We start from the raw sequence: 53887 nt of genomic DNA, 5'->3' as shown, positions 1-53887 counted from the left end.
GAGGGGGAGCAGGGCAGTGGGGGCGGGGAGGAAGCCGGACGTGGGTGCTGTGAAGAGCAAGCGGATGCCGCGCGCCGTGCGCGAGCAGCAGATGATGGACGCCGCCGTGCGGACCTTCGGGCAGCGCGGCTACCGGGCCGCCTCGATGGACGAGATCGCGGAGCTGGCGGGCGTCTCCAAGCCGTTGGTCTACCTGTACCTGAACTCCAAGGAGGACCTGTTCTCCGCCTGTATCCGCCGTGAGGCGCAGTCTCTGCTGGAGGCGGTGCGGGCCGGGGTGGACCCGGAGCTGCCCGCCGACGCCCAACTGTGGGCGGGGCTGCGGGCGTTCTTCGTCCACACCGCGGAGAACCCGGACGCCTGGTCGGTCCTGCACCGTCAGGCCCGCTCGCACGGGGAGCCGTTCGTCAGCGAGGTCGGCTCCATGCGGGACGAGATCGTCGCGTTCGTGACGGGCCTGATCGGAGCCGCCGCCCGCGAGGCCCACAGCGACCCGGCCCTCGCGGACCGCGATGTGGCGGGCCTCGCCCAGGCCCTCGTGGGGGCCGCGGAGTCACTGGCGGGCTGGGCCAACGACACCCCGGACGTCTCGGCGCGGGAGGCCGCGGCGACGCTGATGAACTTCGCCTGGGCGGGCCTGGAGAACCTGATGCACGCCCGACCCTGGACGCCTCCGGCGGGATAGCTCCCGCCCCGGACGGTCGCCCCGTGCTTCAAGCCGCGGAGTGGCTGCCAGGAGCGCGGTGCTCCTCTCCGTACGCCAGGTCGAGCTGTGTCCGGAGTCCCGCGAGGCCCCGGGCGAGGGCGCCGCGTTCGCCGGGGGCCATGTCCTCTATGGCCCGGTGGAGCATGGTGTCGCGCTGCGCGCGGATGCGTTGCAGGTGCTCCCTGCCGGCGGCTGTGAGCCGGAGCGCGACCTCGCGGCCGTTGTCCGGACACGGCAGGCGTTCGAGGAAACCGATGGCCTGCAGGCGGTCGCACATGCGGGTCACGGTCGGCGGCGCGGAGGCGAGGCGCTGGCACACGGTGCGCATGCGCACGGCCTCCTCGCCGTCCACGACGTACATCAGCCGCAGCTGGGACGTGGAGCCGGGCGCACTCAGTCCCGTGGTCGCATTTCTGGCGTGGTCCCACATCACGTCGAGGAGCTCGACGATCGAACTCGCGGCGTTGGTCGGCTCCTGCCCGATCCCGGGGGTGGCGGCCTCTGATGCGGTCATGGTTGCCCGTCGGTGGGTGCTTCTCCCCGGTGAGCGCCGGGCAGTGACTCAGGTGGTGCTGTTCGGCCCGGGGGGCCGCGCCGCCCCGGCACTCTCCTCGGTGGCCGACGGCGCCGGGGGCCGGGTCGGAGGGGGGGCCGTCAGATGACCCAGCGTACCGGTGAGGCTCAGGAGCCGCTCCAGCCGTGCGGGCCGGTCGTCCAGATGCAGCCGCACTCCGGCCTCCGTGGCGCGGCGGGCGATCATCAGCAGGGCGCACAGGCCCATGGAGTCGACCGCGCCGAGCTCCGCGCAGCGCAGATGCAGATCGGTCAGCGCGGGCCGTGCGGCCAGCCGGGCGGTGGCCTCCTGCACCAACAGGTCGGCGTTGTCGTAGTCGAGGTCTCCGTGAAGCTCTATACGGACGCTGCTCTGCTCGTCGACCGTGGTCAGCTGGAGGTGGTGGGGGTGCGTGGTCATGCGGTGATCCTGGCGGCGGTTGTTCGGTCGGTGACAAGAGCCCGGGTTCCTGCTCCGAGGATGCGGACGGCCCGGGAGAAGTCCTTGAGCTCCCGGGCCAACAGCTCCAGGGCCGGCGGCAGGCTCGAAGCGGGTACGCCCCGGGCGACGAGGATCCGGGCGGTCCATGCGATGAACCGGGTGAAGAGTTCGTCGTCGTCGAGGTAGAGGGCGGTGGCGAGGTGGTCCACGATGTGCGCGAGGTCCTCGGCGGTGCGCTCGCGCTGCACGTCGTCGTAGGCGCGCATCGCGGGGAAGGCGTCCTCCAGCGCTGTGAAGACCTCGCGCACGAGGAAGGCGCTGCTGCGGGAGACCAGGGTGTACTCCTGGTCGGCCAGGTGGGGCAGGTCGTCGAGCTGCTGGTGGTCCGGCTCCGGCCGGGGCAGCGGCTCCCGCGCGAGGAGGTCGGCGGCGGCGCGGGCGTCGGGGGCCCAGGCGTCGGCGCCCAGCGGCTTCGCGTACCGGCCTTCGGGTCCGAAGGCGGCTCCGCCGACGAGGACGGGGACGCCGATTGCCTGGCAGGCGGTGATCGCCGCGTGCGCGGTGGGCAGCCGGGTGGGGATCGAGCTGGAGAGGGCCACCGCGTCGGCCCGGGTGCGGTGCAGGTGGCCGATCAGGTGCGGGGTCGGGACCTGCGAGCCGAGGTGGTCGACCCGCCAGCCGCGCAGTTTGAGGACCTCGGCCAGCAGGCGGGCGGGCAGCCCGTGCCACTCGCCGTCCACACAGGCCACGGTGATCCGGCCCCGGGTGGTGGCGGTGCGGGCGGCGGGGTGCGTGCTGAGGGCGGCGACGGCCCGTTCGTTGATGGCGGTCGCCGCGTGCTCCTGGGCGACGCTCATCCGGTTGGCCGCCCATTCCTCACCGACACGGCCCTGCACACGGGCGATCACGTCCAGCAGGACGCTCTCCGGATCGGCTCCCTCGTCGAGCAGGCGCAGGAGGAGGTCGGCGGCCGCGCACTCGTCCCCGGCCGAGACGGCGTTCCACAGCAGCTCCGCCGACCGCTCGGCGGGTTCGGCGTCGGAGAGGCGGTGCGTGGTGCCCGTGCTCATGCGGTGTACCTGCCCCGGGTGTGCCCGTTCACCGCGCTCAGGTGGTGGGTGCGGGGCGCGGAGATCACGACGACGGCCATGTCGTCGTGCGAACCGTCGCCCAGCCACTGGGAGGCCAGCATCTGCACGTGCTCCACGATCCCCTCGGCGGGCATGCCCGCACAGCCGGAGAGGGCGCGCTTGAGCCGCTCCTCCCCGAACAGGTCGCCACCCATCGGCCCGCCCTTGGCCTCGGTGATGCCGTCGGTGTACAGGACGCATGACTCCCCGGGGGCCAGGGACGTGGTGATGGTGGTGGAGGCGATGGCGGGGATGACCCCGATCAGGGCGCCCTGGGTGTCGGCCTCCTCGACCGTGCCGTCGGCGCGGACGATCAGCGGGCGGGGGTGTCCGCCGCTGGTGAGCTTGAGGTCCACCGCGCTGCCGCGCCGTACGGCGGAGGCCAGGACCATGGTCGCGAAGCGGGTGTGGTGGGAGCTGAGCATCGAGGTGTTCAGCAGGTTGAGCATCCGCTGGTGGTCGTCGGCGAAAGGAAGCAGCGCGTGCAGGGTGTTGCGGATCCGGCCGGTCAGCACGGCGGCTTCCAGCCCCTTGCCGCACACGTCCCCGAGCAGCACCAGGGACGCATCGCCCTCGACGGTCGCGGGGTGGACGTCGTAGAAGTCGCCCCCGATCCGTTCGTGGTCGGCCGAGGGCCGGTAGCCGCCGGCGAAATCCACTCCGGAGATCTGGTGCAGGGCGGGGGGCAGGAGTTCCCGCATCAGCAGCTCGCTGATCGAGCTCTGCTCCGCGTACAGCCGGGCCGCCGACATCCCGGCACCCGCGCGGGCGGCGAACAGCCGGGCGAAGACCTCTTCCTCCTCGCTGAAGGCGGCTGCCTCCGCCCTGCGCAGCAGGACGAGCGCTCCGGCCGGGACCCCGTGCCCGGGCAGGGGGGTGATCACGATCGAGCCGATGGGCCCCATGCCCTCGGGCTTCATCCACGCGGGGGCCCCGCCCGGGTCCATCCACCGGGAGGGAACCGGCGGGAACCCTCGCAGCGCCTCTCCCAGTCCCGGCACCGCGTCGGGGTTCACCGTCACGGTGGCCGTCTCGGGAGTCCCGCCGCGTAGGCAGGTGACCACGGGCAGCCGATGGCCGCGCGCCGGCGCGATCACGAGAGCCGCGTCGGCGAGGCTCTCGGTGGCCATCTGCGCCGTGACGTCCATGCAGCGCTCCAGGTTGAGGGAGGACAGCAGAACGCTGGACGCCTTCGCGAGGAACGCGCTGAGCTCCCTCTCCATGCGCAGCGCCTCACGGACGAGCCGGTGGTCGGTGTCGTCCACCAGCCACCAGGCGACGGATCCGTCGTCCCGGACCGTGGGGTGCGCCTCGAAGTACCGGCCGTCGATGTCGCCGGCGGCAGCCCGCCCGGCCTCCGGCGCGTCGCGCGCGCCGGAGGAGTTCAGCCCCACGTGCGCGTCGCGGAGCCAGTCCGGCACCACGTCCGCCAGGGGCGTCCCGGGGGTCGCGGCGGGCAGCAGGGCCTCGGCCGCGTCGTTGCACCGTGCCACGATGCCCTGGACGTCGGCGATCAGCACCGGGTACGGTGCCCGGCCCCACGGGAAGTCGGGACGCGTGTCCGTGCGGGTTCGCGCTTGGGGGAAAGCCACATGCCGAGGGCCCGCTGGGCGAACCCCTCACCTCATCAACTAGACGATTGCCTTCAGGCAACCTTCGCCCACGACATGCTCGCCTGACAACCCGGCCCCCTCCTGTGCGGGCTCCCCCGGGCAGAAGGTCGCAGAGTCTTCACCTGGCGGTCACACATCGACCGGGCGCGGCCGACGGCCGGCCCGGTCGATGCCCGGGCAGAAGGTCGCAGAGTCTTCACCTGGCGGTCACACATCGACCGGGCGCGGCCGACGGCCGGCCCCGGGATCGGCGGTTCACCGGCCCGGCCGGATCAGACGCCCGCCGTCACGGCCCCGCCGGATCGGACGCCTCGCGGCCGTACCAGTCCAGGCACATCACGAGCGAGTCGTCCGCCGCCGGCCCCGAACCCCGGTGGCCCAGAAGTTCCTGGAGCATCACCCTCGGCACCTGCGGCGCGGGCAGCAGCCGCGTGCTGTTGATCGAGGCGGCCAGCGCTCGGAGGCTGTACTTCTCGCCGGCCGGGGACAGGGCGTCGTAGACACCGTCGCTGATGAACAGCAGCCGGTCACCGGGCTCGACCTGGAAGCGCTGCGCGACGTAGTCGGTGTCCTCGAACATGCCCAGGGGCATCTGCGCCTCGAACGCGATCTGCTCCACGACCCCGTCGCGCACCCGCCACACCCGGGGTGATCCGGCGTCGATGACTTCCACCTCCCCGGTCGGGAGGTGGAAGCGGAAGAGCAGGGTGGACAGGTACTGGTCCCCGCGGTGCTGCCCGTACACCGCCTGGTCGGCCAGGTACGCCTGGTCGCTCAGGCTGAGGCCGGCGCGGCGGGCGTTGCGCAGGGCGTTGACGCAGAGGTTCGTCAGCAGGGCGGCGTGGATGCCCTCCCCCATGCCGTTGCTGACGGTCACGTACAGGTCGTCGGCCGAGGCCGACCAGTCGAAGCTGTCGCCGAAGATGGCGTAGGCGGGCTCCAACTGCGCGCCCAGGCTGTACTCCGGGCGCGCGCACGAGCGGCCGGGCAGGAGCTGCCACTGCATCTCGGCGGCAAGGGTGAGCCGTTCCGCGCGCCGGGCCTGCAGGAAGAGGTCGGTGTCCCGCTCTGCCACGACCACCTCGTGCGCCAGGGCGTCGGCGCACTCCTGGAGATCCGACAGGACCTCGGCTGTCGGTCCGCCGTCCTCGTCCGTCGCCAGCGTGACGCTGAGGACGCCCAGCCGGTCTCCCCGGACGCTGACCGGGAGGTGGGCCGTCACCGTGGCGGCCGAGGTGTCCCGTACGCAGTGCGGAGCCTGCGCGCCGAAGGCGCGACCGGGCGCGCTGTCGTGCACCGGGACCGGGGTGCGGGTGTCCGGAAGGACGCCGACGGGCTGCAGCCGGGTCATCGCGTAGTCGGCGAGCAGCAGGTCCACCGTGTGGGCCCGGTGGCGGCGCTCGATCACCGATCGGACCACGTCGAAGATCTCGTGGGGCGCGGCCTCACGCAGTGCGCGCTCGACCGCGCTGGGTCTCTCCACCGGTACCGCCCTGCTTTCTCGTGCATGTGTCCACCGGTCGGCGTCGGTCACGGCCGGCCGGAGTGGGCGGGAGCCCACAGGGGAGTGTCACATGCGCGCCCCGGGAGGCGGTGCTCGGGAAGCAGTGACGCCTACGCCGTTCGGGCCACCGTCCCCACCAGGTGCACGCGCCCCTTCGCCCCGCGCAGCGCGAAGGTGTGGCCGGCGGCGTCGGCGGCGTACGTCACGGTTGCGGGCAGCAGGACGGGGGCCTTGAACTCGACCCGTACGGAACTGAGCTCGGGCGCCTCCCCGGTCGCGCTCTCCGCCAGGCAGCGGGCGGCCGTCCACATGCCGTGCGCGATGGCCCGGGGGAAGCCGAACAGCCGGGCGGTCAGCGGGTGGAGGTGGATCGGGTTGCGGTCCCCGGAGATCGACCCGTAGCGCCGCCCGAGGTCACCGGGCAGCCGCCATTCGGCGACGGCGGGCAGATCGCCGACGGCGTCCGGGGCCGAAGCCGTGAGGGGTGAGGCTGCCGCATCCGTCGTCGCGTGCCGGGACAGATAGCCGCTGCGGGACTCCCACACCGGCTCCCCGTCCACCCGTGCCTCGGTCACCATCGTGACCTCGGTGCCCCGCCGGTGCGGGGTCAACCCATCGGCGTACACGGCCAGTTCGAGCGGCTCGAAAGGCTGCACGGCCCGGTGCGGGGTGATCTCGATCCAGGTGTGGACGAGCCCGAGGACCGGCAGCGGGAAGGTGCGCCCGGTCATCAGCCGCATGGTGAGCGGGAAGGCCAGCACGTGCGGATACGTCAGCGGCAGCGGGCCGGACTCCGCGAACCCGCAGATCCTCCCGTACGCCGCGAGCGGCCCGGGTGCGACGGGCGCGGCCGGGCGGGTCGGGCGGTCCGGGGGCAGGGCGGCGTCCGGCCGGCCGGCGCGCTTGAACGGTGAGGTGAGGGCCCCGCGCACGAGCGAGGCGCTGAGTGAGGTCACCGGTGATCACGCCCCCAGCAGGCTCTGGCCGCAGACGCGCAGCACCTGGCCGTTGACGGCGGCGGAACCGGGCTGCGCGAACCAGGCGACGGCCTCGGCGACGTCCACCGGAAGCCCGCCCTGGGAAAGGGAGTTCATGCGGCGGCCCGCCTCGCGGATGAACAGCGGCACGGCGGCGGTCATCTTCGTCTCGATGAACCCGGGGGCCACCGCGTTGACCGTGACGCCGTGTTCGGCGGCGGCGCGCGGCCCGAGCGAGCGGACGAGGCCGATGACACCGGCCTTGCTGGCCGCGTAGTTGGTCTGGCCGTTGTTGCCCGCGATGCCCGCGATGGAGGCGGTGGCGACGACCCGGCCGCCCCGGTTGAGGGTGCCCGAGGTGAGGAGTTCGTCGGTGGTGCGGAGCACGCTGTCGAGGTTGACGTCGATGACCTGGGCCCAGCGGTCGGCCGGCATGTTGGCGAGGCGGCGGTCGCGGGTGATGCCCGCGTTGTGGACGAGGACGTCGAGCCCGTCCGGTGCGGCGGCGGCGATGCGGGCCGCGGCGTCGGGTGCGGTGATGTCCAGCGGCAGCGCGGAGGCCCCGAGCCGGTCGGCGGTGCGCACCAGGTCGTCCTGGGCCCGGGGGACGTCCAGCACGATCACGTGCGCCCCGTCGCGGGCCAGCACCGAGGCGACGGAAGCGCCGATGCCCCGCGCCGCGCCGGTGACCAGGGCGGTGCGGCCGGCGAGCGGGGCGTGCTGGTCGGCCACGGGGCCCGGGGCGGCGGTGGTCAGCTCGATCACCTGGCCGCTGACGTAGGCGGACCGGGGGGAGAGCAGGAAGCGGAGGGTGGACTCGGCGGCCCCCGGCGCGGCCCCGGCCGGAATCCGCAGGAGCTGAGCGGTGGAGCCGCACCCGATCTCCTTCCCCAGCGACCTGACGAAACCCTCCAGCGCCTGCTGGGCAGCGGCCTGATGGTGGTCCTCGGGGGACGGGGGCGTGCCGATGACGACGATCCGGCCACCGGGAGCCTGCGACCGTACAACAGGATGCAGGGCCGCGTGGACCTCGGCGAGACCCCGCGCGGAGGTGACCCCGGTGGCGTCCAGCACGATCCCGGCCGGCCGAGCGGCCTGGGCGTCGACCGTCAGACCGGTCGCGGCCAGCGCCTTCGCCAGTTCGTCCGTGATCGCGGAGTCCCCGGCGGTCAGATGCAGCAGCGGCCCGTCCAGGCGCGGGGTCTGAAGGCTCCAGCGGCGCAACGGGGCGGGCTGCGGCAGGCCGAGCCGCCGGGTGAGGAAGCGGCCGGGTGCTGTGCCGGTGAGGTGCAGATAGCGATCGGCCATTGTCCTGACTCCCTGCTCGGTCGTAGATTTACTCTGGAGTAAGGTTACTGAAGAGTCAGGAGCTGGTCGAGATGAACAATCCCGGACCGACCGAGACGAGATGGTCACGATGACGCGCCAGGGCCCGTTCGTGCCGCTCTCCCTGCCCCAGCCGCGCCGCGTCGCGGTGCTCGGCGGCAGCCGCACCCCCTTCGCCCGCTCCGACGGCCCGTACGCGACCGCCTCCAACCAGGACCTGCTGACGGCCGCGCTGAACGGCCTGGTCGAGCGGTACGGCCTGGCCGGCGACCGGGTCGGGGCGTTCGTCGCGGGCGCGGTCCTCAAGCACAGCCGCGACTTCAACCTGGCGAGGGAGACGGTCCTCGGCTCCGCCCTCGACCCTCGTACCCCGGCGTACGACATCCAACAGGCCTGTGGCACCGGCCTCCAGGCGGTCATCGCCGCCGCGAACCAGATCGCGCTCGGGTCCGTCGACTCGGCTGTCGCGGGCGGCTCCGACACCACGAGCGACGCCCCGCTCGGCGTCAACGACGACCTGCGCCGCATCCTGCTCGCCGCCCGCCGCGCGAAGACGACGGGCGCCCGCCTCGCAGCGCTCTCCGCCGTACGCCCCCGCCACCTCGTCCCGGACATCCCCCGCAACGCCGAACCCCGCACCGGCCTGTCGATGGGCGACCATGCCGCCGTCACGGCCCGCCGCTGGGCGGTCACCCGCGAGGACCAGGACCTGCTGGCCGCCACGAGCCACCAGCGCCTGGCCGCCGCGTACGAACGCGGCTTCCTGGACGACCTGGTGGTCCCGTACCGCGGCCTGGACCGCGACCAGAACCTGCGCCCGGACTCGACGGCCGGGAAACTGGCGCGCCTGAAGCCGGTGTTCGGCACCTCCGACCCCAACCCGACCATGACGGCGGGCAATTCGACGCCGCTGACGGACGGGGCGGCGACGGTCCTGCTGGCGAGCGAGGAGTGGGCGCGGGACCGGGACCTGGAACCGCTGGCGTACCTCTCCCTGTACGAGACGGGCGCGGTCGACTACGTGGACGGCGACGAAGGCCTCCTCATGGCCCCGGCCTACGCGGTGCCGCGCCTGCTGGAGCGGGCCGGCCTGGGCATCGAGGACTTCGACCTGTACGAGATCCACGAGGCGTTCGCCTCCCAGGTGCTGGCGACCCTCGCCGCTTGGGAGGAGCAGGGCCTCGCCCCGGTGGACCGCACCCGCCTGAACGTGGCCGGCTCCTCCCTGGCGACCGGCCACCCGTTCGCCGCGACGGGCGCCCGGATCGTGGCGACGCTGGCGAAGCTGCTGGCGGAGCGGGAAGGCCCGGGCCGGGGCCTGATCTCGATCTGCGCGGCGGGCGGGCAGGGAGTGACGGCGATCCTGGAGCGCCCGTGACCGGGTAGTTCCTTGCCGTCCCTGTTGTTCCTGCCCTTCCCCGCTGTTCCCTGCTTTCCCCTGCCGGACGGACGACCCGGCGAACCGACCCGCCCGACCCCCGAACCGAGGAGCCGCACGTGTCAACGCCACCTTCCGCCGTATCCGCATCCGCTGTTTCGCAGCCCGTCCTGATCGAGCCGACGAAGAAGCGCGGCCCGGACGGCCGGGTCCAGGAGGTCTCCGTACCGAAGTTCGCGCCGGTCGTGGAGCGCGGCTCGCTGGCAGAGATCCCGTTCGACAACGCCCGGGAGGCGCCCGGGGAGTTGGTCCTCAGCCGTAAGGACGCCGAGGGCGCGTGGCAGGACGTGAGCGCCGCCGAGTTCGCCGCCGAGGTGCTGGCGGTGGCGAAGGGCCTGATGGCGGAGGGGCTGCGGGCGGGGGACCGGGTCGCGATCATGGCCCGGACCACGTACGAGTGGACGCTGCTGGACTTCGCGGCGTGGGCGGCGGGCCTGGTGACGGTCCCGATCTACCCGACCTCGTCCGCGTTCCAGGCCCGCTGGATCCTCCAGAACTCGGGCGCGGTGGCGTGTGCGGTGGAGACGAAGGAGCAGGGCCGCCTGATCAGCCAGGAGCGCAAGCAGCTCGGCGACCTGGCGCACCTGTGGCAGTTCGACACGGGGGCGATCGGCCACCTGAAGTCCCTCGGCAAGGACATCCCGGACGCGGCGGTCGCGGCCCGCCGGGCCACCCTGGAACCGCACAGCCCGGCGACCCTCATCTACACCTCGGGCACGACGGGCCGCCCGAAGGGCTGTGTCCTGACCCACGGCAACTTCTTCGCCGAGGTCGACAACGCGATCGAGCTCCTCCACCCGGTCTTCAAGTCGGTGTCGAAGGAACCGGCTTCGACCCTCCTCTTCCTCCCCCTCTCCCATGTCTTCGGTCGGATGGTGGCGATCGGCTGCATGCGGGCGAGGGTCCGCCTGGGCCACGCCCCGTCCATCCAGACGGAAGACCTCCTGGCCGACCTGGCGGGCTTCCGCCCCACGTTCCTGCTGGCCATCCCGTACGTCCTGGAGAAGGTCTACAACACGGGCCGGGCGACGGCGGAGAAGATGGGCCGCGCCTCGTCGTTCGACCGCGCGGCGAGGATCGCCCAGCGCTACGGCAAGGCGGTGGAGGCCGCCGAACACGGTACGGGCCCGGGCCCGGGCTTCGGCCTGCGTGCGGCCCGCGCCCTGTACGACCCGCTGGTCTACCGCCGGATCCGGGCGGCGCTGGGCGGCAAGGTCCGGTACGTGATCTGCGGCGGCTCCCCGCTGGGCCGGCGCCTCGCGTCGTTCTACGAGGGCGCGGGCATCGGCATCTTCGAGGGCTACGGACTCACCGAGACCACGGCCGCCCACACGGTGACCCCGCCTCTCAAACCCCGGCTGGGCACGGTGGGTTGGCCGCTGCCCGGCACCTCGGTGCGCATCGCGGACGACGGCGAGGTGCTGCTGAAGGGCGGCCAGGTGTTCCGCGGATACTGGGACGGGGAGCGGGCGGAGGTGACCCCGGCGCTGCTGGCGGACGACTGGTTCCCGACGGGCGACCTGGGCGCGCTGGACGAGGACGGCTATCTGACGATCACGGGCCGCAAGAAGGACATCATCATCACGTCGGGCGGCAAGAACGTCACCCCCGCCCCCCTGGAGGACTGGCTGCGCGCCCACCCCCTGGTCAGCCAGTGCATGGTGGTCGGCGACAACCGCTCGTACGTCACCGCCCTGATCACCCTGGAGCCGGACGGCCTCCAGCACTGGCGCCAGATGACCAAGAAGCAGGACATACCGATGCGCGACCTGGTCCACGACGAGGATTTGCGCACGTCCTTGCAGAAGGCGGTGGACGAGGCGAACCGCCTGGTGTCCCGTGCCGAGTCGATCCGCAAGTTCACGGTGCTTCCGGTGGACTTCACGGAGGAGAACGGCCACTTGACGCCGTCGCTGAAGCTGAAGCGGGACGCGATCGCGCGGGACTTCTCGGGGGAGATCGAGGGGCTGTACCGGAGGGGGTGAGGTGATCGGAGTGGCGGCCGCCAGGTAGTCGGGCCTGCTCGGCCACAGGGTTTGGACACTCAGTTGTTCGGGGGCCTACCCGACTCCCGCGCAGCACCGTGTGCGGGAGTCGGCCCCGAGTTACTTCTTGACGTACAGCTCCTGGAAGGGCGTGAAGGGGAGCGCCTGGTAGCAGAAGTACGCGGTCCACCTGCCCTCCGCGATTCCCGCCTTGCCCTCCGCCTGGCAAGCTGCGGCCCGTCCGTAGAAGGACTCCTCGTGCACATAGCCCGGAGGGGGCGTGCCGAACGCCGATGAGGCGACGGGCTGTTGTTGGTCGGTGTCCGCAGCGAAGGCCTGGGGCGCTGTTGCGGCAAGGGCCGCGGTGAGGACCGCTCCGTGAAGAGATCGTCGTATCCAGCGGTTCATGTCAGGGCTCCATTCGGTCGGGTGGGAGTGGTCGCAACGGTGAGTGGTCGTATCTGTCGCGGGAGTATCCGCTCGTGTGCAGGCTGTCGGCTGCGCGAGAAGCACGAAGTCACCGCCGGGTCATGCCGACGAGTCCAGCGGTAAGCCGGTTTGCCAGGCGGCGAAAGCAAGTTGGTCGGCAAGGAGGCCCACGATGAGGCTCATGGAGCGTGCACCGTGACCGGCACCGGGTTCGCGTCGCAGGATCACGACTCCTGCCTTGTCATCGGGGATCGGACGGCGCCTTGCGGCGTGCTGGAGTGCGGCGCACATCTTCCTGGCGTGCATGGGGTCGACCATGGCGTCCCCGTCGGAGACGCTGAACAGGACGGAGGGGTAGACCCCTTCCGGGGTGACGCGGTGGTACGGCGAGTAGGACATGAGCCATTCGAGCTCCTGCTCCACGTCGGCGGAGCCGTATTCGGCAGTCCACGACGGCCCGAGCCCGAACCGCTCGTACCGGACCATGTCCAGGACAGGAGCTCCGCAGAGGACGGCCCGGTAGAGACCGGGACGCTGCGTGAGGGCGGCCCCGACCAACAGCCCACCGTTCGATTCACCACTGATCACGAGCTGTGAGCTCGTGGTCCAGCCTCCTTGGATCAGGCCTTCGGCCGTGGCGTGGAAATCATCGATCGAGGTCTGCTTGTTGGCTCCGGCACCCGCGGCGTGCCACTGGGTTCCGCCCTCGTCGCCACCACGTACGTGGGCCACGGCGTAGATGCCGCCCGCTTCCACCCATGCCAGTATCTCCGGGTTGTACGCGGGTGCCAGGGAGAGTCCGAAGCCGCCGTATCCGTAGAGGATGGTGGGCAACGGGCCGCGACGTGAGTGCGGAGCGAAGACGGTGACCGGGATCTGCGTGCCGTCCGAAGCCGTGCAGTTGAGATGGTGCACGGCACCAGGAGGCTGCTCGGGGAGCGACTGCCGTCCGGGTGGCGATGCCCAGACCGTGCGGGTGCGGGTGCGGGCGTCCCAGTGCAGGACAGTCGGTGGCGTGAACGGATCGGTATAGGTGATCCATGCCTCGTGCCCCCGGCCACGGATCTCGCCGACGACGCCGGCGCCGGGGAGGTCGATGTCATGGAGATGTTCACCCGTGGCCAGGTCATGGACCGCGATCTCGCTGAACGTGTGCCGGTTCCGGCCGGCCAGAAGAAGAGGGCGCGTGAGTTCCGGGCTCTCGAGCAAGGCGACGTGTTCGAGCTTCGCGTCCGGGTCCTGAGGGAGGAGGTCTCTCCAGTTCTCGGGCTGCGGGTTCTCGATGTCGGTGACCGCGAGGCGGCCGTGGGGCGCGTCATGGTCGGTGTGGAGGTACAGCTGTCCGTCGCGGCCGACGAGAGGGCGTGTGTGAGCATGGGCCTTGCTCTGCACGGCTGTGAAGACCGGTTGCGGAGAGCCGTCGGTCGTGAGGTCGGCCAGCCACACTTCGTTGTGATGCGTGGCGCCGGTCCTGGCGGTCAGGATGAGCCGTCGGCCGTCCACTGCCAGTGCGAGCCCGTAGGAAGTCGTCTTGCTTCTTTCGGCGCCGAAGACAAGCACATCGTCGGTGTCGGCGTCGGTGCCCACGCGGTGCATGTAGACACGGCGATGGTAGTGCTCCTCACCTTCGGGCACGGCGGAGCCGGGCAGACTGCGCACGTAGTAGAAGGCGTCACTGCCGGGGAGCCACGCGATGGGGGAGTTGCGGCATCGGGTGATGGGCCCGTCGACGACAGCGCCTGACGCGATGTCCAGGACGTGGAGACTGCTGTTGTCACCGTTGACGGACACCTGATAGGTGAGCCGGGTTCCCGTGTGGTCCGGATACCAGCTGTCCAACGTGGTGTGCCCGGTGGGATCCAGCTTCATGGGATCGAGCAGAAGGCGCCGGCTGCCGTCCTCCTCGGCGATGAAGAGGGCGGCGTGCTCCTGCCCGGGCTCCCGGTTCATGAAGAAGTAGCGCGTTCCTCGCCAGACGGGAGGGCCGACCGCGCCGACGGATATCAGTTCCTTCACGTGGGAGCTCAGCCGGTCCCGCCCGGGCAACGCGTCGATGGCGGCATGCCTGATCCGGTCCTGCTGGTCGAGCCAGGCCCGAGTCTCCTCGCTGTCGGGTCGTTCCAGCCACCGGTAGGGATCGGCGATGGAGTGGCCGAACCGCTCCTCCGTGATGTCCTGGCGTCGGGCAGCCGGGTAGGTGAAGTGCGCGTCGGAGAGCACTGCTCAGTCCTTTCCCCGCTCGTCGACCAGCTGAGCGATGACCTCGGTGTAGCGAAGTACTTCCGGCTCGTCCCATCTCACGAAGACGCAGAAGTCGTGCAGGTGGAGCAGGACCTTCAGCGCTGCCGCGCGGTGAGCCGACCGGTCGGGCGGGAGTCCATAGCCTTCAACGAACCGTGCGGCGAGACGGTCCCAGCCGGCGGGAGGCACCGGAAGCGGGATACGCGTCGACAGGGCACGTAGTTCGTGCAGTTCGCCCAGGACCCAGCCGACGTCCTGTTGCCAACTGCCGAAGCCCAGCTCTTCCCCGGTGAGCAGCGCGTCGGCCTCCTTCGTCTCCGACGGCACGAGCAGTCCCAGGCTCGGATTCCCGTGCAGCAGAACATGCGGTCCTGAGCGCAGGCTCTCCAGCCATGAGGCCAGCAGCTTCCAGCGGTGTGGACCGAGTGCTTGCCGGACACGTGCGTGCAGTGCTGCTGGGAGGCCGGGCAGCGGACTGTCCATCCAGGCCGACAGCCGAAGCCAGGTCAGGGGCATCCCGGGAACCGGGCCGCTCGCTTCCAACGGTTCGGTGTGAAGGGCGCGGAGCAGCATCCCGAGGTCCTTCAGGAGCGAACCGGCCCTCACGTGGTCCTGGGGTGATTGCGAAAGGAGGAGATCGAGGGCCGAGTTGGCTCCTGGGGCCGAGTAGTGGAGCGTATCGCCGACCGGCCGGGGCGGGACGTACCGGGTACCGGATCGTTCGGTGGCGATTGACTCAAGAGTGGTGAGGAGCGAGGGATGGGGAGGGAGGAAGGGCTGGGTCCTGCTGTCTCCGGCGCTGCGAACCCACGTGGTCCTGTCGTCCGGAGACCGTCTGACTTCGGTCCGGACGTGGCCACTGCCGTACTGGCTGATGACGGCATCGGTACGTGTGGTCATGATGTGCCGGCCTCACCGAGTTCGGCACGGAGCTCTTCGATCATCGGTAGCAGAGTGGTGAGCGGCGCCGTCGTGGACGCCTCGATGCGGCCGCTGGTGACGCTGCGGCCGGGTTCGGGCGGTGCGACCACGACATTGCGGCGATCTCGGAGCGCGGACAGGTGCGAGCGGAACGCGTGGCTTTCGTATCCGCCCGGGGGGAGTGCGGGGGCGATGCCGATCGGCGCGTTGGTGCATTGCAGGGCCAGCAGCGAGGGAGTGTCGGCCAGCCCTGTCGCGAAGCGGCTGACGAAGTGGAACGTGGCGGGGTAGACGGCTATGGCGTCGGCCCACTGGCTGAGCTGGACGTGCAGGGCCGCGGTCGTGGGTTCGGTGGACCAACTGTCGTGTTCCACGGGGCGGCCACCGATCGCGGCGAGCGCCGCCGGAGCGACGAACGTGCTCGCCTGCCGGGTGAGCAGGACCTTCGTTTCCGTCTCGGGGTAGGTCTCCCGCAGCCATCCGAGCCATCCGGGCAGGGCGGAGACGCCGAGGGCTCCCGTACCGACGATCAGAAGCCGCTGTGCGGAGAACTTCGGTGCCGATGCGCTCTGTTCCGTCATCCGCGACTCTCCTCCATGACCGCCGCTTCTGCTCGGACGGCGTGTGCGACTGCGTTCAGTGCGGACAGGGACGCGGCTGTTCCGTTCACGGTTTGAAGCCCGATCGTGTTGAGGACCACCTCATCTGCCCCGGCCGCGTAATAGGCACGCACGGTGCGGAGGATGTCGTCGATGCTTCCCACCGCAACGGTTCCACTGCTGATGAGCCGGGTGGCTGTGGCGAGAAGGTCGTGGGGGTCCACAGCGATTCCGGCCAGGCGAAGCATGGCCTGGTAGTGCGGAGCCTGGAGGTGTGCGTGGGTAGCGGCAAGGATGACGCGTGCGTGCTCGCGCCGTGGGGCGTCGAGCGAGACATGGACGACTGCGGTCACCTTCGGTCGTGGGCGTTGCTCGCGTTCCGCACCGCGTGTGAGTGCCGGCAGCAGAGTGCGGGCCAGGTAGCCGGGGGGAGTCAGCCAGGTGATGGCGACGTCCGCGATCTGTCCGGCGAGTTCGGCCATCTTGGGCCTGAGTACACCGAGTCCGAGCTGAACCGGCGGGGTTTCCAGTGGCGGGAGAGCGCCGTGCATTCCGTAGTAGTCGCCGGCCAGCTCCACCGTTTCCCCGGCAAGGAGGCGCCGGACGATGGTGGTGTACTCGCGTACGGCCCCCAGGGGGCTGGCGTAGGTGCTGCCACGCAGGGCTTGTACGAACGGTCGCGGCCCGGTGCCGAGTCCGGCAACGAAGGGGTGGCCGCTCAGAGCCGCCAGGGACCTGGCTTGAAGTGCGGCCTGGAAGGGGTGGCGCAGCGGCAGGAGCGTCACGCTGGTACCGAAGGGGATGTTCGCGCCGGCGCCGGCGGCGTAGGCAAGTGCTGTGTGGGGTTCGAGCATGAGCGACTGCCCGGTCCACAGACGTTCGGCGGCCCCCTCCTGGATCAGATTCGTGAAGGGAAGGATTTCCTTCCCTTCTGTCGGCATGAAAGGGAGCAGGATAGATATCGCCATGCGCAGACCTAATGAATGAGGTGTTGCGTGAAGACGTGCACGGCCGGCAGTCGAAACGGCCGGCCGTGCACAGGTGCGACAGGGTCTGGCTCAGCAGCCCCACTTGATGCTGGCGACGACGCTGAGGGAAACGATGGTCTGCGGCGAGGGCGCCTCGTCGGGGGTGCCATCGGCAACCATCTCGTTCACGTCGGCGTAGGTGTCGAAGCCGGCGGCCAGGTCGATCTCGTTCATGACTGTCTCCTCAAGGAATCCGCATACGAATTGACGGCGCCTGATCTGAGCTGCCTGGTCGGGCAGCCCCTCTCGGCAAAATCGAAACTAGTATCGAATCGCGCGTCGGTGGAAGCACTTTTTGATGATCAGTTGAACGGCGCGAGTTTTCATTAATTTCAGAGGGAAATAGGGGAGGACACGTTGCGGTGGGGTGCGGAGGGGTCGATTCCACCCTCCAGGAACGCATCGCGGACCCGTTCCGCGCGTGTCCGGCCGTCCGGGTGGATCGCGTGACCGACCAGCCCCGAGGCCAGGGCGCGGCACCGGTGCTCTCCCAGGCTGGTGTGGCGCATACCGGGCCGGGCGTCATCCGGTTCCCAGGCGACAGCCACACCGGCCGCCAGCGGCTGAGTGAACGGAGAGGGGACGCTTCCCGGGCTGACGATTCCCTTGACGGCCTCCACGAGCGACGCGAGCACTGCATGGTTCAGGCCGTTCAGATACACCACCACACCATCGCGCCGCGGCAGTGCCGAGCTCGAAGAAGCAGCCTTGGCCCGGTAGGCGACGGCATTCTCCTCCAGGCAATGCAGCACCCGGCCCCAGGTCTCGACAGCGGCGTCGGGCGTTTCGACATGCAGGTAGACCCGCAGGACCTGGGACTCGGGGGGCAGAGGCAACGACCCGTCGGCGAGGAAGAAGCCGGGCGACAGCATGGGGCGGCTCGCCGAGACACGTACGTCTGCCCGCCGGGCGTCGGCGCTGATGCGCACAAGCCGGTCCGAATCGAGACGGACGCGCACCCCGCTCAGCTCGACGATCGGACCGCCCTCCCGCGCGGCCAGCACGGGAACATCGTGTGTGGTGTACCGGTGGGGCACGGCCTGCGCGAGGCGTTCTTCGAGATCCCTGCTCTGCGGGGCGGAGACTCGTCCGGTCCCGGTCCCGGTCCCGGTCCCGGACTCGGTCTCAGGCCTGCCGACGTGGACGATCTGGTAGAGCGCAGTGGCGAGATGGCCGGTGAGAGCCGGAGGAGAAGAGGCGGTCACCGTCCTCGCTCCCACAGCAGCCGTGAGACCGTCCGCCTCTACGCGCACCCTGTCCAGCACGTTGTGAAGGCCCTCGGACAACTGTCCTGGCTGTTGCGGCTGTTCTCGACCGCCGTGACTGAGGGCGTCGACCGGGGTGCTCATGCGGGATCCTCCACGAGTCCGAGTGTCAGGATGAACTTTTCCGGCGTGAGCAGTGCTTTTCGACCGATGCCGGCGGCGGCGCGGGGCAGCGCCGCAAGCCGCGGAGCAGTCCGGGCCCCGGCGAGCAGGCGGTCGAGAAGATGCCAGCCGGCGAATGCCACCACCCGTGCAGCCAGGGGGCTGCCTGCGGGCCGCCGCTCCAGATACCCGTTCCAAAATGCCTGGATACGAGGACGGACCACCCGTATCCCGGAAGTGAGCTGCGTCAGCATCTGTTCACGTGTCGGTGCCAAGTCCTGGTCGGGAGTCCCCGACGTCGCCGCGTCCAGCACCGCACGGTGGAGAAGGTCGCCCACGACTCCCCCGAGGTCACGGGCTGCGTCGCCCGCCTGGAATTCCTCAAGGTCCGTCAGATGGACTCGACCGCCGGCGATCAGGAACTGGTCCAGGCGCAGGTCGCAGTGGGCGGCAACCGGCTCGGCCCGCTGCTCCCGTTCGAGGAGTCCCCGCAACGCGTCGGCCAGGGGAACGTCGTTCTGCAGCAGACTCCACACCTGGAGTTCCGCGGCGGACGAAGCCTCGAACAGGGCCGCCGGGAGACCGTCGAGCAGTTCGGCGGACGGCAGCAACGGTGTGCTCTGCACATTGTTGGGGAGCCGGCCGACCGGAAGACTGTGCAGATGACCGACGGTGTTTCCCAGCGATCGAGCCCCGTCGTCCGACAAGCCGTGCCCCTTCACCAGGTCGGCGGCGGTCTCAGCGTCTTCGACCAGCTCGAACACCATGAGCTGGGAGCCGAGGTCGGTGCCCAGACAGCGTGGCGACGAGAGCCCGGGCTCCGGGTGCTGCCGCAGGAGACGTTCGAAGGAGAGGCACTGGTGTATCCGTTGCTCCGCCACTTCTCGCGGGCCTTCGAGCTTCTTGACGAAGACGCGCCGGCCGGTGTCGGTCGTACCGCTCAGATTGGTGTTCCGGCCAGGCAGGGATCTGAGGTCGGGTTGCCCGGCGAGAGTGCCCAGACCCAGGCGGACGAGGAGGGCGTTCGCTTCCTGGAAACTCGGGTCGTCCGTGGCAGCCACGGACGTGGTGGACGTGTTCATTGTTCTCCTCGTCTCTCCCCGACGGCCTTGGGCCCGGGGGCTGCCGTCCGCACCGTCATGCCTGCGTGCTTCCACGCATCGCGGCCCGGATGACCTCGGCGGCCGCTGCGGGCCGGTCGGCGGTGAAGGTGACCCGGCGCGCCATGACCGGCTCACCCTTGCGGAGCTGTACGGGGAAGGGCTCGGCAAGCTCGAGAGTCATGGTGGTGGCACTGCTGACCGAGCAGGCCACCGCGTCGTCGTGATCCGGTGACCGGCGCAACCCGTGCCCCTGCGTCATGCCGTGAGCGGCACGTACGGCCTGGATTTGATTGATCGGAATGACAAGGGCTCGGAAGGGGCCGGTGCGCAGGTGCAGTGTGTGTTCGCCGACCAGATGAGGCGCACGCAAGGTCATCGCGCAGAATCCCACGGTCACGACAAGGGAGAGGATTACCCAGACGAGGTGAAGGGGTCGGTAGGCGTGGGGGATCATCGCGTCCACGGCGATGCTGGTCACGAGGTCCACCGCTGCGATGGTCCAGATGACGCTGCGGGAATCGGCGGAGTGCGGTATCGCGCGGTGCGCGCCGGGTGACGCGACGGGCTTGCGCGCCAGCCAGGCAGCGAGATCGCGGAGCATGGTTCCCGACCAGGTGACGGCCGATCGGCGGGGCATCACGCCCGCGGGGATGCGGTTGCCGGGATCGTCATGCCTCATGGGTCACCCGCTTGGCTCGCAGGCCCGTGGCCAGTACCCAGCTACCCGCGACCAGCGCGAGTACGGTCTCCGGTCTCTTCAGCGCGGTTCTGGCCCGGCTGATGATCCGACCTCGATCCCTTCCGGAGCGGCTTTCGGGGCGGTCGTACTGGCCTGAGGCCGACGGAGGGCCGACGGGTGCGCGTACGGGCCGGCTCCGCGCGGGGCTCTCCTGTCCGGAAGGCGCCGAAAGTTCGGCCGCCGTGCGCGTCCAGTACTTCTCCCACTGTTCGATGTCGCCATGACACGCGCCGACGTAGGCCAGTGTCACTTCGAGACTGGGCAGGGTAAGACCACGAGCCGCCTCGGAGAGCGACGTCCCTGAGTAGTTGGCCCTGCTCGCGAGTGCTCGGTAGGAGGGGCTTCCCGCCGTCCTTCGCAACACCCGCAGGTCATGGGCAAAGCGTTGCAGCGGGCCGTCAGCCGGGTTGATCGGTGATTCCGGGCGTCCCATCTCTTCCTCCGGATCTGTGTGCAGATGGTCAGTGGGCTCTGATTTCGTGCGGCATGAGGGCAGCCTCGGCTCCGCACGGGGGCCGATGTCAGGGCGGGCTGTCCGATCCGGCCTGGATGCCGCGCGGTTCGGAATGCCGCGCGTGCGAGGGATGCGCAACGCCGTCCTGAGGCGTGGCGGGGGCGGAAACGAGGCCGCTCCTGCCCTGGAGAGAGCTGATCGGTTCTGTACGCCCCTGCCCTTACCAGCGGCTCCCGACAGCTCCCGACAGGGGACGCCCAGTCACGCGTAGGCGGCCACGAGTCGCGTCCCGCAGGTCGGCGCCGTGTGTCGCCGGCGGCACAGGCGGGAGGGCTTCCTCGCGCGATGCGTCTCGTGCGCCCGTTTCTCCCCGGCCGAGGAGCTCCTCTGCTGCGCCCTCGTCAACGGGAATGGTCCGAAGCTCTGGTGGTAGGGGCATCATCCGGGCCACCTGCCCCGTACGGTCTCCCCATGTCACGGACATCGGTCACGATGCCGTTCGTGCAGTTGTCAGCTCTACGAGTCTCCGCCGCGCGTGACGCGCTGTGGCACGGCAGCACCTTGTACACAACAAAATCTTTCCGTCCCCCCGGCACGGTTGACCGATGACGTCCGTCTGTGGTCTGTATTCCTTCGGTCGGCGGCAGGGCCTCGACGGCCGGCGAGGTCTCCACCACACTGTTGCCCGAACGCTGTCACCGTTTCGGTCGACATCCCGTTGGGCACCCAGTGATCAAAGCTACGGCGACGACAAAGGTCAACGCTTTTCAGCTCCTAGGGTTGGTATTACGCCAACTCCTGCGATGTCGCCCACGATCTCGCTTGCGCCAAGAGGTACGGCCCTTATGGATGGGCGGGGCCAATGCCGGATTTCCGTCCGCGCCGTGAGGTTTTCAAGTACGGCGAAAAGATGACGGTCCGGAAACCTGACCGGGCCCATGGCTACCGAGGTGAAGGCTGACGGAGCGCTCCCTTCGGAAAGCCACGACAGCTCGGGATCAAACCTTCCCGCACGGGCCACGTACGTCTGCCCGCCGGTCGCAGCGCACACCCTGCGTGAAGACACGGCTGGACACCGGACCGGAATCCTGACCTTCCGCTCCACGCCCGCAGGGGAGCCGCCCACGTTCTGCCGGAGCGGCTGCCGCAGCGGCGGCGGCGGCTGTCTCCCTGTCGGCCCCGCCGGGGTGGTCTGTCGTCCGAGCCGAGGTTACGGCACTCTGGTGCTCGCTCAACTCGCGTAGATCTGCGTCCGTTCCGGCCGCGCTCCCGCACCCAAAGCACTTCGTACTCGCACCTCGCGCTCCACCGCCCGGTTGTCGACCCGAAGGACGTCCCCACCCATGCGACGCTCGCCCCGCACCTGCCTCCTGGCCCTGCTCGCGCTCCTCGGAGGCCTGCTCACCGTCACCGCCACCGCGTCCCCCGCCGCGGCCGCCCCGAACTTCAAGGCGCCCTACGCCTGCGGCCAGCAGTGGACCTACAGCCATCACTCCGCCGAGGTCAGACAGGCTCTCGACTTCGTCCGGACCGACGGCGGTGGCACGGCCAGCGCCCCGGTTCTCGCCTCGGCCGCCGGGACCGCGTACCGCTACTCCCAGCCGAGCGGTGCGGGCAACTACATCGCCGTCGAGCACGGCGGCGGCTGGAAGACGTACTACTTCCACCTCGCCGCGTTCTCCGTCGCCAACGGGGCCCAGGTCGCCCAGGGCCAGCAGATCGGCACCACCGGCTCCACCGGCAACAGCTCCGGCGCGCACATCCACTATGAACAGCTCTACAACGGCATCGGCCAGACCATCGTGATCAACGGCCGGTCCCTCGCCCCGTATCCCGGCTCGTACCACAGCAAGTACCTGACCAGCGACAACGGTTGCGGTGGCGGCGGAGGCGGCACGTACTGGGTCGACACCTTCGCCAACGCCACCGGCTACGCCGCAGCCAACACCGCGGACGCGCAGGGCGTCCTCAACGCCGGTACGAACTACGTCTACTGCAAGGTGTGGGGAGCGCGGGTCGGCACGGCGAGCCAGTTCAACCACTGGTGGCTGCGCACCGACCTCGACGTCGTGTACGCGGGCAAGAACGGCCGCAACGCGTACGTCTCCGCGTACTACCTCTCCCGGTGGGGCAACGACGAGGCCCGCGACAACAACGGGACAATCATCCCGAACTGCTGACGGCGCGATCCCTGCCCCGGGGCGGCTCGGGGCAGGGCGGCGCGCCTCGTGGCGCAGCGACACCTCCGTGGTGTGGCGCAAAACCCGTCGATCATCATTCGCGCGTCCTGGCACCCTGGCTGCAAGGGCCCGACGGCAGCAGATCCGCGGGCAGGGCGTTGCGAAGGAGAGGCCGCATGGCCACGGTCGTCGATCTGATCACCTACCCCGTCAAGGGCTGCGCGGGAACGTCCGTGGACAGTACGCACCTCACCCCGGCGGGCCTCGCCCATGACCGCGTCTTCATGGTCGTCAGCGTCGACGGGGTCTACCGCACCCAGCGCCGCGACCCCCGCCTCGCCCTCGTCCGGCCCACCGTCAGCGCCGAGGGCAGCAGGCTCACGCTCGCATCGGCGGAGCCGGAGGGCGGTCACGGCGCGCTGCACCTCGACGTCACCACCTCCGCGCCCCGGCGCGACGTCGACCTGTTCGGCGCGACGTACCAGGGCATCGACCAGGGGGATGAGGCGGCCGCCTGGCTCACGGACTTCCTCGGCACCCCGAGCCGGCTGGTCCGCGTACCGCCGGAGCACGACCGGAAGACCGACGGCCTGACCCCCGGAACCTCCGGATACGCCGACAGCAGCGCCGTCCACGTGCTCTCCCGCGCCTCCCTCGCCCACCTGCACACGCGGCTGGCCGAGCGAGGCGCCCCGCCCCTGGCCATGGACCGCTTCCGCCCGAACATCGTCATCGACAGCCTCCCCGAGGGCTGCCAGGGGGAGGACTGGGCAGCGGAACCCCACGCCGAGGACCGGATCCGCCGCGCGACCATCGGCGCGGCCGAGCTGGGCTACACCAAGCTCGCCGTGCGCTGCGCGGTCACCCTGGTCGACCAGGAGGCCGGCGCCCGGGGCGGGCCGGAGCCGCTGCGGACGCTCGCGGGCTACCGGCGCTTCTCGGCGGGCGGAGTGGTGTTCGGCACGAAGTTCGCCGTGGTGCGGCCGGGCAAGCTGTCGGTGGGCGACGAGGTGGCGGTCGAGGAGTGGGGCGAGGCCGAGCGCTGATGCCTCGTAGCGCTGGACGACGTCATGCCGATCCGATCAGGCGGCCACCGCCCACACAGCGGCGGTTCCGAGCCCTCCGCTCGCGAAGGTGCCTCCAAGAGTGGACGCCGTGTAGTAGCCGCAGCAGGTGGCGAGCATCATCAACGCCCCGCCCCAGGCGGCGAGCCACCGGTCACGGATCAGCGCACCGGCTGCGGCAGTCCAGATGATCCAGGTGGACGTCGAGTTGGTCGCCCGGTCCAACACGGGTGTTATTCCGTGCAGGCCGTACGTTGCCCAGCCGAGCAGCAGTCCGAGGACGGCGGTCGCGGTGAGCACGGTGCCGGCGGTGGCGCGGCCCTCGGCCATCTCACCGGGCCGCGTTCCAGCAGGACTGTGGCGACCGCGCTCACTCGAAGAACTTCAGGCTCCACCCCTTGTCGGACGTGGGGCCGGGAACGTTGGCCCGGGAGTAGGTGGTGTCGCCCCACCAGACGAACGTGCCGGTGTACCAATGGCGGTTCGCCCAGGAGTACGGCGTGCCCTTCGCGACCGCGTGGTACATCGACGGGAACCTCGGGCCGGCGGGCGGGCTGGTGTTGATGTCGCCGTGGAGCAGCACGAAGGTGTGGTGGCCGGGCCCGTTCACGTGCAGCGTCGGGTCCCAACCGGGCATCATCGTCGCGCGGTCGGAGCCGAACAGGCAGCCGTTCGACTTGTACCAGTCCCCTACGTACGTGGGGTCGCCGCCCTTGCGCAGGCGCAGGTCTGCCAGGCAGTACTGCTCGCTCCAACTGCCGTTGGCGGAGTACGCGATGTGCAGTTGCCCGTTCGGGTCCTTGATCGCCTCGGGGCTCTCGTTGATGAACGGGTTGCCGACCACCCGTTCCCAGCTCTCGCGCGGCTGCGAGATGACGTACCGCGCGCCGGTGGGCCGGGTCGGGCTGCTCATCCGGGCGATGTAGAGGTTCTGCTCGACGTTGGTGTCGCCCGCCCACCCGGACCACACGAACCAGCGCTGCCCCTCGAAGGTGAACAGGGTGCCGTCGATGGCCCATGTGTCGTCGGGGAGGGCGAGTTGGGTCTCGGCCCCGTACCCGCTGGCCGGCGAGGCGGAGCTGATGACGAACATGCGGTGAGCGGCGCCGACGCCGGCCGTGAAGTAGATGTAGTACCGCCCGCCGTCCATCACGATCTCGGGAGCCCAGACCTCCCCACGCCCCCGGCTGTCGGCCCAGACCTGCCGGGCGGGCGCGGTGGCAAGACCGGCCGTGGACGACGCCTGCCGTACGACGATGCCGCCGCCGGTCGACTGGACCCCGACGTACGTACTGCCCACCCGCAACACGCTGGGGTCGGCCGCGCGCAGGCTGGTCTGCCCCTGCGGAGCCGCCTCACGGGTGGGTGGTGCGCCCTGGGCGGTGCCGGGCGGCGACAGGAAGAGCGTCGCGGCGAAGGCCCCGGCCGGCGCGAGCGCGCCGAGGGTGGACGAGCGGCGGAAGGGGCTTCCGGGCTTGCGCGTGGGGTCGCTCATGGGATCGCTCATGGGGCTCGCTCCTGGGTGGGGGGCCTTCGGCGGGGCAGCGATTTACATCGATAGAAGAGCGCTCTCGCAGAATCCCGTCAGGGGGTGCCTCTGTCAATGGGCTTGCCGGAAGCGGAAGTTCGGGTGTGGAGCCGTGTGGATCGGGCGTCGCGCAGTTCCTGGCCGTGACCTTGGTGCGAGACTTCCGGCATGGACATGGGGCGCGAGTCGCGGTGGGAGAAGGACGCGATGACGGTGGAGATCGTCTTCGCCCTGGTGACTGCTGTCGTCCTTGCCGGGGCGGTCTTTGCCGTCGCGCTGGCCCTCACTCTCGTCTTCGACCTCTCTGGTTCAGTGTCCAAAGGTGTCGTGACGGGGGGAGCCCTGGTGGGAGCGGCGGCCGGAGTGTGGCGTCTGGTGCGGGTGCTGTACCGCTTCGACGCGGAGCGCCGTAAAGGCCACTGACGGGGGAGGAGCGGGGGTCCGTGCCCGGCTGTTCGGGCGTCCGCGGCACCGCACCGAGCGGCCGGGCCGGCCGTGCCGCGTCGTCGTCGCCGTTCAGGACGGCTCCCTTCAGGCCGTGGGTCGAAAGTGGATCAAGGTGAGTGTGTGGCCCCTGGTTCGGGACAGCCCTTAGGCTCGCCGGTCTGCTGTCGATCTGAGGAGGCGGACGAGTTGCCTGCTGTCGTGCTCGTTCACGGCCTGTACCACCGTCCCGAACACTTTGCGGTGGTGGCGGAAGGATTACGGGCAGACGGAACGGAGGTTGCCGTGCCCGAGCTTCACCGCGGCTCCTTGGCTGCTGACACCGCCGCCGTCCAAGCCGTCATCGACGCGTTGCCCGAGCCCCCGGTTGTCCTTGGCCACTCCTACGGAGGGTCGGTGATCACAGGAGTCCGCGGAGCGGCACATCTGGTCTACCTGGCAGCGTTCGTGCCGGATGCCCAGGAGAGCGCGGCCGGTCTGGGCGGTGCGTCACAACAGCTCAAGGACGCCATCGTCGTTGAGCCGGATGGCTCGACCGCCCTGCACCCCGGCTTGGCCATCGACGCCCTCTACGGTGACTGCCCTGCACCCCTCGCCGCGCGGGCGGTCGGCCTGTTGCGTGCGCAGGGCCCGGGCTGCGGACGGGGAGTACCCCAGCACCACGGCTGGAAGGAGACTCCTTCTACTTACGTCATCTGCGCACAGGACCAGGCCGTCGACCCCGGCCTCCAGCAGGCCATGGCCTCGCGCTGCACCGACGTGCGCGTATGGCAGACAGGCCACTCACCGTTCGTGGGACAGCCCGACCTCATCGTGGAACTCCTGAGAGAACTGCTCCCCACCCGCAGCGGGCCCCGGGGAAGCCAGGAAGCCGCCGCCGCTCGGCACACGGCCTAGGACTGCTGGCCGAGTGGTGGGCCTGACTTCGGCAGAGGGCCCCTGAGCGCATGCCGTAAACCCGGCGACTTCCGCGATCGTCGCCGGGATACTCGTCGCCCATGGATGAGGTCGAAGTCGTCGTCGCCCACTCCGAGCGGGCGACCCTGCGCGTCGGTGACGTGTTCCTGAAGGTGGACGCCGATCAGGCGCGTATCGACGCCGAGGTCGAGACGATGGCCCTCGCGCCCGTTCCGACCCCGGAGGTCCTCTGGCGCAAGCCGCCCGTGCTGGCGATCTCCGCCGTCCCGGGGACGACCCTCGGGCGCCTCGGCTGGCCGTCGACCGGGTCACCGGCGGCGTGGGCCGCGGTGGGTGCCGCGATCCGGAAGCTGCACGGCGCGCCGTTGCCGCCCAGGCCCGGCCGGGCAGGCCGGGGCGTTGGCGAGCTTGCTGCGGAGCTCGATGCCGAGTGCGCGTTGCTCGTGGCGAACGGTCTCCTGCCCGCCGAGCTGGTCACCCGTAATCGTCAGGTCGCCGAGGCCGCGCTCAGGCCGTGGACTCCGGCGTTCACGCACGGCGATCTGCAGATCGCCCACGTCTTCGTCGAGGGCGACGAGGTCACGGGCATCATCGACTGGTCCGAGGCGGGCCGGGGAGATGCGCTGTACGACCTTGCCACCTTCACGCTCGGACATGAGGAGCACCTCGACGACGTCCTCGCCGGCTATGGCGGGGACGTCGACCTCGAAGTGGTTCGCGCGTGGTGGGCGTTGCGGAGCCTGCTGGCCGTCCGCTGGCTGATCGAGCACGGCTTCGACCCGTTCTCGCCGGGCTGTGAGGTCGACGTGCTGAGATCCCGGATGTGAGGCGGCGGTGGGCCCGTCCGCCCCGCCCGGAGATGTTCTGGTGCGTCGAGCAGGCCATCTCCTCGGGCGGGTGCCGCTTCGTCCGTAATCAGCTGGTGGACGGTCATGGCACGGGCAACACTGGTGCCATGACCCGTGATCGTGAGGCCCTGACAGAGAGCTGGAAGCGGACCCGCGACCATCTCGACGCTGCCCGGGCCCACCTCGCACATCTGCCGGGCATCGATCTCTCGACGACGCTGGAGTTCCTGGAGCACAACGAACTGGGACTCGCCTTCGACTGCCTGGTCCATCTCGCCGACGACCTCGGTCTGCCCCTCCGTTTCTGGCAGCACATGGATCGAGCGGCTCGTGAGATGCGGCTTTACAGCGATGAGCCGCACATGCCCCACCGCAAGGCTGCCGACTCCTGCCTTCGTCACCTCGCCGCGGCTTCGGAGCAGGGATGATCTGCCGATCCGGCAGGCACCCCGGCCCGACGCCTGGGCCGCACAGCTACACCGGCGGACCCCCTCGGTAGCGGCGCTTTTCGAGAAGGATGTCCATGTCCAGGCCACCTTCCCGGGGTGAGGACGAGGTCCGCCGCCGTGTTCTCCTCCAGGTGGGCGATGCTCGACGTGCCCGGGATCGGGAGCATCACCGGGGAGTGGTCCAGCAGCCAGGCCAGGCAGACCTGGGTGGGGGTGGCGTTCAGCTCGGCTGCGACCGCTGCCACCTCCGCTCGGTCGCCCGCCTCGCCCCAGGCGACCGTGCGCCAGGGCAGGAATGCGATGTCCGCCGCCTCGCACGCCGCGGACCGGTTCGTGTTCGCGGTCCGTCAGGTTGTAGCGGTTCTGGACGCTCGCGATGTCCACGATCTCCCGGGCCTCGGCCGGCTCGGCGGCCGACACCTCGGACAGGCCGATCCGGCCCACCTTGCCCGCGGCGCGCAGGTCCCGCAGGGGGCCGAGCTGGTCGGCGAGCGGGGTCTCCGGGTCGATGCGGTGGAGCTGGAGCAGTTCCAGGCGGTCGACGCGGAGGCGGCTCAGGGCGTGGTCCGCCCCCGCGCGCAGCGACTCCGGGCGGCCGTTCGGGGCCCACTCGCCCGTCTCGGCGGAACGGATCGCCCCGACCTTAGTGGTGGTCAGGAGGTCCTTCGGGTACGGGTGGAGCGCCTCGGCCAGGACCCCCTCTTTGGGCCCGTTCCCGTACATGTGGGCCGTGTCGATCAGCGTGATGCCCAGCTCCACCACCCGGCGGGCCACGGCGATGGCCGACGGGCGGTCCTCGGGCAGGGGGGTATCACGGCGTTTCCGGGCCCTGGAGGATCTGGAGGTAGTTCCCCACCGGGTCCACGATCGTGGAGAAGAACCAGCCGCTCCCGACCTCCTCGACCGGGCGCACCCATGTGACCCCGAGGGTGTTGAGGTGCCTCTCGGCCGCCCGGACGTCCCGCACGGTGATGTTGATCATCTGCCGGCCCGGCTCGACGGCCTTGTCCGCCACGTCGTCCCGTTCGTCGAAGCCGATGATCGCTCCGGGGCCGACGATCAGGAGGTGCTCCGCCCAGCGGGCGCCCAGCGGCTCCAGCGCGGCGCGGTACCAGGAGATGAGGGATTCGCTGTCCGTGCTGCCGATGATGACTCCGAGGCCGGTGATGTTGTCGGCGTTTTCGGTCGTGGAGGCATTCATGGTTGTCCTCGCTCGGTCGGGGCCGGTCTGCCGGTCGTGTCGGGAGCCGGGTCGTCCCGGTCGCTCGACGCGTCCACCACTCATGACCCGCCCCGGGCCCGAAACTCATCGGTGCTCGCCGCCGGGCCCTCAGTGCGGCCAGATGGGCGGGTCCGTGACGAAGTGGCCGCCGAGACGGGTCTGCGCCGGGTCGGCGGGGTCCGGCTCGCCCTGGGCGGCGATGAGTTTCGCCGCGTACGGCTCGGAGTCGTCCTGCGGGGCGTAGCCCAGCGCCCGTGCCGAGGTCAGGTCCCACCACAGGCGGGTGTTGGCGGAGGAGCCGTGGACGACGGTGTGGCCGACGTCCTCGGCGGTGAGCGCGGCGTGGAAGAGGCGTGCTCCGTCGGCGGGGCTCATCCACAGGGACAGCATGCGTACCGAGGTGGGCTCCGGGAAGCAGCTCCCGATCCGTACCGACACGGTCTCGACGCCGTGCTTGTCCCAGTAGAGCTGGGCCAGGTCCTCGCCGAAGCACTTCGACAGGCCGTAGAAGGTGTCGGGGCGGTGCGGAGCGTCGGACGGGATCGGCGGGCCCCCGGCGAGCGGGCGCGGCGTGTAGCCGACGGCGTGGTTGGAGGAGGCGGTCACGATGCGCCGGACGCCTTCCTCGCGGGCGGCTTCGTAGAGGTGGTACGTGCCCTGGATGTTGGCCCGGAGGATCTTGTCGAAGGTGGACTCCAGCGAGATGCCGGCGAGATGGATCACCGCGTCCACGCCGCGCACGGCCTCGCGCAGCGCCTCCCGGTCGTTCAGGTCGGCGGTGATCGCTCCGGGCTCGCCCTCCACCGGAACCAGGTCGAAGAGTCGCAGGTCGTATCCGTACGCGGGCAGCAGCCCCCGCATCAGGGTGCCGAGGCCGCCCGCTGCGCCGGTGAGCAGGACGGTACGGGGAGCGGGCATACGGTGGTCTCCTCGGGGGCGATGCGATGCGATGCGGTGCGGGCGCGGTGCGGGCGCGGCACCGGGCGGCGGGCGTCGTGACACCCCGGGCTTCGCGACACCCCAGGCGCCGTGACACCCCAGGGCGTCGTGACGCCCCGCCCCTTCAAGGCCGTGGACCGCGTTCGCATACGTGGACAAGCTAAGAAGTCCGTGAGGTTACGTCAAGTGGCCCGTGCGAGCCGAAAGTTGTTCTGTCCGAAGCGTTGACGAAGCGTTCCGGGCGGCTCTAGCTTCATCGCGTCGTACTTCGTACGTCATATATGAGACGCGATACGCGAGATGTGAGAGCCCGTCACCCATGACCTTCGCCCCTGCCCCGATCCCGTCCCGGACCCAGTACGTGCTGGAGGCCATCAAGCACGCCATCCTCACCGCGCGGCTGAGACCGGGACAGGCGCTGGTGGAGACGGAACTCGCCGCTCAGTTCGGAGTGTCCAAGACCCCGGTCCGCGAAGCGCTCAAGACCCTCGCGGGCACGGGGCTCGTGGTCATGAGCCAGTACAAGGGCGCAACCGTGCGGCTCGTCGACGCGACCATGGCCCGGGAGGTGTACGACGTCCGCCTCCTGCTGGAACCGGAGGCGCTGCGCCGGTCCGTCAACCGCAAAGCGTCGCTGGAAGCGGCTCAAGAGGCCCTGGAAAGGGCCGACTCGGCGCTCGACAAGGCCGACAGGTCGCTGGCCAACCGGGATTTCCACCGCGCCCTGTACCTGCCCTGCGGCAACCCGCTGCTCGCCCGGATGCTCGACGAGGTCCGCGACCAGGCGGCCCTCGTCTCCACGGTGGCCTGGTCGGCCGTCCCCTCCTGGGAGCGCGAGGCGGCCGAGCACCGGGAGATCCTGCGGCTCGCCCTCGCCGACGACGCGGAGGCCGCCGCCGGGGCTCTGCACCACCACATCGCATCGTTCGTACGCCGCGCCTTCCCCGACGACGAAGACGGGGGTGGCGCCGCGTGAACCGCCTGCTGGAACCACATGACCACCAGCAACCCGACGAAAGGCCGGTCCGCATGGACTTCTCTCCGCTGAAGGCGGCCCTCGCCGACGTTGTGGCGATCCCGGTGACCCCCTTCGCCGAGGACGGCAGCATCGACATCGCGAACCACCGCGCCCTGACGCGCAGGCTGCTCGACGGCGGTGTCCGCATCGTCACCCCGAACGGCAACACCGGGGAGTTCTACGCGCTCACCCCCGACGAGCGGCGCCTGGTCACCGAGCTGACCGTCGAGGAGGCCGCCGGACGCGCCACCGTCCTGGTGGGCGTCGGGCACGACGTACCGACCGCCGTCGCCGCCGCCGAGCACGCCGCCGAGGCCGGAGCGACGATGGTGATGGTCCACCAGCCGGTTCACCCCTATGTCGCCCAGGAGGGCTGGGTCGACTACCACCGGGCCATCGCCGAGGCCGTCCCCAGGCTCGGAGTCGTCCCGTACATCCGCAACCCGCTGCTGGCAGGCGACCGCCTCGCCGAGCTCGCCGACAGCTGCCCCAACGTCATCGGTGTGAAGTACGCGGTGCCGGACGCGGCGCACTTCGGGGCATTCGCCCGCGACGCCGGACTGGAACGGTTCGTCTGGGTCGCCGGCCTCGCCGAGCTGTACGCCCCCTCCTACTTCGCCACCGGCGCCACCGGCTTCACCTCCGGCCTCGTCAACGTCGCCCCTGCCGTCTCCCTCGACATGCTGGAAGCGCTGCGCGCCGGGGACTACGCGGCGGCCATGAAGGTGTGGGAGCGCATCCGCCGCTTCGAGGAGCTCCGCGCCGAGGAGCAGTCCGCCAACAACGTCACGGTCATCAAGGAGGCCCTGTCCGTGCTCGGGCTCTGCCGCCGCGAGGTACGCGCGCCGAGCCGGGTCCTGCCCGCGGAGCGGCGTGCCGAGGTCGCCGAGCAGATAGCGGAGTGGGCGCTGTGACGGACGACCGGAAAGCAGCCCCCGTCGCGCCCGAGGAGCTGCGCAGCCACCAGTGGTACGGGACCGACGGCCTGCGCTCCTTCAGTCACCGGGCCCGCACCCGCCAGCTCGGCTACCTCCCCGAGGAACACCTCGGCAAGCCCGTCATCGCCGTTCTCAACACCTGGTCCGACATCAACCCCTGCCACTCCCACCTGCGGGAACGCGCGCAGGCGGTGAAGCGGGGCGTCTGGCAGGCGGGCGGATTCCCGTTGGAGTTCCCGGTCTCCACCCTCTCGGAGACCTTCCAGAAGCCGACGCCCATGCTCTACCGCAACCTGCTGGCCATGGAGACCGAGGAGCTGCTCCGCTCGTACCCCGTCGACGGGGCCGTACTGCTGGGCGGCTGCGACAAGACGACGCCCGCGCTGCTGATGGGCGCGGCCTCCGTGGACCTGCCGACCGTCTTCGTGCCCGCCGGGCCGATGCTGCCGGGCCACTGGCGCAACGAGGTCCTCGGTTCCGGCACGGACATGTGGAAGTACTGGGACGAGCGGCGGGCCGGGCTCATCGGCGACTGCGAGATGGGGGAGCTGGAGAACGGCCTCGCCCGCTCCGCCGGTCACTGCATGACGATGGGTACCGCCTCCACGCTGACGGCCGCCGCCGAGGCGCTGGGCGTCACCATGCCCGGCGCCTCCTCCATCCCGGCCGTCGACTCCGGGCATGAGCGGATGGCCGCCGCATCCGGCCTGCGCATCGTCGAACTCGTACGGCAGCGAACGACGTTGTCGCAGATCCTCACCGCCGACGCCTACGAGGACGCCGTCGCCACCGTCCTCGCGCTCGGCGGCTCCACCAATGCCGTGATCCACCTGATCGCCATGGCGGGCCGGTCCGGGGTGAAGCTCTCCCTGGACGACTTCGACCGGATCGCCCGCACGGTGCCCGTCCTGGCCGATCTCCGCCCCGGTGGACGGTATTTGATGGAGGAATTCCATTTCGCGGGCGGACTGCCCGGCTTCCTGAGCCGGCTCACCGACCTGCTGCACCTGGACCGGCCCACGGTCGCGCACGCCACCCTGCGAGAACAGCTCAGCGGTGCGACCGTCCACAACAGCGCCGTCATCCGCGAACGCGCCGAACCACTGGCCGAGGAGGGCGGGGTGGCGGTCCTGCGCGGCAACCTCTGCCCCGACGGCGCGGTCATCAAGCACATCGCCGCCGAGCCGCGTCTGCTGCGTCACACCGGGCCCGCCGTCGTCTTCGACGACTACCGGGAGCTGCAACGCACCATCAACGACCCGGCGTTGGCGCTCACTCCGGACCATGTCCTCGTGCTGCGCAACGCCGGGCCGAAGGGCGGCCCAGGGATGCCCGAGTACGGCATGCTGCCGATCCCCGACTACCTGCTGAAGCAGGGTGTGCGGGACATGGTGCGGATCTCCGACGCCCGGATGAGCGGCACCAGTTACGGGGCGTGCGTCCTGCACATCGCGCCCGAGTCGTTCGTCGGCGGGCCCCTCGCGCTGGTCCGCACCGGGGACCTCATCACCCTGGACGTCGAGGCACGTCTGCTCCATCTCGACGTCGACGAGGACGAGTTGGAGCGCCGCCGGGCCGCCTGGAGCCCGCCGCCCGCCCGCTACGGGCGCGGTTACGGGGCGCTTTACCAGGACCAGATCACCCAGGCCGACACCGGATGCGACTTCGCGTTCCTGGCCCGGCAAGGAGAAGTGCCCGACCCGTACGTGGGGTGAGCCGGGCGACGAGGGCTCCGCGCGGCGGGGCGCCCGGGCCGCTCAGCGGTCATGAGAAAGCGCTTGCTGCCCTGTGTGGCGGCAAGCCCGCACATCCAGCGCATCGAGCGCGTACCAGAGATCGGAGACGTGTCATGGCCCAACCCGCCGCCGTGGCCACCCCGCCGCCCAAGGCGCCCCGGCGCCGCACGGCGACACCCCGCCGCCTGCCGTATCTGCTGATCGCGCCCGCGGGTCTGCTGATGCTGGGCTTCATCGCCTACCCGGTGCTCAGCGTCTTCTACTACAGCCTGCAGAACTACAACGTCACCAAGCCATGGCGGAACGGCTTCGCCGGACTCGACAACTTCCGGCGGATCTTCACCGAGGACGACCAGTTCTGGTCGACGCTCGGCTTCAGCGCCCAGTGGGTCTTCACCCAGGTCTCCCTGCAGCTCGTGCTCGGCCTGGCGCTGGCCCTGATCGTCAACCAGACCTTCATCGGCCGAGGCATCTCCCGGGCCATGGTCTTCTCGCCCTGGGCCGTCTCCGGCGTGCTGACCAGCACCATCTGGATCCTGCTCTACAACTCCTCGACCGGATTCAGCCGTTACCTCGCGGACGCCGGGATCGGGGAGTACGGCACTTCGGTGCTCTCGGACACCGGGACCGTCTTCTGGGCGGCCACGGTCACCGAACTCTGGCGCGGCGTGCCCTTCTTCGCGATCCTCATACTCGCCGACCTCCAGTCCGTCTCCAAGGAGCTGTACGAGGCGGCGTCGGTCGACGGAGCGGGCAGGCTCCGGCAGTTCTTCCACATCACCCTGCCGCACCTGCGCGACGCGATCATCCTCGCCACCCTGCTGCGCGGGGTCTGGGAGTTCAACAACGTCGACCTCCTCTACACCCTCACCGGTGGCGGACCGGCCGGCGAGACCACCACGCTGCCGCTCTACGTCGCCAACACCGGCATCGAGGGACACGACTTCGGCTACGCCTCGGCGCTCACCACCGTCGCCTTCGTGATCCTCCTCTTCTGCTCGATCGTCTATCTGCGCCTGAGCAAGTTCGGAGGCGACAACAAGTGACCGCCGTACTCACCGAGAAGAACGGCGCCGCCCGGCCGCCCGTCCGCCCCGGCGGCCCGCCGCCCACCTCGCGCCGCCGTACCGGACGCGAGCGCGCCTTCGACGACGTACCGCGCTGGCAGATCTACCTGCCGCTCGGCCTCTACCTGCTGTTCACGCTCATCCCGTTCTACTGGATGCTGCTGTTCGCCCTGCGGCCCGCCGGCTCCACCGCGCTGGTGCCCTGGCCGATGACCGGGGAGCACTTCTCCAAGGTCTGGAACGAGCGCAGCTTCGCCGTCTTCTTCCAGAACAGCATGATCGTCGGCGTCGCCACCCTGATCGCCACCACCCTGGTCGCCCTGGCCGGCGGGTACGCCCTGGCCCGGTTCGACTTCAGGATCAAGGGCGCGTTCATGCTGGCGCTGCTCTGCTCGCAGTTCATCCCCGGCGCCCTGATGCTCGTGCCGCTCTTCGAGATCTTCCGGAACCTCCAGATGATCAACTCCCTGTGGAGTGTCGTCATCGCCGAGACGGTCTTCCAGCTTCCGCTGTCGATCATCCTGATCAGCGGGTTCATCAAGAACGTCCCGGTCTCCCTCGAGGAGGCCGCCTGGGTCGACGGGTGTTCGCGCTTCACCGCCTTCCGCGCGGTCGTCCTGCCGCTGCTGCGTCCCGGACTGATCGCCGTCGGCTCCTTCGCCTTCGTCCACAGCTGGAACCACTTCCTGTTCGCGCTGATGTTCCTGAGCGAACAGGACAAGCAGACGATCCCGGTCGGCCTCAACACCCTGATCGGGGCGGACAGCGTCGACCTCGGCGCGCTCGCCGCGGGCGGGGTCATCGCCGCCGTACCCGTCGTGATCGTCTTCGCCTTCATCCAGAAATGGCTCGTCACGGGCTTCAGCGCGGGCGCGGTGAAGGGATGACCGACCTCACCCGTCGCACCGAACCCGCCCCCGGCGCCGCGCCGCTGCCCGTCGTGCTGGCCGGCGCCCGGGGCCACGGCCGCTGGCATCTGGCCAACCTTCGCCGGCTCCAGCACCAGGGTCGGGTGCGGCTGGCCGGGATCTGCGAACTGGAGCCGCTGACCACCGACGAACTGGCCCCCTTCGACCTCCTCGGCGACGACAGCCCCGAGCAGTCAACCGACTTCGGGGCGCTCCTCGACTCCACCGGAGCCCGTGCCGCCGTGATCTGCACGCCCATCCCGACGCACACCGACCTGGCCCTGACCGCCGCGTCCCGCGGCGTCCACCTTCTGCTGGAGAAGCCGCCCGCCGCGAGCTGGGCCGCGTACGCCCGGATGGCCGACGGCGTACGGCGCGCGGGCATCGCCTGTCAGGTGGGGTTCCAGTCGTTCGGTTCGCACGGCGTGCCCGCGATCCAGGAGCTGGTCCGCACCGGGGCGATCGGGACGCTCACGGGGACCGGCGCCGCCGGGGCCTGGGTCCGCGACGAGGCGTACTTCCGCCGGGCGCCCTGGTCCGGCCGGCGCAGGATCGGCTCCACCGACGTGGTCGACGGCGTACTCACCAATCCGCTGGCGCACGCCGTGGCCACCGCGCTCGAACTCGCGGGCCGGGGGACGGCCGAGGACGTCCTTTCCGTCGAGACCGAGTTGTTCCGGGCCCATGACATCGAGGCGGACGACACCAGCTGCGTCCGCGTCACCACCACCGGCGGCCTGCCCGTCACCGTCGCCGCCACCCTCTGCGCGGCACAGGCGGGGGAGCCCTATGTGATCGTCCACGGCGACCGGGGCCGGATCACCTTCTGGTACAAGCAGGACCGCGTCCTGATCCAGCGCGCCGGCCACGGCCCCGAGGAGAGCGTCCACGGCCGGACCGACCTCCTGGAGAACCTGGTCGACCATCTGGAGCACGGCACGCCGCTCCTGGTGCCGCCGGAGCGCACGGGAGCGTTCATGCGGGTCGTCGAGGCCGTACGCACAGCCCCCGAGCCCGTCGCCCTGCCTGCCGATGCCTGGGAGACCCGGTACGACATCCCCGGCGGAGGTGCGCGGCGTACGGTCCACGGCATCGACGGCCTGGTCGCCTCCGGGGCCGAATCCCTCGCCCTCTTCTCGGAGCTGGGCGCCGCCTGGGCCCGCAGCAGCGAGGTGGCGGCCTCATGAACCGACCCGCCACGGCCTCGTCCGCCGCACAGCCCGCACTCCCCGCGCAGCCGGTAGAGCCCGCTCCACCCGAGCCCCTCGACTGCGCCGGACGCACGGTCGCCCACTACGGCTACGGGGCCGCCGCGGACGGCCGCCCCCGCCTGCACCCCGTCACCACGCTCGCCGGCCGCACCGTCACCCAGGACCGCCCCGCCGACCACCGGCACCACCTGGGCGTCTCCATCGCCGTGCCCGACGTGTCCGGCCGCAACTTCTGGGGCGGGCGCACCTACGTCCGGGGGCAGGGACCCACCGAGCTCGACAACCACGGCGTCCAGCGCTGCCTCGGCCTGGAGCGGCACGGCCCCGGCGGGTTCACGCAGTCGCTCGCCTGGGAGGCGGACGGCGTCGAGCTGCTGCGGGAGCACCGCACGGTGCGCGCCGCCGGACTCTCCGCCACCGCCTGGGCGCTGGACCTCTCCTTCGCCCTCACCAACCGGGCGGCCGACGACCTCTCCCTCGGCAGCCCCGCGACCAACGGCCGCCGCGGAGCCGGTTACGGCGGCTTCTTCTGGCGTGCCCCCAAGGAGGCCGCGCCACCGGATGTGTTCACCGCCGACCGTGCGGGCGAGGAGGCGGTGCACGGCCGGGCCGCCGACTGGCTCGCCCTCGCCGGGGACGGCTGGACCCTCGTCTTCGTCGGGGCGAGCGAGGAGACCCGGCGCGATCCGTGGTTCGTGCGGACGGCGGAGTACCCGGGCGTCGGCTCCTCCCTCGCGGCCCACGAACGGCTGCCCGTGCCCGCCGGGGCCACCGTCGTACGCCGGATCGTCACCGTCGTCGCGGACGGCAGGCTGGACCGTGAGGCCGCCGCTGCGTACGTCCGCCGGGCGGTGACCTCGTGAACCGGCCCTGGACCGCCGACCTCGGGAACGGCACGTACCGCAACCCCGTGCTCAACGCCGACTGGTCCGACCCGGACGTCGTCCGCGTCGGTGCGGACCACTACCTCACAGCGTCCAGCTTCGGCCGGGCCCCGGGGCTGCCGCTCCTGCACTCCCGCGACCTGGTCAACTGGGCGCTCGTCGGGCACGCCCTGGACCGCGTCGAGCCCGCCGCCGACTTCGCCCGGCCCCGGCACGACGCCGGGGTGTGGGCGCCCTCCCTGCGCCACCACGCGGGCCGCTTCTGGATCTTCTGGGGCGACCCCGACCACGGCGTCCAGCAGATCAACGCCGAACACATCGAAGGGCCGTGGAGCGCCCCGCACCTGCTCAAGCCCGGCCGCGGGTACATCGACGCCTGCCCCCTGTGGGACGAGGAGACCGGCGAGGCCTACCTCGTCCACGCCTGGGCCAAGTCCCGCTGCGGGATCAAGAACCGGCTCACCGGACACCGGATGAGTGCCGACGGCCGCGCACTCCTCGACGAGGGCCGGACCCTGATCGACGCCGACCTGATACCCGGCTGGTTCACCCTGGAGGGGCCCAAGCTCCACCGCCACGACGGGTACTTCTGGATCTTCGCTCCGGCGGGCGGGGTGGAGACCGGCTGGCAGGGCGCGTTCCGTTCCCGGGACTTCTCCGGCCCGTACGAGGAACGCGTCGTGCTGTCCCAGGGGCGCACCGGCGTCAACGGCCCGCACCAGGGCGGCTGGGTGCGGACCGCCGCCGGCGAGGACTGGTTCCTGCACTTCCAGGCACGCGGCGCGTACGGGCGGGTCGTCCACCTCCAGCCCATGCACTGGGACGCGGAGGGCTGGCCCGTCATCGGCGACGCGGGCGAACCCGTCTCCACGCACCGTAAGCCGGCCGCCCCCGAACAGCCCGTGGCAGCGCCCGCCGTGGACGACGACTTCCCCGGCGGCACCCACGGCGAGCAGTGGCAGTGGACGGCCAACCCCTGCCCCGACGCCTGGACCGAGCAGGCCGAGCACGCTGCCGACGGACTGCGGCTCACCTGCGTTGGCACGTCGGACGCGCACGACCTGCGGCTGCTGCCCAACGTCCTGGTCCAGCGCATGCCCGCCGAGGAGTTCACCGTCGAGGTGGACCTCGAACTGCACAGCGACGAGCCGGGCGCCAAGGCGGGCCTGGCCGTCCTCGGGGACGCCTTCTGCTGGATCGGTCTGGAGGCCGGGGCGGACGGGACGCCCCGGCTCGTGCACCGGTACGCCGAGGGCGCCGCGGAGAGCGAACGCGACGCGGCCGGGGCCCGCGCCTCGCCCGGCGGCCGGGCCCGGTTGCGGATCGAGGTCACGGCCGGGGCCCGCTGCCGCTTCTCCGCCGACACGGGAGACGGCTTCCGGCCCTCGGGGCAGGTCTTCGCGGCCACCCCGTGGCGCTGGGTCGCCGCTCTCCTCGGCCTCTTCGCCACCGCGCCGGCCGGGACGGGCCCCGCCGGCACGGCGCTGTTCACCACCTTCCGTGCCACCCACTGACCCCCCGCAGAAGTGCAGACCCGCAGAGAACCATCCCGACCCATCCGACAGGGAAGAGCCGACCATGACCATCTCGAAGACCCGGCGGGGGCGTACCGCATCCGCCGTCTCCCTCGTAGCAGCTCTCGCGCTGACGGCCGCCGCGTGCGGTGACGACGGCAGCGGAGCCGGCACGGAGGGGAGCGGCAAGGGCGAGATCACCTTCTGGGACAACAACGGCGGTCCGCGCACCGCCGTCTGGACCGAGATCATCAAGGACTTCGAGAAGCAGCACCCGGACATCAAGGTGAAGTACGTCCCCATCCCCATCGCCGACGTCCAGTCCAAGTACGACACCGCGATCGCCGGCGGCGGACTGCCCGACGTGGGCGGGGTCGGCACCGCCTACCTCGCCAACATGGTCTCGCAGGAAGCCCTGGAGCCGGTCAACGAGCGGCTGAAGGGATCCGCGCTGGAGGGCAAGCTCGTCGACTCCATGGTCGAGAGCGTCAGAGCGGCCGCCGGCCGGGGCGACGACATCTACTCCGTCCCGACCTCCGCCAACAACGGTGTGCTCTGGTACCGCACCGACCTGTTCGAGCAGGCCGGGCTGAAGGCCCCCGACACCTGGGCCAACTTCTACATCGCGGCCGAGAAGCTCACCGACGCCGGGAACAACAAGTTCGGCTACACCATCCGCGGCGGCGCCGGCTCCATCGCCCAGGCCCTGGACGCCGTCTACGGCCAGTCCGGCATCACGGAGTTCTGGGATGGGGACAGGACGACGCTCAACGCCCCCGAGAACGTCGCCGCGCTGGAGAAGTACGCGGGCCTCTTCAAGCGGACCACGCCCGCCGCCGACGTCAACAACGACTTCACCAAGATGGTCGCCCAGTGGGACACCGGCACCATCGGCATGCTGAGCCACAACCTCGGCTCCTACCAGGACCACGCGAAGGCGTTGGGCGACGACAAGTTCGCCGGCATCCCGGCCCCCATCGGGGAGAGCGGCACCCGCGTGCAGGTCTCCAACCCCGTCGACGGACTCGGCCTCTTCCGGTCGAGCGACAACAAGACCGCGGCATGGAAGTTCATCGAATTCGCCGCCTCCCACGCGTCCAACAGCAAATGGAACGAGTCGGCCGGCGCCATCCCGGCCAACACCGAAGCGGCGAAGGACCCGTGGATCAAGGAGACCGAGTCGACCGCGCTGGCCGCGAAGGCGCTGACGGACGGCTCCACCAAGGTCGTCGACCTGCCGTACTACCTGCCCGACTGGAACAACATCAGTAAGGCGGACAACGAGCCGGAGTTCCAGAAGCTGCTCCTCGGCAAGATCACGGCGAAGCAGTTCCTGGACAAGATGGCCGGGGAGCTGAACGCCGCCAACAAGGAGTGGACGGAGCTGGGCAACGGCTGAGGCCCCGCACCCTCCGGATCCCGACGACGGACCGACGGCGGCCGGGCCGCGCCCGGCCGCCGCGCTCTCCTTTCCCTCCCCGTACGCGAGCACGCCCTTCGAGAGAGGCAGCACCTCGTGTCACTCACCCGCAGACAGACGGCCACCGCCCTGCTCACCCTTCCCCTCGCCCTCACGGCCACACCGGCCTTCGCCCACGGCGGCGGAGCGGGCGGCCCCCACTCCCGTACGCTCCACATCGCCGGTGACTCCACGGCCGCGACGAAACCCGCCGACGCCGCGCCCGAGACGGGCTGGGGCATGGCCCTCCCCTTCTTCCTCGCCCGCCACCTCCGGGTCGCCAATCACGCGGTGAACGGCCGCAGTTCCAAGAGCTTCGTCGACGAGGGCCGCCTCGCCGCACTGCTGGACGGCGTCCGCCCCGGCGATCTGCTCCTCATCCAGTTCGGGCACAACGACGAGAAGACCGAGGACCCGGCCCGCGGCACCGACCCCTCCACCACCTACCGGGAGTACCTGCGCGAGTACGTCCGGGGAGCCCGCGCACGACGGGCCCGGCCCGTGCTCCTCACCTCCGTCGAGCGACGCCGGTTCGGTCCGGACGGCACCGCCCGGCCCACCCACGGCGAGTACCCCGCCGCGATGCGCGCCCTGGCGGCCGAGGAGGGCGTGCCGCTGCTCGACATCCAGGCGCTGTCCCTCGCCCGCTGGCAGCGGCTGGGCCCGGACGGTACCCTGCCGCTCTTCCTGTGGCTGAAGCCGGGCGAGTCGCCGAACCACCCGGACGGCGCGCAGGACAACACGCACTTCAGGCCGCCGGGCGCGGTCGAAGCGGCCCGGATGACGGCACGCGCCCTGCTGGACGAAGGCGTACTCGCGGCCCGTGACCTCCGCCGCCTCGACGACCGGGTGCCGGGCGAGTGGATCACCTGGGACGGGCCTGCCTGACCGGCCTGACCGGCACCTCACCACACCCCGCCGTGTCTTCTGCTCCCTCTCCCCACTTCTCCGCTTCCTCCGACTACAGAGAAGGTTTCGCCATGCCCGCACGCACGCGTCAGACCCGGGCCGTCGCCGTCACCCTGGGCTGCGCCTCGCTGGCCCTCGCGCTGAGCGTCCCCGCCCAGGCCGCTCCCCGGCCGGCCCCCCACGGCACGGGGATCGAGCGCGCCGTACTGCCCGACGGCGACGGCTGGGCCGCCGCGGAAGGCTCCACCACCGGGGGCGCGGACGCCGCACCCGAGCACGTCTACACCGTGACCGACCGGGCCGAGCTCGTCGCCGCCTTCGAGGAGGCGGGCGACGCACCCAAGATCGTCAGAGTCGCCGGCACCATCCACGGCAACTCCGACGCCGACGGCACCCCGATCGGCTGCGAGCAGTACGAGACCGACGGCTACACCCTGGAGAAGTACCTCGCCGCCTACGACCCGGAGGTATGGGGCAGCGACCGGGTTCCCGAGGGCCCGCTGGAGGACGCCCGCGCGGCCTCGGCGAAGCTCCAGCAGGCCGCCGTGAACGTCCGGGTCCCGTCCAACACCACCCTGATCGGGGTCGGCACGAACCCCGAGATCATCGGCGCGAGTCTGCAGATCCGGGACGTCTCCAACGTCATCGTCCGCAACATCTCGTTCGAGGACACCTACGACTGCTTCCCTCAGTGGGACCCCACGGACGGCAGCGAGGGCGCCTGGAACTCGGAGTACGACAACCTCGTCGTGTACGGCTCCCGGCACGTCTGGGTCGACCACAACACCTTCAGCGACGGTGACCGCCCGGACGCCGAACAGCCGCGCCACTTCGGCCAGTTGTACCAGCAGCACGACGGCCTCTTCGACATCGTGCGCGGCGCCGATCTGGTCACCGTGTCGTGGAACGTCCTCAAGGACCACGACAAGACGATGCTCATCGGCAACAGCGACGGCGCCGGCGCGACCGACCGGGGCAGGCTCCGCGTGACGCTCCACCACAACCTGTTCAAGGACGTCAGGGAGCGTGCTCCGCGCGTCCGCTTCGGCCAGGTCGACTCGTACAACAACCACTTCGTCGCCACGCGCGGCGGTTCCTACGGCTACACCTACGGCATCGGTGCCGAGTCCCGCCTGGTCGCCGAGCACAACGCGTTCACCCTCGCCGGCGACGTGGACCGGGCCACCATCCTCAAGAAGTGGTCGGAGGCCCCGCTCACCGCGGAGAACAACTACGTCAACGGACGCAGGACCGATCTGGTCGCCGTGCACAACGCCGGAGTTCCCGGCGAGCAGCTCGCCGAGGACGCGGGCTGGACCCCCGAACTGCGTACGACGGTCCACCACCCCTGGGCCGTCCCCGTGCTGGTCGGCCTCAGGGCCGGGGCGGGCAGGGCGTCCGGCCGCGGATGACCGGCGCGTAACCCCGAGGAACCGGCCGGAGCGGCACCGCATGCTTTCCACCACCCCGGAGAGCGCCGCTCCGGCCCTTCGCCGTTGACCTGCGGGCGTTCACGCGCCGCCGTTCGCCGATTGCCCGTCGCTCGTAGTCCGTCACCCGCCACTGTTCGTCCGGAGGAGTACCGCCATGCCCACTCGACGCACCGCCCTGTCCCTGATCGCCGGCGCGGGCGCCACGCTCGCCCTCGGCGCACCGGCGGCCCTCGCCCGGCCCGCCGCCGGCCCCCGCCCCTTCGGCCGCTACGGCTCACCGGCCCGTCGCCTCGATCCCCGCACGCTGTACGTCGACGCGTACGGGAGGGGCGACCACCCCGACGTCCAGTCCGCCGTCGACGCGGCCACCGGAACCGGCCGCACCATCGTCATCGCCGCCGGCGTTCACCGGGCCACGGTCGTCGTCGACGCCGCCCACCGCGACCTCACGCTGATCGGCGCGAGCCCCGACGCCCGCGACACGGTCCTGGTGTACGACAACGCGGCGGGCACGCCCCGGCCGGACGGCACCGGCACGCTCGGAACCAGCGGATCGGCCTCCGTCACGATCGGGGCGGAGGGCTTCACGGCCCGCGATCTGACCTTCGCCAACGACTGGCTGCGTTCCGACAACCCCGAGTACAGCGGTACCCAGGCGGTGGCGGTCAAGGTCCAGGGCGACCGATCGGCGTTCCACGGCTGCCGGTTCCTCGGCCACCAGGACACGCTGTACGCCGACTCGTCCTCCCTCGCGGTGTCCGCCCGGCAGTACTACCGCGACTGCTACGTGGAGGGCGACGTGGACTTCGTCTTCGGCCGCGCCGCCGCCGTCTACGACCGCTGCCACTTCCGCGGCCTCGTCCGCCCCGACCTGGCAGCCGCGCCCCACGGCTTCGTCTTCGCGCCCAGCACCGCCGGGGCCGGCCCGCACGGCTTTCTGGTCCTGCGCTCCCGCGTGACCAGCACGGCCCCCGACGGGTACTACAAGCTCGCGCGCCCCTGGGTGCCGTCCTCCGACCCGACCGCTCGCCCCATGCTCACCGTCCGCGAGAGCCGTCTCGGCGCGGGTATCGACGCGGCTGCACCGTACGCCACCATGGCCGCCGGCCACCCGTGGCAGGAACAACGCTTCGCCGAGCACCGCAACACCGGTCCCGGCGCCCGGACCACCGTCCCGGCGAACCGGCCCCAGCTCAGCGCCTCCGAGGCCCGCGCTCACACCCCGGCCCGCTGGCTGGGCGACTGGCGGCCGCTCGCATGATCAAGTGCGCCGGCGCTGTGCGCTCGGCACCCAGCGGAGCCCGCACCCCCCGTCGAACGGAGAGCGCGGGCCTTTGCCGGTGCGCGGGGAACAGGGCGGCGGGGTGGGGCGTCGCACGGCCGGTCGCCGGGCGACGACACCCGTCAGCCGGCGTAGGTCTCGTACTCGGCGATCCTCGGGGAGCCGGTCGAGCTGACGATCTCGAAGGTGATCTTGCGGAGGGTGGTGCGCGGGAAGGAGATGGTTCCCGCTCCGTCGCCGGAGGCCAGGACGGTTCCGCCGTCGGCGTCGAGGAGCCGCCAGGCCCCGATGGAGCCCGCGGATCCCGCCGCCTCCCGGATGACGACCGAGGACACAGCGGTGGCGGAGTCCCACTTGACCGAGGCGTGACCGGTCGAACCGGCGGGCGACCAGTAGGTGGTGAGGTCACCGTCCCGCAGATGGCCGAAGCTGGTGCCGGAGGCCTTGCTCGACCCGTCGGACCCGGCGCCGATGCTGAGGTTGGTCCCGCCGGGCGGCGTGGGGTCGGTGGGTCCCGGCGTGGGGTCGGTGGGGCCGGGCGTCGGGTCGGTGGGCCCTGGCGTGGGCTCGGTCGGCGGCTGGGCCGTGCAGTTGCCGTCCGAGACCTTCAGGCCCTTGCCGGCGCCCGCCGTACGGCTCACGACGTCCGGTACGCAGCCGGCCGCGTCGGCGGTGTAGGCGTAGGGGATGCTGACGGTGGTGGTGGACTTCATGTCGGGCCCGGCCGGGTTGTTGTCCTCGCCGGGGCTCGACCAGGTCACGTTGTCCAGCGTGTTGCCGTCGGCCTGCCAGTAGCCGGCGGCGTCGGTGTAGAAGGTGCCCAGGACGTCCTTGGAGTCCTCGAAGTAGTTGTTCTCCACCTTGGCGCGGGCGCCGGCTCGGGAGTTGATGCCGGACGAGTTGAGCCGCACGTAGTGGTTGTTGAACATGTGGGCGACGCCGCCCCGCAGCAGGGGCGCGCGGGAGTCGATGTTCTCGTACAGGTTGTGGTGGTACGTGACGAACCCGTTGGAGACGTCACTCTCGCTGGACCCCACCAGACCGCCGCGGCCCGAGTTGCGCAGGATGCTGTAGGAGAGGGTCACGTACCGGGTGTCGGCCTTCATGTCGAAGAGGCCGTCGTATCCCTCGGACTCGCCGCCCGACGCCTCCAGCGTCGTGTGATCGACCCAGACGTTGCGGACACCGGACTCCATGCCGATGGCGTCACCGCCGTTGGAGGTCGGGGACCCCGACTTCTTGACGTTCTTGACGGTCACGTTCTGGATGATGATGTTGCTGGACTCGCGTATGTGGATGCCGATCTGATCGAAGACGGCTCCGCCGCCGACGCCCACGATCGTGACGTTGCTGATCTGCTTCAGCTCGATCACGCCGTCGGCCGTGTTGCAGCTGCTGCCGGACACCTTGCTGGTGTTGCCGTGGTTGATGGTGCCTTCGACCTCGATGACGATCGGCGTGCTGTCGGCGGCGCGGCCGCACAGGGCCGCGTGGATCGCGGTGCCGGTGGTGGCCCGCACCGTCTGTCCGCCGGCGCCGCCGGTGGTTCCGCCGTTCTGGGTGGCGTAGCCGGTGGCGCTGCCGGCCGCCGCCGACGCCTCGGGCGCGGTCAGGACGATGCCACCGGCCGCGGCCCCGAGGGCCAGGGCGGCCAGTGCCGCCTGCAGCCGTCGTGTGACGGGTTGCCTCATGTTCGTCTCCCTGTGTCTTCGGGTGATCCGTGATGCCTGCTATGTCAGGTGCATGTCAAAACAGTGCGCTCCGGCGCTCGCCCTCGCGATCCCCTCCTCGGGGGGTCCTCCGCGGCCGTTGAGAAAGCGCTTTCTCGGTTTCTCTTCAGCGAACATAGAGGGGGGTTCACGGCTCGGGCAAGGGGCGTGCGGCTGTTGTGTTCTCGCGCCGCGCGGCGCCTTGGCGATCGCGAAAACCCCTGGTGAAAGGGGGTGTCGGGGGCGCTCGCCCGGTGAAGTCGATGATGCGGTGGTGCCGACTCGGCGCATTCACGTGCGTGCCTCCCCTCTTGTCTGATGACCCGTCAGGTATGACGATGGCGGCCGTCACCGGGGCGGGAGCGCCCCGGGGCAAAGGGGAAGGAGGCCGCCGTGCCGGAATCGCCCGGACTGCCCATCACGCCCAACGGGCCGCTCTCGTACGGGATGCAGCTGCCGGTCCAGTCGCGGAGCGCCATCTACGCGGAACCCTGGGAGGCGGCGGCCACTCCCGCCGATCTCGTCCGCATCGCCCGCGCCGCCGATCGCGGGGGCTTCGCGTACATCGCCGGCTGCGACCATGTCGCCATCCCGCGGCGGCTCGCGGCGGGCATGAGCACCGTCTGGTACGACCCCGTCGCCACGCTTTCCTACCTCGCCGGGGTCACCGAGCGTGTGCTGCTCATGAGCCATGTCGCCGTCGTCGGGCTGCGCCATCCGCTGATCACCGCCAAGCAGTACGCCACCCTCGACCACCTCAGCGGCGGCCGGCTGATCCTCGGGGTCGGGGCCGGGCACGTACGGGAGGAGTTCGAGGCGGTCGGGGCGGACTTCGACGGGCGCGGCGGTGTCCTCGACGAGAGCATCGACGCGCTCCGGGCCGCGCTCGGGCCCGAGGAGTACCCGGAGTTCGCGGGGGAGCGGTTCTCGTTCAGCGGGCTCGGGCAGCTGCCCCGGCCCGCCCAGGAACGGGTGCCGGTCTGGGTGGGCGGCTCGTCGCCCGCCGCCGTGCGCCGGGCCGCCGTACGCGGCGACGGGTGGCTGCCGCAGGGCGACCCCCGGGACCGGCTGCCCGCGCAGATCGCCCGGCTGCACGCCCTGCGCGAGGAGGCGGGCGTCGAAGCGCCGATCGTCGTCGGTGCGATCACCGAGCCGCTGTACGTCGGTGAGCCCGGGTGGTCCGTGGGGCGGCGCACGCTCACCGGGAAGCCCGAAGCGCTCGCGGAGTCGCTGCGGGAGTACGCGGCGATCGGCGTGCACCAGATCCAGGTGCGCTTCCGGAGCCGGAGCGTCGACGAACTGACCGATCAGATGGCGGCGTTCGGTGCGGACGTCGCCCCTCACCTCGGTACGTGAAGGAGACGGACATGGGCAAGCTGGACGGGCGGGTCGTCCTCGTCACGGGGGCGGCGCGCGGGCAGGGCGAGCAGGAGGCGCGGCTCTTCGCGGCCGAGGGGGCGCGGGTCGTCGTCGCCGACGTGCTGGTCGAGCAAGGGGAGTCCCTGGCGAAGGAGTTGGGCGCGGACGCCGCTCGGTTCGTGCGGCTGGACGTCGGCGACGAAGAGGACTGGGCCGCCGCGGTGACCGTGGCCAAGGACGCCTTCGGGAAGATCGACGGGCTGGTCAACAACGCGGGCATCCTGCGCTTCAACGAACTGGTCAACACCCCGCTGGCGGAGTTCGAACAGGTGGTACGGGTCAACCTGACCGGAGCCTTCCTCGGGATCCGCGCCGTCGCGCCGGAGATCGAGGCCGCGGGCGGCGGGACGATCGTCAACACGTCCTCGTACACCGGTCTGACCGGCATGCCGCTGGTCGGCGCGTACGCCGCGACCAAGCACGCGGTGCTGGGGCTCACCAAGGTCGCCGCCATGGAGCTGGCCGGGAAGGGGGTCCGGGTCAACGCCGTCTGTCCGGGGGCCGTCGACACCGCGATGAGCAACCCGGCCCTGCTGGACCCGGACGCCGACCTGACGGCGTCGAGCGCGGCCCTGGAGGCGTACTACCGCAGGCTCCTCCCGATGGGCCGGATCGGGCGGCCCGAGGAGGTCGCGGCGCTGGTGCTGTTCCTGACCTGCGACGACTCCTCGTACATCACCGGGCAGCCGTTCGTCGTGGACGGAGGGTGGCTGGCGGGCGTCAGCCCCTTCTGACCCCTCCGAAGCAGCCCGCCTGACCGGGCGTCAGCTATTGACGGGTTACGGCCGTGGTGGAACAGTCGGTCGCATCGCTATCTGACGGGTCGTCAGATAAGTCGCCGGGAAAACTTGAGGACGGTGAACCTCCGTGGAATTCGGGCTCTTTGTTCAGGGGTACGTGCCCGCCGCGCGTGCCAAGGTGGACCCCGAGGCAGAGCACAAGGCGCTGATCGAGGAGACCGAGTACGTCATCCAGGCGGACAAGTCCGGCTTCAAGTACGCCTGGGCCTCCGAGCACCACTTCCTGGAGGAGTACTCGCACCTCTCCGCCAACGACGTCTACCTCGGCTATCTCGCGCACGCCACCGAGCGCATCCATCTCGGCTCCGGCATCTTCAACCCGCTCGCGCCCGTCAACCACCCGGTGAAGGTCGCCGAGAAGGTCGCGATGCTCGACCATCTCTCCGAAGGACGCTTCGAGTTCGGCACCGGGCGGGGTGCGGGGAGCCACGAGATCCTCGGGTTCATGCCGGGCATCACCGACATGAACCACACGAAGGAGCTGTGGGAGGAGACGATCGCCGAGTTCCCCAAGATGTGGCTCCAGGACGAGTACGTCGGCTTCCAGGGCAAGCACTGGTCACTGCCGCCGCGGAAGATCCTGCCGAAGCCGTACGGGGGTGCGCACCCGGCCATGTGGTACGCGGCCGGGTCGCCGTCCTCGTACGCCATGGCGGGGAAGAAGGGGCTGGGGGTGCTGGGCTTCAGCGTGCAGAAGGTCTCGGACATGGAGTGGGTCGTCGAGTCCTACAAGAACGCGGTCAAGGACGCGGAGCCGGTGGGGGCGTTCGTCAACGACAACGTGATGGTGACGTCGACGGCCATCTGCGCCGAGACGCACGCCAAGGCGGTGGAGATCGCGGTGGGCGGGGGGCTGAACTACCTCCAGTCGCTGCTGTTCCGCTACCACGACACGTTTCCGCGGCCGGAGGGGATTCCGGAGTGGCCGGAGCTTCTGCCGGAGTACACCGAGGAGATCGTGGAGCTGCTCATCGCGGAGGAGTTGATGATCTGCGGTGACCCGGATGAAGTGCTGAAGCAGTGCCGGCGGTGGGATCGGGCGGGGGCGGATCAGTTGAGCTTCGGGCTGCCGATCGGGATCAGTCCCGAGGACACGATGAACACGATCCGGTTGATCGGGGAGCATGTGATTCCGCAGATCGATACGGATCCCGTGCATCGGACCTCGCGGTTCCGAGCGGCCGCGAACTGATTCGGGGCGCTGCCCCGGACCCCGCTCCTCAAGCGCCGGAGGGGCTGAAAAGATCCGCCTCAAACGCCCGCGAGGCTGGATTTGCCCCGCGACTCAAGCCCCGGAGGGCTGAAAGGACTCGCCTCAATCGCCGGCGGGGCTGGAACCGGGCGGCGTCTTCCCGGACCGTCGCCCTGCGAGCCGGGGTACGTACCGCGGCCGAAAGCGTGCGTACCCCGGCTGTCCCGACCGAGCCGAAGAAGGAACCCTCAGAAGGGAACCGTCATGCTCGACCACCTCATCCGCCGCGCGACCGTCGTGGACGGCACGGGCGGACCCGCGTACACCGCCGACGTCGGCATCCGCTGCGGTCGCATCGCCGTCATCGCCGAGCCCGGAACCGTCACCGAAGAGGCCGTCACCAGCGAGGACGCCGACGGGCTCGTCCTCGCCCCCGGGTTCGTCGACCCGCACACCCACTACGACGCCCAGCTCTTCTGGGACCCCTACGCCACCCCCTCCATGAACCACGGCGTCACCACCGTCGCGGGCGGCAACTGCGGGTTCACCCTCGCGCCGCTCCACCCCGACCGGCCCGAGGACGCCGACTACACCCGCCGGATGATGTCGCGGGTCGAGGGGATGGCGCTCGCCGCGTTGGAGGAGGGCGTCGACTGGACCTGGTCCACCTTCCGCGAGTACCTCGACGCCCTCGAAGGCCGCATCGCCGTCAACGCCGGGTTCATGGTCGGGCACTGCGCCCTGCGGCGGCACGTCATGGGCCCCGACGCCGTCGGCGGGCAGCCCACCCCCGCCCAGCTGGACGCCATGCTCGCGCTCTTCCATGACGCCATGGACGCCGGAGCCTGGGGGCTCTCCACCACCCAGTCGTCCACCCACTCCGACGGCGACGGCGAGCCCGTCGCCTCCCGGCACGCCCTGCCCGAGGAACTCCTCGCCCTCTCCCGCGCGGTCGGCGAGCACGAGGGGACTCAGCTGGAGGCGATCGTCGCCGGGTGCCTGGACCAGTTCTCCGACGAGGAGGTCGACCTCCTCGTCGACATGACGGCCGCCGCCGGACGCCCCCTCAACTGGAACGTCCTCACCATCGACGCCGCCGTCCCCGAACGCGTACCGCGCCAGCTGATCCCCAGTGAGCGGGCCCGCCGCGCCGGCGGCCGGATCGTCGCGCTCACCATGCCGATCCTGACGCCCATGAACATGTCGCTCGGCACCTTCTGCGCCCTCAACCTCATCCCCGGCTGGGGCGAGATCCTCGCCCTCCCCGTCCCCGAGCGCGTCGAACGGCTCCGGGACCCCGCCACCCGCGCCGAGATGCTGCGCCGCGCCGACAGCAAGGAGGCCGGGGTCTTCCGCCGCCTCGCCCACTTCGGCCGGTACGTCATCGGGGACACGTACAGCGCCGCCAACGAGGGGCTCAGCGGGCGGGTCGTCGACGACATCGCGGCCGAGCGCGGCCAGGACCCCTTCCACTGCCTCGTCGAGATCTGCGCCGCCGACGATCTGCGTACGGTGCTGTGGCCGATGCCCACCGACAACGACCCCGACTCCTGGGCGCTGCGGCAGCGCACCTGGGAGCACGAGGACGTCATGCTCGGCGGCTCCGACGCGGGCGCGCACCTGGACCGGATGTGCGGGGCCCCGTACACCACCCGCTTCCTCGGCGACTGTCTGCGCGGGCGGAAGCTCGTCCCGCTGACCACCGCCGTCAAGATGCTCACCGACGACCCCGCCCGGCTCTTCGGGCTGCGCGAACGCGGCCGGATCGAGGAGGGCTTCCACGCCGACCTCGTCCTCTTCGACCCCGAGCGGATCGACGCCGGACCCGCCACCCTCGTCCACGACCTGCCCGGGGACAGCCCGCGCCTGGACTCCAAGGCCATCGGGATCGTCTCCGTACGGGTCAACGGCGTCGAGACCCTGCGCGACGACAAGGTGACGGGGGCCGTGCCGGGGACGGTGCTGCGCTCGGGCCGTGACACCCGGACGGTGAGTACCGCGTGAGCCCCGCACCCGAGCGGCTGTTCATCGGCGGGGAGTGGGTCGAACCCGCCGGCGGGCACTACGAGGTCGTCGACCCCGCCACCGAGGCCGTCGTCGGTCTCGCTCCCGAGGCGAGCCGCGCCCAGGTGTACGAGGCGGCAGCGGCGGCGAAAGCGGCCTTCCCGGCCTGGGCGCGGACCCGGCCCGAGGAGCGCGCCGCGATCCTGGACCGTGCGGCGGACATCATCCAGCGCGACTTCCCCGCCCACGCCGAGATCGCCCGGCGGGAGAGCGGAGCAACGGCCTCCACCGCCCGGGGGATGCAGGTGGGGGTGGGCATCGCCCGGTTCCGGCGGTACGCGCGCGGCGCACTGGAGCCGGTCGAGGAAGCCATCGCGCCGCAGGTCAACGAGGCCGGTCCGATGGGGAAGGCCGGGGTCTTCGGGGCGCTGGCCGTCCGCCAGCCGGTCGGCGTGGTCACCTGCATCACCTCGTACAACAACCCCTGGGCCAACCCGGCGGGCAAGATCGCGCCCGCCCTCGCGATGGGCAACACGGTCATCGTGAAGCCCGCCCCGCAGGACCCGCTCTCCGTCCACCGAATGGCCGCCGCCCTCGCGGCGGCGGGTGTTCCGCCGGGCGTGGTGAACGTGGTCACCGGGTCGGGCACGGCGGCCGGTGAGGCCGCCGTCGACTCCCCGGACGTCGACATGGTCAGCTTCACCGGGTCCACCGTCGTGGGGCAGCGCATCGCGGAGGTGTGCGGGCGCGGGATGAAACGGCAGCTGATGGAGCTGGGCGGGAAGGGGGCGGCCCTGGTGCTGGAGGACGCGGACCTGGGCTCCGCCGTCGCGGGCATCGGGACCACCTTCTCCTTCTACAGCGGACAGATCTGTACGGCTCCGACCCGCGTCCTCGTCCACCGGTCCCGGTACGACGAGCTGATCGGCGCGCTGGCCGCGTACGCGAACGCGCTCACCGTCGGCGATCCCGCCGACCGGGCCACCGTGGTCGGCCCGGTCATCTCCGCCGCCCACCGCGACCGCGTCGAGGCGTACGTGGGGCTGGGCCGGAAGGAAGGCGCGCGGGTCGTCACGGGCGGCGCCCGGCCCGCCCACCTGGACCGGGGCTTCTACGTGGCGCCCACCCTGCTGGCCGACTGCACCCCCGACATGCGGGTCGTCCGTGAGGAGATCTTCGGGCCGGTCGTCGTGGTCGTCCCCTTCGACGACGAGGAGGAAGGCGTCGCGCTGGCCAACGACAGTGACTACGGCCTCATCGACTACGTCTGGTCCGGCGATGTCGCCCGCGCCTTCCGCATCGCCCGGCGGCTGCGCGCGGGCGGGGTCGGCGTCAACACGGTCGGGCGGAACATGGAGGCCCCGTTCGGCGGGTTCAAGAGGAGCGGGGTGGGGCGGGACGTGGGCTCGTACGCCCTGCACGCCTACAGCGAGACACAGGCGATCGTCTGGCCCGGCTGACCCCTCGGCGGAGGGTGTGCGGAGCGGCGCGGGAAAATTTTGAACCTACGCAAAACGGACAGGGCTACGGTTACCGTACGTCGTCGCGCTCGGTGAACCGGCATGCATTGCAAGGTTTCATGCAAATGTGACCTTGAATTAATGAAGTGCATGACCGGAGTTCGCTGCTATATCCAAGGGTGAGACGTTGGGGTCTCACGCTCCGGATGTGGATATCGCAGCGCATAGCGTCCTTCTCATGACTCAGCTGGACGCGCGGCCACGGGCCGGAGACACGGTACGGGGAGGCGCCCCGGCCGACGGTGGCACGGGCAGCGGCGGTGTACGCGGCAAAGGGCTCGGCGGGAACTCCGTCGGCCTCATGGGCAGTGCGGTCATCGGTGTCTCCACCGTCGCGCCCGTCTACTGCCTGACCTCCACCCTCGGCTCCACCGCCGGTGAGGTCGGTGTGCAGATGCCCGCCGTCTTCCTGGCCGGGTTCCTGCCGATGCTGCTCGTGGCGTTCGCCTACCGCGAGCTGAACAAGGCGATGCCCGACTGCGGCACCTCCTTCACCTGGACGGTGAAGGCGTTCGGCCCGCGCGTCGGCTGGATGTGCGGCTGGGGCCTCGTCATCGCGACGATCATCGTGCTGTCCAACCTGGCGGGCGTCGCCACCTCGTACTTCTGGCTGCTGGCGGGCGAGATCACCGGCAGCAGCTCGGTCGCCGCCCTGGACGACAGCAAGCCCGTCCACATCATCACCTGCCTCGCCCTCATCGCCGTCGCCACCGCGATCAGCTACCGGGGCATGACCGC

48 protein-coding genes and 1 pseudogene (1 of these 49 running past the window's edge) are annotated in these 53887 nt (G+C 70.9%); 27 read left to right on the top strand and 22 right to left on the bottom strand.

The window, feature by feature from the left end; all coding sequences use genetic code 11:
- Positions 1-40 precede the first annotated feature (40 nt).
- Positions 41-685 carry a TetR/AcrR family transcriptional regulator gene (locus tag D3105_RS00990; RefSeq protein WP_118899107.1) on the top strand — a complete coding sequence of 215 codons (645 nt, stop codon included), beginning with the start codon at positions 41-43 and terminating at the stop codon, positions 683-685.
- Between the two features lie 28 nt (positions 686-713).
- On the opposite strand, the gene D3105_RS00985 is transcribed toward D3105_RS00990, so the two are convergent.
- From D3105_RS00985 to D3105_RS00955, 7 genes are all read right to left on the bottom strand, one after another.
- On the bottom strand, positions 714-1220 hold the full coding sequence (locus tag D3105_RS00985; RefSeq protein ID WP_118899106.1) for a MarR family winged helix-turn-helix transcriptional regulator: 507 nt from the start codon (positions 1218-1220) through the stop codon (positions 714-716).
- Between the two features lie 48 nt (positions 1221-1268).
- Positions 1269-1679: an STAS domain-containing protein gene (locus D3105_RS00980; RefSeq protein ID WP_118899105.1), complete on the bottom strand. Its 411-nt coding sequence runs from the start codon at positions 1677-1679 to the stop codon at positions 1269-1271.
- Positions 1676-2770, bottom strand: coding sequence for a cobalamin B12-binding domain-containing protein (locus D3105_RS00975; protein ID WP_118899104.1), 1095 nt, complete (start codon positions 2768-2770; stop codon positions 1676-1678). The genes D3105_RS00980 and D3105_RS00975 overlap by 4 nt, the downstream gene beginning before the upstream one ends.
- The gene (locus D3105_RS00970; RefSeq protein WP_206272605.1) at positions 2767-4350 is read right to left on the bottom strand and encodes a PP2C family protein-serine/threonine phosphatase; all 1584 of its coding nucleotides are present in this window, start codon (positions 4348-4350) and stop codon (positions 2767-2769) included. Before D3105_RS00970 ends, D3105_RS00975 begins: the two co-directional genes overlap by 4 nt.
- Positions 4351-4729: 379 nt before the next feature.
- On the bottom strand, positions 4730-5926 hold the full coding sequence (locus tag D3105_RS00965; protein ID WP_118899102.1) for a PP2C family protein-serine/threonine phosphatase: 1197 nt from the start codon (positions 5924-5926) through the stop codon (positions 4730-4732).
- A gap of 131 nt (positions 5927-6057) precedes the next feature.
- The gene (locus tag D3105_RS00960; RefSeq protein ID WP_118899101.1) at positions 6058-6903 is read right to left on the bottom strand and encodes a MaoC family dehydratase; all 846 of its coding nucleotides are present in this window, start codon (positions 6901-6903) and stop codon (positions 6058-6060) included.
- Between the two features lie 6 nt (positions 6904-6909).
- The gene (locus D3105_RS00955; RefSeq protein ID WP_118899100.1) at positions 6910-8232 is read right to left on the bottom strand and encodes a 3-oxoacyl-ACP reductase; all 1323 of its coding nucleotides are present in this window, start codon (positions 8230-8232) and stop codon (positions 6910-6912) included.
- A gap of 100 nt (positions 8233-8332) precedes the next feature.
- On the opposite strand from D3105_RS00955, the gene D3105_RS00950 reads away from it, so the two are divergent.
- Both D3105_RS00950 and D3105_RS00945 read left to right on the top strand, forming a co-directional pair.
- On the top strand, positions 8333-9628 hold the full coding sequence (locus D3105_RS00950) for an acetyl-CoA C-acetyltransferase (protein ID WP_206272603.1): 1296 nt from the start codon (positions 8333-8335) through the stop codon (positions 9626-9628).
- A gap of 119 nt (positions 9629-9747) precedes the next feature.
- Entirely contained in the window at positions 9748-11673 is a 1926-nt protein-coding gene (locus D3105_RS00945; RefSeq protein ID WP_118899099.1) for an AMP-dependent synthetase/ligase, read from the top strand.
- 120 nt (positions 11674-11793) lie between these two features.
- Here the strand turns inward: D3105_RS00945 and D3105_RS00940 are convergent, their stop codons facing one another.
- From D3105_RS00940 to D3105_RS00905, 9 genes are all read right to left on the bottom strand, one after another.
- Positions 11794-12081, bottom strand: a complete 288-nt coding sequence (locus tag D3105_RS00940; protein WP_118899098.1) for a hypothetical protein — start codon at positions 12079-12081, stop codon at positions 11794-11796.
- A 120-nt stretch (positions 12082-12201) separates the two neighbouring features.
- Positions 12202-14322 carry a prolyl oligopeptidase family serine peptidase gene (locus tag D3105_RS00935; protein ID WP_118899097.1) on the bottom strand — a complete coding sequence of 707 codons (2121 nt, stop codon included), beginning with the start codon at positions 14320-14322 and terminating at the stop codon, positions 12202-12204.
- A gap of 3 nt (positions 14323-14325) precedes the next feature.
- Entirely contained in the window at positions 14326-14916 is a 591-nt protein-coding gene (locus D3105_RS00930) for a hypothetical protein (protein ID WP_123947555.1), read from the bottom strand.
- 323 nt (positions 14917-15239) lie between these two features.
- Positions 15240-15845 carry a flavoprotein gene (locus tag D3105_RS00925; RefSeq protein ID WP_118899095.1) on the bottom strand — a complete coding sequence of 202 codons (606 nt, stop codon included), beginning with the start codon at positions 15843-15845 and terminating at the stop codon, positions 15240-15242.
- The gene (locus D3105_RS00920; RefSeq protein ID WP_118899094.1) at positions 15842-16831 is read right to left on the bottom strand and encodes an LLM class flavin-dependent oxidoreductase; all 990 of its coding nucleotides are present in this window, start codon (positions 16829-16831) and stop codon (positions 15842-15844) included. Before D3105_RS00920 ends, D3105_RS00925 begins: the two co-directional genes overlap by 4 nt.
- A gap of 90 nt (positions 16832-16921) precedes the next feature.
- Positions 16922-17065: a hypothetical protein gene (locus tag D3105_RS34410; RefSeq protein ID WP_165890941.1), complete on the bottom strand. Its 144-nt coding sequence runs from the start codon at positions 17063-17065 to the stop codon at positions 16922-16924.
- A gap of 158 nt (positions 17066-17223) precedes the next feature.
- Positions 17224-17895 (bottom strand): T3SS effector HopA1 family protein, encoded by a 672-nt coding sequence (locus D3105_RS00915; protein WP_123947554.1) that lies wholly within the window; start codon positions 17893-17895, stop codon positions 17224-17226.
- Between the two features lie 341 nt (positions 17896-18236).
- Positions 18237-19340, bottom strand: coding sequence for a class V lanthionine synthetase subunit LxmK (gene lxmK / locus D3105_RS00910; RefSeq protein ID WP_118899092.1), 1104 nt, complete (start codon positions 19338-19340; stop codon positions 18237-18239).
- A gap of 55 nt (positions 19341-19395) precedes the next feature.
- The gene (locus tag D3105_RS00905) at positions 19396-20040 is read right to left on the bottom strand and encodes a hypothetical protein (protein ID WP_123947553.1); all 645 of its coding nucleotides are present in this window, start codon (positions 20038-20040) and stop codon (positions 19396-19398) included.
- A 1857-nt stretch (positions 20041-21897) separates the two neighbouring features.
- Here D3105_RS00905 and D3105_RS00900 point away from each other — a divergent pair.
- A complete protein-coding gene (locus D3105_RS00900; RefSeq protein ID WP_118899090.1) occupies positions 21898-22734 on the top strand; it encodes a M23 family metallopeptidase in 837 nt (278 codons plus the stop codon).
- 176 nt (positions 22735-22910) lie between these two features.
- Positions 22911-23780 (top strand): MOSC domain-containing protein, encoded by an 870-nt coding sequence (locus D3105_RS00895; RefSeq protein WP_118899089.1) that lies wholly within the window; start codon positions 22911-22913, stop codon positions 23778-23780.
- Positions 23781-23816: 36 nt separating this feature from the next.
- Here D3105_RS00895 and D3105_RS00890 read toward each other — a convergent pair whose 3' ends face one another.
- Both D3105_RS00890 and D3105_RS00885 read right to left on the bottom strand, forming a co-directional pair.
- Entirely contained in the window at positions 23817-24128 is a 312-nt protein-coding gene (locus D3105_RS00890; RefSeq protein ID WP_240646763.1) for a DUF6518 family protein, read from the bottom strand.
- Between the two features lie 40 nt (positions 24129-24168).
- Positions 24169-25305 carry a glycoside hydrolase family 43 protein gene (locus D3105_RS00885; RefSeq protein WP_240646762.1) on the bottom strand — a complete coding sequence of 379 codons (1137 nt, stop codon included), beginning with the start codon at positions 25303-25305 and terminating at the stop codon, positions 24169-24171.
- Positions 25306-25494: 189 nt separating this feature from the next.
- On the opposite strand from D3105_RS00885, the gene D3105_RS00880 reads away from it, so the two are divergent.
- The 4 genes from D3105_RS00880 to D3105_RS00865 all read left to right on the top strand — a co-directional run bounded on the left by D3105_RS00880 (position 25495) and on the right by D3105_RS00865 (position 27964).
- Positions 25495-25749 (top strand): DUF6332 family protein, encoded by a 255-nt coding sequence (locus D3105_RS00880; protein ID WP_206272602.1) that lies wholly within the window; start codon positions 25495-25497, stop codon positions 25747-25749.
- 210 nt (positions 25750-25959) lie between these two features.
- A complete protein-coding gene (locus tag D3105_RS00875) occupies positions 25960-26667 on the top strand; it encodes an alpha/beta fold hydrolase (RefSeq protein WP_118899088.1) in 708 nt (235 codons plus the stop codon).
- Positions 26668-26768: 101 nt separating this feature from the next.
- Positions 26769-27515: a phosphotransferase family protein gene (locus D3105_RS00870; RefSeq protein ID WP_118899087.1), complete on the top strand. Its 747-nt coding sequence runs from the start codon at positions 26769-26771 to the stop codon at positions 27513-27515.
- Positions 27516-27643: 128 nt separating this feature from the next.
- A complete protein-coding gene (locus D3105_RS00865) occupies positions 27644-27964 on the top strand; it encodes a MafI family immunity protein (RefSeq protein ID WP_240646761.1) in 321 nt (106 codons plus the stop codon).
- Positions 27965-28077: 113 nt separating this feature from the next.
- Here the strand turns inward: D3105_RS00865 and D3105_RS00860 are convergent.
- The 3 genes and pseudogenes from D3105_RS00860 to D3105_RS00850 all read right to left on the bottom strand — a co-directional run.
- Positions 28078-28789: pseudogene (locus tag D3105_RS00860) on the bottom strand (aldo/keto reductase); the annotation flags it as partial.
- Positions 28790-28796: 7 nt separating this feature from the next.
- A complete protein-coding gene (locus D3105_RS00855; RefSeq protein WP_118899085.1) occupies positions 28797-29186 on the bottom strand; it encodes a VOC family protein in 390 nt (129 codons plus the stop codon).
- Positions 29187-29315: 129 nt separating this feature from the next.
- Positions 29316-30125, bottom strand: coding sequence for an NAD-dependent epimerase/dehydratase family protein (locus D3105_RS00850; protein WP_118899084.1), 810 nt, complete (start codon positions 30123-30125; stop codon positions 29316-29318).
- A gap of 340 nt (positions 30126-30465) precedes the next feature.
- Between D3105_RS00850 and D3105_RS00845 the strand changes: the two genes are divergently transcribed.
- From D3105_RS00845 to D3105_RS00790, 12 genes are all read left to right on the top strand, one after another.
- Positions 30466-31122 (top strand): GntR family transcriptional regulator, encoded by a 657-nt coding sequence (locus tag D3105_RS00845; protein WP_118899083.1) that lies wholly within the window; start codon positions 30466-30468, stop codon positions 31120-31122.
- A gap of 53 nt (positions 31123-31175) precedes the next feature.
- On the top strand, positions 31176-32078 hold the full coding sequence (locus D3105_RS00840) for a dihydrodipicolinate synthase family protein (RefSeq protein WP_118899082.1): 903 nt from the start codon (positions 31176-31178) through the stop codon (positions 32076-32078).
- Positions 32075-33817, top strand: a complete 1743-nt coding sequence (gene araD, locus D3105_RS00835) for an L-arabinonate dehydratase (protein ID WP_118899081.1) — start codon at positions 32075-32077, stop codon at positions 33815-33817. Before D3105_RS00840 ends, araD begins: the two co-directional genes overlap by 4 nt.
- A gap of 134 nt (positions 33818-33951) precedes the next feature.
- Positions 33952-34884, top strand: coding sequence for a carbohydrate ABC transporter permease (locus tag D3105_RS00830; RefSeq protein WP_069737109.1), 933 nt, complete (start codon positions 33952-33954; stop codon positions 34882-34884).
- The gene (locus D3105_RS00825) at positions 34881-35792 is read left to right on the top strand and encodes a carbohydrate ABC transporter permease (protein WP_118899080.1); all 912 of its coding nucleotides are present in this window, start codon (positions 34881-34883) and stop codon (positions 35790-35792) included. Before D3105_RS00830 ends, D3105_RS00825 begins: the two co-directional genes overlap by 4 nt.
- The gene (locus tag D3105_RS00820; RefSeq protein WP_118899079.1) at positions 35789-37000 is read left to right on the top strand and encodes a Gfo/Idh/MocA family protein; all 1212 of its coding nucleotides are present in this window, start codon (positions 35789-35791) and stop codon (positions 36998-37000) included. Before D3105_RS00825 ends, D3105_RS00820 begins: the two co-directional genes overlap by 4 nt.
- The gene (locus D3105_RS00815; RefSeq protein ID WP_118899078.1) at positions 36997-37887 is read left to right on the top strand and encodes a PmoA family protein; all 891 of its coding nucleotides are present in this window, start codon (positions 36997-36999) and stop codon (positions 37885-37887) included. Before D3105_RS00820 ends, D3105_RS00815 begins: the two co-directional genes overlap by 4 nt.
- The gene (locus D3105_RS00810; protein ID WP_118899077.1) at positions 37884-39422 is read left to right on the top strand and encodes a glycoside hydrolase family 43 protein; all 1539 of its coding nucleotides are present in this window, start codon (positions 37884-37886) and stop codon (positions 39420-39422) included. The genes D3105_RS00815 and D3105_RS00810 overlap by 4 nt, the downstream gene beginning before the upstream one ends.
- 64 nt (positions 39423-39486) lie before the next feature.
- Positions 39487-40821 carry an ABC transporter substrate-binding protein gene (locus tag D3105_RS00805; protein WP_118899076.1) on the top strand — a complete coding sequence of 445 codons (1335 nt, stop codon included), beginning with the start codon at positions 39487-39489 and terminating at the stop codon, positions 40819-40821.
- Positions 40822-40938: 117 nt separating this feature from the next.
- Positions 40939-41769: a rhamnogalacturonan acetylesterase gene (locus tag D3105_RS00800; protein WP_118899075.1), complete on the top strand. Its 831-nt coding sequence runs from the start codon at positions 40939-40941 to the stop codon at positions 41767-41769.
- Between the two features lie 92 nt (positions 41770-41861).
- Entirely contained in the window at positions 41862-43202 is a 1341-nt protein-coding gene (locus D3105_RS00795; RefSeq protein ID WP_118899074.1) for a pectate lyase family protein, read from the top strand.
- Positions 43203-43377: 175 nt separating this feature from the next.
- Complete coding sequence (locus D3105_RS00790) at positions 43378-44484, top strand: pectinesterase family protein (RefSeq protein WP_118899073.1); 1107 nt, start codon at positions 43378-43380, stop codon at positions 44482-44484.
- Between the two features lie 143 nt (positions 44485-44627).
- Here the strand turns inward: D3105_RS00790 and D3105_RS00785 are convergent, their stop codons facing one another.
- Positions 44628-46196, bottom strand: a complete 1569-nt coding sequence (locus tag D3105_RS00785; RefSeq protein ID WP_118899072.1) for a pectate lyase family protein — start codon at positions 46194-46196, stop codon at positions 44628-44630.
- A gap of 429 nt (positions 46197-46625) precedes the next feature.
- On the opposite strand from D3105_RS00785, the gene D3105_RS00780 reads away from it, so the two are divergent.
- The 6 genes from D3105_RS00780 to D3105_RS00755 all read left to right on the top strand — a co-directional run.
- The gene (locus tag D3105_RS00780; RefSeq protein ID WP_118899116.1) at positions 46626-47570 is read left to right on the top strand and encodes an LLM class F420-dependent oxidoreductase; all 945 of its coding nucleotides are present in this window, start codon (positions 46626-46628) and stop codon (positions 47568-47570) included.
- An 11-nt stretch (positions 47571-47581) separates the two neighbouring features.
- On the top strand, positions 47582-48367 hold the full coding sequence (locus tag D3105_RS00775) for an SDR family NAD(P)-dependent oxidoreductase (protein ID WP_118899071.1): 786 nt from the start codon (positions 47582-47584) through the stop codon (positions 48365-48367).
- Positions 48368-48500: 133 nt separating this feature from the next.
- Positions 48501-49625 carry an LLM class flavin-dependent oxidoreductase gene (locus tag D3105_RS00770; RefSeq protein WP_030710766.1) on the top strand — a complete coding sequence of 375 codons (1125 nt, stop codon included), beginning with the start codon at positions 48501-48503 and terminating at the stop codon, positions 49623-49625.
- Between the two features lie 264 nt (positions 49626-49889).
- Positions 49890-51629: an N-acyl-D-amino-acid deacylase family protein gene (locus D3105_RS00765; RefSeq protein ID WP_118899070.1), complete on the top strand. Its 1740-nt coding sequence runs from the start codon at positions 49890-49892 to the stop codon at positions 51627-51629.
- Entirely contained in the window at positions 51626-53089 is a 1464-nt protein-coding gene (locus D3105_RS00760; RefSeq protein WP_118899069.1) for an aldehyde dehydrogenase family protein, read from the top strand. Before D3105_RS00765 ends, D3105_RS00760 begins: the two co-directional genes overlap by 4 nt.
- A gap of 238 nt (positions 53090-53327) precedes the next feature.
- A protein-coding gene (locus tag D3105_RS00755; protein WP_118899068.1) for an APC family permease crosses the window boundary here: on the top strand, positions 53328-53887 show its start. 1027 nt of this gene lie beyond the right edge of the window; only the first 560 of its 1587 coding nucleotides appear in the window; it begins with the start codon at positions 53328-53330; the stop codon falls past the right edge of the window.

The sequence above is a fragment of the Streptomyces globisporus genome, from assembly GCF_003501885.1.
GTDB classification, from domain to species: domain Bacteria; phylum Actinomycetota; class Actinomycetes; order Streptomycetales; family Streptomycetaceae; genus Streptomyces; species Streptomyces globisporus_D.
This window is presented reverse-complemented; position numbering and strand designations above follow the sequence as displayed.

Bases quoted from the DNA above. Each gene is read 5' to 3' on its own strand.
- D3105_RS00830 (WP_069737109.1), top strand. From the start codon at position 33,952: ATGGCCCAACCCGCCGCCGTGGCCACCCCGCCGCCCAAGGCGCCCCGG.
- D3105_RS00940 (WP_118899098.1), bottom strand. From the start codon at position 12,081: ATGAACCGCTGGATACGACGATCTCTTCACGGAGCGGTCCTCACCGCG.
- D3105_RS00950 (WP_206272603.1), top strand. From the start codon at position 8,333: ATGGTCACGATGACGCGCCAGGGCCCGTTCGTGCCGCTCTCCCTGCCC.
- D3105_RS00840 (WP_118899082.1), top strand. From the start codon at position 31,176: ATGGACTTCTCTCCGCTGAAGGCGGCCCTCGCCGACGTTGTGGCGATC.
- D3105_RS00985 (WP_118899106.1), bottom strand. From the start codon at position 1,220: ATGACCGCATCAGAGGCCGCCACCCCCGGGATCGGGCAGGAGCCGACC.
- D3105_RS00790 (WP_118899073.1), top strand. From the start codon at position 43,378: ATGCCCACTCGACGCACCGCCCTGTCCCTGATCGCCGGCGCGGGCGCC.
- D3105_RS00795 (WP_118899074.1), top strand. From the start codon at position 41,862: ATGCCCGCACGCACGCGTCAGACCCGGGCCGTCGCCGTCACCCTGGGC.
- D3105_RS00850 (WP_118899084.1), bottom strand. From the start codon at position 30,125: ATGCCCGCTCCCCGTACCGTCCTGCTCACCGGCGCAGCGGGCGGCCTC.
- D3105_RS00885 (WP_240646762.1), bottom strand. From the start codon at position 25,305: ATGAGCGATCCCATGAGCGACCCCACGCGCAAGCCCGGAAGCCCCTTC.
- D3105_RS00925 (WP_118899095.1), bottom strand. From the start codon at position 15,845: ATGACGGAACAGAGCGCATCGGCACCGAAGTTCTCCGCACAGCGGCTT.
- D3105_RS00900 (WP_118899090.1), top strand. From the start codon at position 21,898: ATGCGACGCTCGCCCCGCACCTGCCTCCTGGCCCTGCTCGCGCTCCTC.
- D3105_RS00785 (WP_118899072.1), bottom strand. From the start codon at position 46,196: ATGAGGCAACCCGTCACACGACGGCTGCAGGCGGCACTGGCCGCCCTG.
- D3105_RS00820 (WP_118899079.1), top strand. From the start codon at position 35,789: ATGACCGACCTCACCCGTCGCACCGAACCCGCCCCCGGCGCCGCGCCG.
- D3105_RS00845 (WP_118899083.1), top strand. From the start codon at position 30,466: ATGACCTTCGCCCCTGCCCCGATCCCGTCCCGGACCCAGTACGTGCTG.
- D3105_RS00895 (WP_118899089.1), top strand. From the start codon at position 22,911: ATGGCCACGGTCGTCGATCTGATCACCTACCCCGTCAAGGGCTGCGCG.
- D3105_RS00905 (WP_123947553.1), bottom strand. From the start codon at position 20,040: ATGAGGCATGACGATCCCGGCAACCGCATCCCCGCGGGCGTGATGCCC.
- D3105_RS00920 (WP_118899094.1), bottom strand. From the start codon at position 16,831: ATGGCGATATCTATCCTGCTCCCTTTCATGCCGACAGAAGGGAAGGAA.
- D3105_RS00865 (WP_240646761.1), top strand. From the start codon at position 27,644: ATGACCCGTGATCGTGAGGCCCTGACAGAGAGCTGGAAGCGGACCCGC.
- D3105_RS00870 (WP_118899087.1), top strand. From the start codon at position 26,769: ATGGATGAGGTCGAAGTCGTCGTCGCCCACTCCGAGCGGGCGACCCTG.
- D3105_RS34410 (WP_165890941.1), bottom strand. From the start codon at position 17,065: ATGAACGAGATCGACCTGGCCGCCGGCTTCGACACCTACGCCGACGTG.
- D3105_RS00765 (WP_118899070.1), top strand. From the start codon at position 49,890: ATGCTCGACCACCTCATCCGCCGCGCGACCGTCGTGGACGGCACGGGC.
- D3105_RS00930 (WP_123947555.1), bottom strand. From the start codon at position 14,916: ATGCTGCTCCGCGCCCTTCACACCGAACCGTTGGAAGCGAGCGGCCCG.
- D3105_RS00955 (WP_118899100.1), bottom strand. From the start codon at position 8,232: ATGGCCGATCGCTATCTGCACCTCACCGGCACAGCACCCGGCCGCTTC.
- lxmK (WP_118899092.1), bottom strand. From the start codon at position 19,340: ATGAACACGTCCACCACGTCCGTGGCTGCCACGGACGACCCGAGTTTC.
- D3105_RS00880 (WP_206272602.1), top strand. From the start codon at position 25,495: ATGGACATGGGGCGCGAGTCGCGGTGGGAGAAGGACGCGATGACGGTG.
- D3105_RS00815 (WP_118899078.1), top strand. From the start codon at position 36,997: ATGAACCGACCCGCCACGGCCTCGTCCGCCGCACAGCCCGCACTCCCC.
- D3105_RS00890 (WP_240646763.1), bottom strand. From the start codon at position 24,128: ATGGCCGAGGGCCGCGCCACCGCCGGCACCGTGCTCACCGCGACCGCC.
- D3105_RS00805 (WP_118899076.1), top strand. From the start codon at position 39,487: ATGACCATCTCGAAGACCCGGCGGGGGCGTACCGCATCCGCCGTCTCC.
- D3105_RS00775 (WP_118899071.1), top strand. From the start codon at position 47,582: ATGGGCAAGCTGGACGGGCGGGTCGTCCTCGTCACGGGGGCGGCGCGC.
- D3105_RS00975 (WP_118899104.1), bottom strand. From the start codon at position 2,770: ATGAGCACGGGCACCACGCACCGCCTCTCCGACGCCGAACCCGCCGAG.
- D3105_RS00980 (WP_118899105.1), bottom strand. From the start codon at position 1,679: ATGACCACGCACCCCCACCACCTCCAGCTGACCACGGTCGACGAGCAG.
- D3105_RS00855 (WP_118899085.1), bottom strand. From the start codon at position 29,186: ATGAATGCCTCCACGACCGAAAACGCCGACAACATCACCGGCCTCGGA.